Below are 57276 nucleotides of genomic sequence, written 5' to 3'. Positions count from 1 at the left end.
AGCACGTAATCGGCTTCCAGCCGTTCGGCGGCGCCGCCGGCTGCCGGTTCGATGCTCAGTTGTACGCCGCTGGCCGAGGACGTGGCGCTGGTGACTTTTGAACTCAGTTTGAAGGTGATGCCCTGTTTGCTCAGTGAACGTTGCAAAGTCTTGCCGGCTTCGCCGTCCACGCCGGGGCAGATGCGGTCGAGGTATTCCACCACCGTCACCTGCGCCCCGAGCCGCCGCCAGACCGATCCCAGTTCCAGGCCGATGACGCCGGCACCGATCACCACCAGATGTTTGGGCACTTCGCTCAAGGACAACGCGCCGGTGGAGTCGAGAATGCGCTGGTTGTCGATCGCCACGCCGGGCAGGGGAGTGGGCTCGGAACCCGTGGCGATGACGATGTCGGTAGCGGTCAGTTCGATCCGGCTGCCCTGATCGCCGGTCACGCTGACTTTGCCGGGACCGTCAATGTGGCCCCAGCCCTTGATCCAGTCGACCTTGTTCTTGCGGAACAGGAATTCGATGCCTTTGGTCAGGCCGGTGACGCTTTCGTCCTTCTGTTTCATCATTTGCGCGAGGTTGAGCGTCGGTTTGACCTCGATGCCGAGGTTGGCGAACTCCGCCCCCATCGCCGCATCGTACAGTTCGGACGCGTGCAACAACGCCTTGGACGGCATGCAACCGACGTTGAGGCAGGTGCCGCCCAGCGTGGCACGGCCTTCCACACACGCGGCCTTCAGGCCCAACTGGCCGGCGCGGATCGCTGCGTTATAACCGCCGGGCCCACCGCCCAGAATCACTACGTCATAGTTGCTCATGCGCTTACTCCTGGCTGAAGAATGCGGATCGCTAAAAATTACGTACGTAATATGTGCGTTTCCGGACATTTCGGTCAAGGCTTCAGGAACGCGACAGGTTGGGCATCTTTGAATGTGAAATTGAGTACAAATATTTCACGGATTTCGTTATATCGTAACGAGTTGTGCAGTGAGCCGAGGTTTTTGGGGGGATATGCAAGTCGATCTGGACGTTGATGGCACGCAAGTGACCGGTTTGCCGCGCTTTCAGCAGGCGGCGGCCCAGGGTCGCCGATTGCGCCGGTTGGCCATTGGACTTGGCGGGTTGGCCGTGGCCGAAGTGGTGCTGGCGTTTTTTGTTGGCCTGTTCGCCTCGCAATCGTTGTGGCCGGCGCTGTTGGTCAATCAGAGCGCGGCGTTGCTGGTGCTGGTCGCCGGGCTGCAATCGGCGTGGTGGGTGGCCGATTGGCGGGCGCGGGTGATCAACCCGGTGGTGCCGGTTACCGTCGAGGAAGAAACGCCCGGGCCGGATGGCTGGTACGAGCGACTGCTGGATCGGCTGAGCCGCCGCAGCCTGCATGTACTGGGGCAGATCGGTGCAGCGACATTGTGGCTGGGCGCTCTGGCGCTGCTGGCGTTGCTTGGCATCGAGCAGGTGTGGAATCTCACGCTGCAACCGACTGCCGTGGGCTTGTCCGCCTCCGTCGGCGCGGCGATTGCGCTGTTGCTGGCGTTCGGCCTGCTGGTGCTGGAGCGGCAACTGGCTCAGGAAAACCCGGCGCAATGGCCCGAGGCCGGCGCGCTGGCGCAACTAACGCGCGTGACCATCATCAGCCTGGTGCTGGGCGCGTTGTGCTTGCTGTTTGCCAGCGAGAATTCGGTGTGGCCCGTGCGGCTGGCGGTGCTGATCGGCATCCTGCCGGGGCTGGTCGCGGCGGAGTTGCTGCTGCGTGCCGTGTTGTCGCTGTTCAGTCCGCGCCGCGAACAACTTGAACCGGTGCTGCTGGCCCGCAGTTTCGTCGCCGATCTGCTGCGCTGGACACCGCAACCGTTGCTCGCCTTGCAGCACGAATTGCACAACCGCTTCGGTATCGATCTGCGGCAGATCTGGGCCTTCAGTTACATGCGCCGCGCATTCTTGCCGGTATTGGTGCTGGTGGCGACGGTGGGCTGGTTGCTCACCGGCATTCATGAAGTCCCGCTGCAAAGCCGTGGGATCTATGAGCGCTTCGGCAAACCGGTGCAGGTGTTCGGCCCGGGTTTGCATGCCGGTCTGCCCTGGCCGTTGGGCCGGGTGTTGAGCGTGGAGAATGGCGTGGTGCATGAATTGGCGACCAGCGTCGGCGAGAACCCGGCGCCGGTTCAGCCGGATCCGGCGGAAGGTCCGGCCCCGATCACCGCCAACCGCTTGTGGGATGCCAGCCACGTCAACGATAAATCCCAGGTCATCGCCAGCAGCCGTGGCGAGCAACAGAGCTTCCAGATCGTCAATATGGACGTGCGTTTCGTCTACCGCATCGGCCTCAGCGATCAGGCGGCGTTGGCCGCGACGTATAACAGCGCGGATGTGCCGACGCTGATCCGCAGCACCGCGAGCCGGATTCTGGTCCACGATTTTGCATCGCGCACCCTCGACGGTTTGCTGGGGCAGGACAGGGTTGGGCTGGCTGACGAGATAGGCCGCGCGGTGCAAAGCGATCTGCAGAAACTCGACAGTGGTGTGGAAATTCTCGCCACTGTGGTCGAAGCGATCCATCCACCCGCCGGTGCGGCCAACGCTTATCACAGCGTGCAAGCGGCGCAGATTGGCGCCCAGGCGTTGATCTCTCGCGAGCGTGGGGCGGCGGCCGAAGCGAGCAATCAGGCGCAATTGCAGGCCAGCCTCGCTCGCGACCAAGCCACTGCCAATGCCCACGAAACCGGCTCGACCGCCCGCGCGGCGGATCTGAAATTCAGCGCCGAGCAAAAAGCCTACGCCAGCGCCGGTCAGGCCTTCGTGCTGGAGCAATACCTCAGCCAGCTCAGTCAGGGGCTGGGCAAAGCCAAACTGTTGGTGCTCGACCATCGTCTGGGCGGCAGCAGCAACGCGCCGACCATCGACCTGCGTACGTTCACGCTGCCGGCTGACCCGACGCCGGCGCGCACCACCGCTCAACCAGGAGCCACCCATTGAGCCAGTCGCATACTCACGATCACCATGACCACAGCGGTCACGACCATGCTTATGGCGGCCACCACCATCACGGGCATCACCATCATCATGGGGCGCCGGAAGAGGCGGGGCCTTTCCCGTGGCGACGCATGGGCTGGGCAGTGTTGCTCGTGGCGTTCGCCATCGCAGCGGCAAGCCTGGTGCAGGTGCGCTCCGGTGAAGCCACCGTCATCACCCGCTTCGGCAACCCGTCCCGGGTTTTGCTGGAGCCCGGTCTGAGTTGGCGCTGGCCGGCGCCGTTCGAAGCGGCAATCCCGGTGGACCTGCGTTTGCGTACGACATCGAGTGGCTTGCAGGACGTCGGCACCCGTGACGGTTTGCGCATCATCGTGCAGGCGTATGTCGCGTGGCAGGTGCAGGGCGATGCGGACAACGTCCAACGGTTCATGCGCGCAGTACAGAATCAGCCGGACGAAGCGGCGCGGCAGATTCGCACCTTTGTCGGCTCGGCGCTGGAGACCACCGCCAGCAGTTTCGACCTGGCCAATCTGGTCAACACCGATGCCAACCAGGTGCATATCGCCGACTTCGAAGCGCAGTTGCGTCAGCAGATTGATCAGCAATTGCTCGCCACTTACGGCGTACGCGTGGTGCAAGTGGGCATCGAGCGGTTGACCTTGCCATCAGTGACTCTCACCGCGACGGTTGACCGGATGCGCGCCGAGCGTGAAACCATCGCCACTGAACGCACTGCAATTGGCAAGCGTGAAGCTGCGCAGATTCGCTCCGGCGCCGAGCGTGATGCCCGAATTGTGCAGGCTGACGCGACCGTGAAAGCGGCGGAAATCGAGGCGCAATCGCGGGTCGAAGCCGCACAGATTTATGGTCGTGCTTATGCCGGATCGCCGCAGCTGTACAACTTGCTGCGCTCACTGGACACCCTCGGCACTATCGTCACGCCAGATACGAAGTTGATCCTGCGCACTGATGCCGCGCCATTCCGCGTGCTGGTGGACGGCCCGCCGAATCTGGACAGCAAGACCGGAACGCAGCCATGAGTGAGGTTCCACGTGGAACAAATTCGTTGAACAGTCCCTGGATTCAGGCGGGACGTCTGGCGTTTTTTGCCCTGTACGCAGTGACGGTGCTGGCGGCGTTGGCCTGGGCGTTTTCCAATGTGCGGCAGATCGATCCGCAAAATCGTGCGGTGGTCATGCATTTCGGTGCGCTGGATCGCATCCAGAATGCCGGGTTGTTATTGGCCTGGCCGCAGCCGTTCGAACAGGTCGTTTTGCTGCCGGCGGCAGATCGGGTCATCGAACGTCGCGTGGAAAACTTGCTGCGCAGTCCAGCTGCAATACAGGCGGATCGCGTCGCCACATTCGCCACGCCAATAAGCGATGCATTGGCCGGTTCCGGCTATTTGCTCACCGGTGATGCCGGTGTGGTGCAGCTGGACGTGCGGGTGTTTTACAAGGTCACCGATCCCTATGACTTCGTGCTGCAAGGCGACCATGTGTTGCCGGCGCTGGATCGATTGGTGACTCGCAGCGCGGTGGCCCTGACAGCGGCGCGGGATCTGGACACCATTCTGGTGGCGCGTCCGGAGTTGATCGGCGCTGACAATCAAGCCGCCGAACGACGCGAGCGCTTGCGCGGGGATCTGGTGCAAGGCATCAATCGTCGCTTGGCTGAATTGAAGGCAAGCGGGCAGGGCATCGGTATCGAAGTGGCGCGGGTCGATGTGCAATCAAGTCTGCCCGAGCCGGCCGTCGGTGCGTTCAATGCCGTGCTGACAGCCAGCCAACAGGCTGACAAAGCGGTGGCCAATGCCCGCACCGATGCTGAAAAAATCACCCAGACGGCCAACGAACTGGCCGACCGCACCTTGCAGGTCGCCCATGCCCAGGCCGGTGAACGCCTGGCCAAAGCGTCCGCCGATACCGCCACTGTATTGAGTCTGGCCCGGCAACAGAGCACCGACCCGCAAATGCTGCTGCGCCTATACCGCGAACGGATACCGAAGATTCTCGGCCAGGCCGGTTCGGTCACCACGGTCGATCCGAAAGACGATTCCCGCCTGATCATTCAGGGAGCCAGTAAATGACCGCCACTACCGCCGCACCGAGTCTGTTGTCCTCGGCCGAGCAACGTCGCGCTGCGCGCCAGTTGACCCTGGCGATGCTCGCCCTTGGCCTGCTCGGGCTTGGCCTGATCTGGCGCTGGTTGATGCCGGAACAAACCGGGGTCAGTCAGTTGCTGTTGGGTTTTGCTTCTTTGCTGGTGGCGGTGCCGGTGATGCGTTCGGCGTGGTTCAGCCTGCGTTATCCGAGCCTGCACGGCATCACCGACCAGTTGATCGCATTGGCGATGCTCGGTGCCTGGGCCACTGGTGATCTGCTGACCGCCGCGCTGTTGCCGATCATCATGATCTTCGGCCATGTGCTGGAGGAACGCAGTGTGATCGGCTCGCAGGAAGCGATTCATGCCCTGGGCCAGCTCACTCGCAGTCATGCACGGAAAATCCAGGCGGACGGCACCGTGATCGAAGTCGATAACGGCACGCTCAAGGCCGGCGACACCGTTGAAGTCCGCGCCGGCGATCGGATCCCGGCGGACGGTCGCGTGTTGTCCGGTCAGGCCAGCCTCGACACCGCCTCGATCACCGGTGAGTCGGTGCCGGTCGAGGCGGGTGTCGGAATGACGGTTTTCGGCGGGGCGATCAACCTCGATGGGCTGCTGCGTATCGAGGTGACCCGCACCGGCGATGAATCGACCCTGGGCAAGGTCATCGCCCTGATGCAGAACGCCGAGCGTTCCAAACCACCGATCACCCGGCTGCTGGAACGTTATGCCGGCAGCTATATGGTGCTGGTGTTGCTGTTGGCGGCGGTGACCTGGTTTGTCACCAACGATGCGCAGGCGATGCTGGCAGTGCTGGTCGCAGCCTGTCCGTGTGCACTGGTGTTGTCGGCACCGGCCACGGCGATTGCCGGTGTGGCGGTTGCGGCGCGTCACGGGATTCTGATCCGCAGTTCGGCTTTTCTCGAAGAACTGGCCGACCTTACTTCGCTGGTGGTGGACAAGACCGGAACTCTGACTTACGGCACGTTGCGTTTGCAGTCGATCAACAGCGCGCAGGCGGATCACGATTCGGTGATGGCACTGGCCGCCAGCCTTGGTGCTGCGAGCAGTCACCCGGTCAGTCGAGCACTGGCCGGTCTGGTCCACGCGGACAACGTGCTGGTGCTGACCGACATTCACGAACGGCAAGGATTGGGTGTGGTGGCCAAGACCGAGCAGGGTGAAGCGGCCCTCGGTCGCCCAGAGTTGTTTGCGCAACTGGGTATCCCGACCACATCGATTCCCGATCACGACGGCCCGATTGCCGGGCTAGCCTTGAATGGTGAATTTCTCGCCTGGCTGTTGCTGGCTGACAGCGTCAAACCGGAAGCACGATTCGCCTTGAGCGAACTGCGCGAGCTGGGCCTCGGTCGGCAACTGTTGCTGACCGGCGACCGTCAGAGCGTGGCGCACACCCTGGCGCGTGATGTCGGCCTGCATGAAGTCGAAGCTCAGGCGTTGCCTGAAGACAAACTCAATCGGGTGCTGAAGGAAATCGACAACGGTTTCCGGCCGATGGTGGTCGGCGACGGCATCAACGATTCGCTGGCACTCAAGGCCGGGGTGGTAGGTGTTGCGATGGGAGCGGGCGGTGCGGACATTGCGCTGGCGTCCGCCGACATCGTGCTGATCGGCAGCGACCTGCGCCGGCTCGGCACCTGTGTGCGTCTGAGTCGCCAATGCCGGCGCACGCTTCAAGTGAACGTGATCATCGGTCTGGGCTGGACGCTGGCCATCGTCGTGTTCGCCGCGTTCGGCTGGCTGGGCGCGGCCGGGGCGATGATCGCGGCGCTGCTGCACAACCTCAGCACGTTGCTGGTGTTGGGCAACGCTGGCCGCTTGCTGCGGTTTCAGGAGCCGCTGCTGAAACTCACCGAACAGAACTGATCATTTTTCGAACTGTGCGCCTCTCTTGCAGTCATTTGAGAAGGCGCACTGAAGCAGGGAGATCAGTGACGTTAAAGCCATTTCGGCTCATAGGCGGCGACTATTGAATCGATAGCCTGCTAATTTTCAAGGATGGTCTACCCTCAGATCAGACGTCTGAAACCAGGGGGATATTCCATGCTCGCGCAACTTCCACCGGCCTTACAGAATCTGCAGCTTCCGCTTCGCCTGCGACTCTGGGACGGCCATGAATTCAATCTGGGCCCGACGCCCAGCGTCACCATCGTGGTCAAGGACCCGTTGATGGTGTCCCAGTTGACCCATCCAAGTCTCGACGCGCTGGGGGCGGCGTTCGTTGAGGGCAAACTCGAACTCGAGGGTTCGATCAGCGAGGTCATCCGGGTGTGCGATGAGCTGAGCTCCGCGCTGCTCGATGAGGACGAAGACAGTCAGCCAGTGCGCACGCTCCACGACAAGGAAACCGACGCCAAGGCCATCTCTTATCACTACGACCTGTCCAACGCGTTCTACCAGCTATGGCTGGACAGCGACATGGCGTACTCCTGCGCCTATTTCGAAACTGGCAGCGAATCCCTCGAACAGGCCCAGCAGGCCAAATTCCGGCATCTGTGTCGCAAGCTGCGTTTGCAACCGGGCGACTACCTGCTGGATGTCGGCTGCGGCTGGGGCGGCCTGGCGCGTTACGCCGCCCGTGAGTTCGGTGCCAAAGTCTTTGGTATCACCCTGAGCAAGGAGCAGTTGGCCCTGGCTCGGGAGCGCGTCAAAGCTGAAGGCCTGGAAGACCAGATCGAACTGCAACTGCTCGATTACCGCGATCTGCCGCAGGACGGTCGGTTCGACAAAGTGGTCAGCGTCGGCATGTTCGAGCATGTGGGCCACGCCAACCTGGCCGAGTACTGCAAAACCCTGTTCGGCGCGGTGAAAGAGGGCGGTCTGGTGATGAACCACGGCATCACCGCCAAGCACACCGATGGCCGTCCGGTGGGACGCGGTGCCGGGGACTTCATCGAGAAATACGTGTTCCCCAACGGCGAGCTGCCGCACCTGGCGATGATCTCGGCCCAGATCAGCGAGGCCGGTCTGGAGATCGTCGATGTCGAGAGCCTGCGTCTGCATTACGCGCGCACCCTGGACCACTGGAGCGAACGTCTGGAGGACAATCTCGAAGCCGCCGCGAAGCTGGTACCAGATCAGGCTTTGCGTATCTGGCGTCTGTACCTGGCCGGATGCGCCTACGCGTTTGCCCGGGGCTGGATCAATCTGCACCAGATCCTCGCGGTGAAGGCCCACGCCGATGGCAGCCATGAACTGCCGTGGACCCGCGACGACATCTACAACCCTTGAGCTAGAGAATCGGTGAAATCAGCCGGGCGATCCGCATGCCGAGTTGTTGCAGGCGGTGGATTTCCCGGCCTTCTTCCTTGGCGATTTCACAGGCTTGGGCGAAGTCTTCGTTGAGCATCTGTTCCACGTGGCCGGCAAATTCGCTGTCGACCGTCAGCAACATCACCTCGAAATTCAACCGGAAAGAACGGTTGTCCAGATTGGCGCTGCCGATGGCGCTGATTTCGTTGTCGACCAACACCACTTTCTGATGCAGGAAACCCGGTTCGTAGCGGAACACCCGCACCCCGGCGCGCACCGCTTCGAACGCATAAAGGCTCGATGCGGCGTAGACGATGCGGTGATCAGGACGCGACGGCAGCAGCAACCGCACATCGACACCGCGCAGGACGGCGAGGCGCAGCGCAGCGAAAACGGCTTCGTCGGGGATGAAGTAAGGGCTGGTAATCCACACGCGTTCAGTCGCGGCATGGATGGCTTCGACGAAAAACAGTGAGCAGGTTTCGTAGGCATCCGCCGGGCCGCTGGCGAGCAACTGGCAGAGCACGCCGTCTTCCGGGTACACCTCCGGCAGGATCAGCGGGGGCAGTGTACGGGCAGCCCAGAACCAGTCTTCGGCAAATGACTCCTGCATGCAGGCGACCACCGGCCCGCGCACCTGAACGTGGGTGTCGCGCCATGGCGCCAGAGGTGGTTTTTCGCCCATGTATTCGTCGCCGACGTTGTGCCCGCCAACGAAGCCGATCATTCCGTCGACCACGACAATCTTGCGATGGTTGCGAAAATTCACCTGGAAGCGATTGAGCCAGCCGCTGCGGGTGGCGAATGCCTTCACCTCGACCCCGCCATCGCGAAGTGCCTGCACGTAGCTGTGGGGCAGGGCATGGCTGCCAATGCGGTCGTACAGCAGATGAATCGCGACTCCTTCGGCGGCTTTCTTCAGCAGCAGTTCGTGCAGGCGCTGGCCGAGGCGATCGTCGTGAATGATGAAAAACTGAATCAGCACAGCTTCCCGTGCCTGGCTGATTGCGTGGAAAATCGCTTCGAAGGTGGCGGTGCCGTTGATCAGCAATTGCACTTCATTGTTGGCCAGACACGGCATGCGGCCGAGCTTCGGCATCGCCCGCAATGAGTCGTAGGCATTGGAGGCGCGAGCGGTCAGGGCTTCTTCTACCCAGGGCCGCCAGTTCAGTTCGGAAACGGCCTGGCGCATTTGTTCGTTGGCCTGACGTCGGGCCTTGATATAACCGTCGAAGGTGCTTCGACCGAACACCAGATAGGGGATGAGGGTGAGATAGGGAATGAAGATCAGCGACAGCGCCCAGGCGATCGCGCCTTGCGCCGTGCGGACGGTCAGCACCGCATGGATGGCGGCAATTGTGCCCAGGCTATGTATCAGCGCGATCAGATAACCGAAGATATGCGGTCCAAAATAATCCATGGGGCAACCTTGCTCCTGAAGATTCAATGCTTAACAGACCATGTTCCTTTGCGGTTGTCGCTATTTTCTTTTTAGCCATGAAAGCAGGCCATGAACCGAAACAAGCGGCCGGCGTCTAACGGCCACTACTGATCAGGAGTTTTGCAATGAACGTTCGTCTGCTGGGTTTGGCGCTGGGTCTGGGGTTGGCCTTGCCGTTGGTGGCTCAGGCGCAAATGCTGCAGCCGGGGTTGTGGGAAATGACATCGAGCAATGTGAAGGTCGATGATCAGGCCATGGACGTGCAATCGATCCTCGGCCAGATTCAGGGCCAGATCACCCCGCAACAACGGGCGCAGCTGGAGAAGCAAGGCATCAACATCGGTGGCAAGGGTATTCGTGCCTGCCTGACGCCGCAGCAAGTGGCGACCAATGATATTCCCTTGGCTGACCCGCAGTCGGGGTGCAAACAGCAGATCACCGAGCGCAACGGTAACCAGTGGAAATTCCGTTTCAGTTGCCCGCGAGCGTCTGGCAACGGTGTGGCTACGTTCGTCAGCGACCGTGAGTTCACCACCATTGCCAACGGCACGTTCAATGCCATCGGGATCAACCAGAAGGGCAGTCTGGAAACCCGTGCCGTGTGGCTGGGTCAGGACTGCGGCACCGTCAAACCAAGAGCCTGAACATCGAACCGCCCCCACAATATTGTGGGGGCTTTTTTTAGCGCATGAATCGCAGCGGCAATCCCTGGCATCCGTCATGCAGCCGGTTGTCGTGCCACGCAACCTGTCCCGACACCAGCGTCGTACTCACCCGGTGGCGAAAGCTGCGACGGGCAAATGGCGTCCACCCGCACTGCGACAGAATCGGTTGTCGTGATACCGCGACACCCTCGGGCTCCGGCTGAATCAATACCAGATCCGCCCAATAACCCTCCCTCAAATAACCGCGATCCGGAATGGCAAACAGATCCGCCACCCGGTGACTGGTCTTCGCCACCAGCGTGGTGATCGGCAGCACGCCATCTGCCACCAGCTCCAACAACGCCGGCAACGCCTGTTGCACCAGTGGCAGACCAGACGGTGCCTGGGCATATGACAGCTGTTTCTCCGCCCAGGTATGCGGGGCGTGATCGCTGCCGATCACGTCCAGTCGATTGCTCGACAAGGCCAGACGCAGGGCATCGCGATCAGCCTGGCTTTTGATCGCCGGGTTGCATTTGATCTGGTTGCCGAGGTCCGGGTAGTCGCGGTCATCGAACAGCAGGTGATGCAGGCAGACTTCCGCCGTGATGCGTTTGTGTGCCAGAGGTTTGTTTTCGAACAGCTCCAGCTCCCGGGCGGTGGTCAGGTGCAGCACGTGCAGGCGAGTCCCATGGCGTTTGGCGAGTTCCACCGCCAGTGAAGAAGAGCGATAGCAAGCCTCGGCATTACGGATCAGCGCATGGGCGTCGGGAGGGAGATGTTCACCGAACTGCTCGCGCAATCTGACGGTGTTGGCCTCGATGCTCGGCGTGTGTTCGCAATGGGCCAGCAGGATCGTCGGCACCTCGGCGAACAATCGCTCCAGTGTTTTGGGGTCATCAACCAGCAGGTTGCCGGTCGACGCCCCCATGAACACTTTGACCCCGGCCACTTCACTTGGATTGAGCGCCGCGACAGTGTCCAGGTTGTCGTGACTGACGCCGAAGTGAAAGCCGTAGTTGGCCACCGAGTTGATCGCTGCCCGACGTTTTTTGTCGGCCAGCGCTTCGAGGGTGAGGGTGGCCGGGTTGGTGTTGGGCATGTCCATGAAACTGGTGATGCCACCGGCCACGGCTGCGCGGGATTCTGTGTAGATGCTGCCTTTTGCTGGCGAGCCCGGCTCACGGAAATGTACCTGGTCGTCGATCATTCCAGGCAGCAGCCATTGGCCGTTGGCGTCGATTTCCAGTGTGGCGTTTTCTCCGAAGATGCTGCGGCCGATCTTGACGATGCGACCGTGGCTGACCAGCAGATCGGCGTAGAACTCATGCCCGTCATCAACCAGGCGTGCATTGCGAATCAGCACACTGTTCATGGTTCAGAACTCGTTCTGCAGGGCCTTGTAGCCGCGCACCAGATCGACGTTGGTGCGTGCCACGTCTTCGGAAAACTCCGAAGCGCTGACGCTCACCGGTGGGTATTGCGAGAGGTCGGTGCCCGGGCCGATGCGGGTGGTGGAGGGCACGTAGAACGCATCCGGCAGATCCCGGCCATCGACCACCGAGTTGTGTCGCACCACGCAACCATTGCCCACCACACAATTGAACAGCACGCTGTTGAAGCCGATGAACACTCGGTCGCCGACCTTGCACGGGCCATGCACGATCGAGCGGTGGGCGATGGAGCTGAACTCGCCGATGGTCACCGCCGCGCCGGACTTGGAGTGAATCACCACACCATCCTGAATGTTCGAGTTGGCGCCGATGGTGATCGGCTCCATCTCGCCCGAGGCGTCCACTTCATCAGCACGAATGACCGCGTAGGGGCCGACGAATACGTTTTCGCCGATCACCACTTTGCCGCAGATGATTGCGGTTTTATCGACGTAGGCAGACTCGGCAATTTGCGGCAGATCGCCGGAAGGGTTTTTGCGGATCATGGTTGGCTCAGGGCGTCGTAAAGAGTGTTGAGGTTGTATTCGAACAGGCCGGTGAACGTGCTGGCCGGACCCGAAGCGGCGAGGGCGTCGGAGTACAGCGTGCCACCGATGTGCGCGCCGCTTTCGTCGGCAATCTGTTTGAGCAGGCGCGCGTCCTTGATGTTTTCCATGAACACAGCTTTGACCTTGGCCTGACGGATCTGGGTGATCAGCGCGGCGACCTCGGCGGCAGAAGGTTCACGCTCGGTGGACAGGCCTTGCGGTGCCATGAAGTCGATTCCGTAGGCTTGCCCCAGATAACCGAAGGCATCGTGGCTGGTGACGATCTTGCGATTGCCCGGCGGCAGTGAACCGAGCTTGGCCTTGGCTTCGGCGAGGAGGGCATGGATCTGTTGCAGGTAGGCCTTGCTGTTGCGTTGGTAGTCGGCCTTGTTCGCCGGGTCGGCGGCGATCAGTGCCTTGGTGATGTTGGCGACATACAACTCGGTGTTGGCCAGGTTGTGCCAGGCGTGAGGGTCGGGAACGGTTTCGCCGTCCTCATCCAGCGAGCGGGGAATCACTCCATGGCTGGCGCTGATGACTGTGGCTTTGGTGTCGGTGCTGGTCACCAGTCGGTCCAGCCATGGCTCGAAACCCAGTCCGTTCTTGACGATCAGTTTCGCTTTCAGAAGTGCCTTGGCATCGTCCGGCGTCGGTTCGTAGGTGTGGGCATCGGCGTCTGGCCCGACCATGTTGGTGATCTGGATATGCTCGCCGCCGACCTGATGCATCATGTCGGCAAGGATGCTGAAACTGGTGACCACCGGCAGTTTTTCCGCCGCCGACAATGACATCGACAGCATCAGGCTGAACAACACAAGTAGAGCGCGCATCGGGAAACACCTCATTGGGATGTGAGCAAGGGCGGGCGGCGCAGCAGGCCGTGAACCGGCCCGAGTACCACGGACAACAGGTAACCGATGCCTGCGACCAGCACGATGGCTGGACCGCTGGGCAGCGAGTAGTAGAACGACAGCAACAGGCCGAGCCACACCGACAGGCAACCGATGGCTGCGGCGATGGCGATCAGGATTGGCAGACGCCGGCTCCAGAAGCGTGAAGCGGCGGCGGGCAGCATCATCAGTCCGACCACCATCAGCGCGCCGATGGCCTGGAAGCCGATGACCAGGTTGAGCACCACCAGCGTCAGGAACACGCCGTGGGCGATCGGACCGAGTCGGCTGACGGTGCGCAGAAACAGCGGATCGAGGGTGTCGAGCAGTAGCGGGCGGTAGATCAGCGCCATGGCAATCAGGCTCAGCAGCGAAACGCCCAACATTCCGTTCAGGGTGGGACCGTCGACCGCCAGTGCCGAACCGAACAGCAAGTGCAGCAGGTCGAGCCGTTTGCCGGCGATGCCCAGAATCAGCACGCCGCTGGCCAGAGAGATCGGGTAGATCGCCGCGAGGCTGGCGTCTTCGCGCAGGCCGGTACGACGAGTGATCCATGCGGCGAGTCCGGCCATGCTCAGACCGGCGCCGAGGCCACCCAGGGTCAGCGCGGGTAGACTCAGGCCGGCAAACCAGAAGCCCAGCGCCGCACCGGGAAGGATGCCGTGGGCGACGGCGTCGCCGATCAGGCTCATGCGCCGCAGGATCAGGAACACGCCTAATGGAGCGGTGCTGCACGCCAGCAGCAAACCGCCGAGCAGTGCCCGGCGCATGAACACGAACTCGAGAAATGGTTGCCAGAAATGAGTGGCGCTGAGCATCAGGCGACCTGCACGTTGGGTGTTTGCTGAATCAGTTCGACACTGGGGCCGAACACGCAGCCGCTGTTTTTGATCAGCAGGGTTTGTGGAATGTGTTGGCGGACAGCGGCGAGGTCGTGGCCCACCATGACCAGCGTCCGGCCTTGCGCATGCCAGGTGTGGAGGTGTTGCCAGAGCAATGCCTGACCGAACTCATCCAGTGCAGCATGGGGCTCGTCGAGCAGGAGCACCGGCGTGTCGGTCAGGCTCAAGCGAGCGAGCAGGGCACGTTGCAGTTCACCGCCGGAGAGTGCCATCAACGGGCGCTGTTCAAGGCCGCTCAAGTGCCAATCTTCAAGTGCCTGGGTGAGGCGTTGCGCCCGTAATTGCGTTGACAGTCGACGTCCCCAGAAACCGGCGGCAACCAGTTCCTGAAGGCTGATCGGGAACTGTCGATCCAGGTGCTGCTGTTGGGGGAGGAAAGACAAACCGCTTTGGCGAGGAACACCCAATGCGACGGCGCCGGCCAAAGGCCTTTGGAGTCCGGCGATGACTTTTAGCAGGCTGCTTTTACCGCTGCCGTTGACGCCGATGATGGCGGTCATGCTGCCGCTCTCCAGTTGAAGGCTCAGCGGCGGCGTGAGCGGTTGGCCGGGGGCACCCCAACTCAGAGACTGCAGGCGGATCATGCGGTCTCCCGTCGCCAGTGACTTTCAGCGACTGCATTGTGGGCGTGGAGGCTTTCGGCATGTATCACGCGCAGGTGGAACTCGCGGATGCCGGGTGAACGACGCAACGCCAGATTCAGGCGGCGAGCGGCGTCTTCGCAGAACATCAGGTTCTGGCCGTTGGCGAGGGCGAAGGCTTGTTCGTCGGCGCGTTTCACGGCAGTTTGCACCGCGGTGCCCAGGGCCGCTTCGGCGTCGTTGATTGCCGAGGTCAGTGGTAAACCATCAACAAATTCATCCAGGTGCAGATGCAGTTGTGCGGTGCTGCGTTGGCTGTGTGGGGTTGCGACGATCCCCTGAGTCGAGCCCAGCCAGGCCAGGACTTCGGCATGTTGCAACGGCTTGTTGGCGAAATCGTCGACGAATTGCTGCTGGATCAATTGCCTCGCCAGAGCGGCTGAGCAGGGGCATGTCGAGGAATAGGCCACTTCGATTTTCAGTTCCACGTGGAACACTGTGTTTTTCAGAGTGGCTGCAATAGTCACCGGATAGGTTTTCCATCCTGCCAATGGGCTGACCAATGCGGGCCTTCTGAGCAGCAAATCGGTATGGATATCCAAATAGGCGCTGTTGGCCAGGCCTTCATGGCTGTCGAGAAAACGCTGCAAAACCTGGTGCAGAAGTGCGGGGGTGAGGTTTTTTTGTTCCAGCCTTTCCAGCGCCAAATACAACCGTGACATGTGAATGCCACGGGCTTCGCCGTCATCGAGGCTGACACCTGCATCGGCTTTTGCTGCCAGGCGTTGGCCTTCGATAAAGACAGGTAGAGCGATGCCACGCATTCCCACCCAATCAAGCGGCAAGGCCTGTCGGGCGGCTTGCGCGGCGATATCCGGCAGCGTCAGCGCATTCATGTTCAGTACCATCGTGTTGATTGAATTTGATGTTACATTATAACAATTCAAATCACGATGCCTTTTTCATGAACGGGCTTTCATATGCACAGACGCCATTTGCTTAACCTGATGTTGGCCAGCGCTGCGTTGGCTTTTCCATTCAGTGTCAGCGCCACACAAATTCGCAATGCACGCCTCTGGCGTTCGGATGACAAGCTTCGGCTGGTCTTTGATTTGAGCGGGCCGGTCAGCTACAAAACGTTCACGCTGAGTGCGCCGGATCGCCTGATCATTGATCTGAGTGGGGCCAGCTTGAGTGGTGATTTCAGTCAATTGGCGCTCAGCGAAACGGTTATTCGCAGCATCCGATCGGGGCATTTTGGTAAGGGCGATACCCGAATCGTTCTGGATTTGAGTGGTCCGGTTCAGCTCAATACCTTCCTGCTGGCGCCTCAGGATGGTCAGGGGCATCGCCTGGTTCTGGATCTTTTGAGCGCTTCAAAAGTCGCAGCACCGAGCGTTCCACGTGAAACACCGGGAAAAACCAATCATCCAAAACGAGACATTATTGTCGTGGTCGACCCTGGCCATGGCGGCAAAGATCCCGGTGCAGTCGGTGCAAAAGGCGAGCGTGAGAAGGACGTTGTGCTTTCGATTTCCCAGTTGCTCGCGCGTCGCTTGAAGCGGGAGAAGGGCTTCGATGTGAAGCTTGTGCGCAATGACGATTTCTTCGTGCCGCTGCGCAAGCGGGTTGATATTGCCCGCCAGCACAAGGCCGACATGTTCATTTCTGTGCACGCGGATGCCGCGCCGCGCCTCACGGCTTCGGGGGCGTCTGTGTATTGCTTGTCTGAAGGTGGCGCGACTTCAGCCACTGCGCGCTTCATGGCTCAACGGGAAAATGGTGCGGATCTGCTCGGTGCAACCAGCCTGCTGAATCTCAAGGACAAGGATCCGATGCTCGCCGGAGTCATCCTCGATATGTCGATGAACGCCACGATCGCCGCCAGTTTGCAATTAGGCAGCACGGTACTGGGTAGCCTGGCGGGTATCACCACCCTGCATCAAAAACGTGTGGAACAAGCGGGATTTGCGGTGTTGAAGTCGCCCGATGTGCCATCGATTCTGGTGGAAACCGGGTTTATCTCCAACGCGCGGGACAGCCAGCGACTGGTCACGGCGCGCCATCAGCAAGCGGTTGCTGACGGTCTTTTCGAAGGATTGCAGCGCTATTTCCAGAAAAACCCGCCAGCTGACAGCTACATCGCTTGGCAGCAGGAGCAGCAACAAGTGCGTGTCTAGCAGCCCGTGAGTCGGTTGCAGGTGAAGCTTCCGGTACTTCCGCCGGAGCTGGAAAAGCGGTTGATTGTTGTCCAGCCCACCCGGCGGTTGTAACCGACCCAGGCCTCGCCGTCGGAAGCAACCCCCGTGAAGAACGTCAACTGCCCGTAAATGCTGTTGGTTTGCGCCCAATATCGTTGGCCGATCTTCTCGAAACCCCGTAGGTAAATCGTCTTGCCGGCGGTGTTGACGCTATAGGCATTGCCATTGGCATCGACGCACGCCAGCAGGTTGGCGCTGCGCGTGCAGGTAGCGAGTCCCGGAACTTGTCCCCATGCATCGAGGGTCAGCAGGGCGAGACCAAAGAGTGAGCATTTCAGCGCAGTTTTCATGAGGCGACCCGACGGGGAAGAGCTAGCAGCTTCCAGTCCTTTGCCATTCTCGGCAAGAAGAATGTGGATTGCTGTTATTGTTATACTATAACATTAAAATCACTTCGGCTTTCCACGGGTTTGCCTTACCTATGCCCGCGTCACTCGCTAAAGCCGAAGAACGCACGCCGCCAAGAGCATTTCCAGTGTTGCAGCAGCCGCCTGATGAGGTTTATCCAATGTCTAATCCGCTTCCCGTGACCGTTTTGTCCGGCTTTCTCGGCGCCGGAAAAAGTACACTTTTGAATTACGTACTACGTAACAGAGAGGATCTGCGCGTGGCTGTCATAGTCAACGATATGAGCGAAATCAATATCGATGGCAGCGAAGTCCAGCGTGATGTCGACCTGAACCGCGCAGAAGAAAAGCTCGTGGAGATGAGCAACGGTTGTATCTGCTGTACGTTACGCGAAGACTTGCTGGAAGAAGTCGCCAAACTGGCCCGGGAAGGCCGCTTTGATTATCTGCTTATAGAATCCACCGGCATTTCCGAACCCCTGCCGATTGCCGAGACCTTCACCTTCCGCGACGAACAGGGCCAGAGCCTTGCTGACATCGCTCGCCTCGACACCATGGTCACTGTAGTCGACGGCCTGAATTTCCTGCCTGATTTCCAGGCCGCCGAAAGCCTGGCTTCCCGTGGCGAAATCCTCGGTGAAGAAGATGAGCGTTCGATCACCGATCTGTTGATCGAACAGATCGAGTTCGCCGATGTTCTGTTGATCAGCAAGATCGATCTGATCAGCAGCAGTGAGCGGGAAGAGCTGATGGCGATCCTCAAGCGGCTGAACGCTAACGCTGAAATCATCCCGATGGTGATGGGCGAAGTGCCGCTGGAGAAGATCCTCAACACTCACCGGTTCGATTTCGACAGGGCTGCAACGGCCCCGGGCTGGCTTCAGGAGTTGCGTGGCGAGCATGTGCCGGAAACCGATGAATACGGTATCGCCTCCACGGCCTACCGCGCGCGTCGCCCCTTTCATCCTCAGCGTTTTTTCGACTTCATCAATCAGACTTGGGTGAACGGCAAGCTGCTGCGATCAAAAGGGTTCTTCTGGCTCGCGAGCAAACCCACGGATGCCGGCAGTTGGTCCCAGGCGGGTGGCTTGATGCGCCACGGTTTCGCCGGGCGCTGGTGGCGTTTCGTGCCGAAGAATCAATGGCCACAGGATCAGGAAAGCACCGCTGCGATCATGGAAAACTGGACCGCGAGCGTAGGAGACTGCCGCCAAGAGTTGGTGTTTATCGGCCAAAACATCGATTTCGCACAACTCAAGTCAGCTCTGGACGACTGTCTGCTGACCGATGCGGAGATGGCGCTCGGTGTCGAAGGCTGGCGATTGCTGGCCGATCCGTTCGGCCCCTGGCATGACGAGGCCGCATGATGTTTGCCCTCAAACCGCTGCAAAACGTGACGCGTGATCAAGTCCTTGGCCCAACCCCGCAAGCGCTGGCGAGCATTCTTGAAGATGAAATCAACCTCGCCATCTGGCAGCGGCAGCTACCGCTGCATGTCGCCGATTTTGCGAAATTATCGCTGTCACTCAATGAGCCCTACGCCGAAGCGTTGTGCCTGGAGCTACATGACGAGGACGTCGATCCAGACCTGACCGGGCTGGCCAGCGAATTCCGCGATCTGGAAGGCTACGAAGGTTTTATCGCCGACCTGAAATGGCTGGTCGGCGCCTTCGCCTGCCTGCTCGGCGCGCGGCGGATCGGCTTGCGGTTGCGTGTACTGGACAAGGCGATGTGCCCGCGTTTTCACGTCGATCATGTGCCCGTGCGATTGATCACCACCTACGCCGGCGTCGGCAGCGAGTGGTTGAAGGAAGGGGAAATGGATCGCCAGCAACTGGGAAAACCACTGGCCGAGCCGCAGGAAAAATCGCGGATTCAGCAACTGGCCAGCGGCGAAGTGGCGTTGCTCAAAGGGGAGAAGTGGCACGGTAACGAAGGTTTCGGATTGATCCATCGCTCACCGCAACCGGCGCCGGGTGAACGGCGTCTGATGTTGACCCTCGACTGGCTGGGCTGACACCTCAAGGCTTGAGCCAGTTGCCCTGGCTCTGGCTTTCGCAGTACGGCTTCAAATAGGCCGCATCAGTGGCCACGCCGTAATAGTGGATATCCTGGCGATAAGGCATATTGGCGACTTGCGCGTTGCTGCACACGCCAAACGCCCCGGCGGGACATTGATCGACGTACTGCACGTCGACCTTTTGCCCCGCCAGCGTGGGTTGGCAGAAGCCGTCATTGAACAGTTTCTCCGGGATGTTGCGGTTCTGCTGGCAGACCTTCACGTCGAGGCGTTCTGCCTGGCTGTGCACCACACAGGCCTGGGCCAGCGCTTCGCCCGACACCAACGCCAACAGCAACGACCATCCCATCCACCGCATTCCCCACCTCCAGAAAACCTTGACCATGTTGCAGAACATTCCCACCCACGTCATTGCAGGTCCCTTGGGTGCCGGCAAGACCAGCCTGATTCGCCAGCTCATGGCGCAGCGACCGGCCGGCGAGCGCTGGGCGGTGCTGATCAACGAGTTTGGCCAGATCGGCCTCGACGCTGCGCTGTTGACCCGGGACGCCGATGGTATCGCACTGGGCGAAGTGGCCGGGGGCTGTTTGTGTTGCGTGAACGGTGCGCCGTTTCAGATCGGGCTGGGACGTTTATTGCGCAAGGCTCAGCCGGATCGCCTGTTCATCGAGCCTTCCGGATTAGGGCATCCGGCGCAGTTGCTGCAACAACTGAGCGAGGCACCATGGCAAGGCGTTCTCGCCGTTCAGCCCTGCGTTCTGGTGCTGGATGCCCAGGCCATGGCGGCGGACAAGATGCTACCGCCAGCGCAGCGGGAGGCGATCCCGAATGCCGGTTTGCTGATATTGAACAAAGCAGAAAATCTCGATGAGTCCACGCGGGAGCGGATCGTTCGCCAGTTGCCACCGGTCAGGCTGATCTGGACGCAACAGGCATCGTTGCCCCTGAGCGAGTTGCCGGGTGTGACGGCTCAAGCGCGGGCGGGTGTGGATAAGTTGATGGTGCCCAAGGGGCTGGCGCAGATGCCGGCCGTCTGGAGCGATCCGGCTTCGCCGATTTGCCTGAGTCAGGCGCAGGAGGGCGGTTGGAGCATCGGCTGGCGCTGGCACCCAAGCCAGGTGTTTGACGTGATTCGCATCACTCGGTGGCTGGAATCCCGGGACTGGCGCCGGGCGAAGCTGGTTATCCACAGCCAGGATGGCTGGGAATCAGCCAATGCCCTGGATAACGCCAAACTGGATTGGCAGCCCAGCGAGTGGCGCAAGGACACTCGAATCGAGTTGATATTCGACCAGCCGCAGGTGATTGATGAGTTGCAGGCAGGACTGGCCGGTTGTCGGGTTCAAGCGGCCTGAGTCAAGGTTTCCACTTGGTGTGTTCCTGGCGCCACTGACTCAGTTCGATCACTTGCGCACTCGGCCTGGCCACTTCTACCACCGGCGGAGTGTCGTCGAACGGTGCCGGGTAGGGCGCCAGTTCGATCTGCGCGCTGTGCGGGCCGAACTGGGTGATGGTTCCGTTGTGACGGGTTTCGCCGGTCACGGTGAATTCGAAGTTGTAGACCCGGGCCAGACGTCGACGCCCACTGGCATCCTTGATGAGACCGATCTTCTTTAGCGCTACGTTACCGTCGAGCAGTTCGACGCCGACATTCGCACAATGCTGCTTGACCCGCTCCAGCGCCCGTTCACGCAGGCCGTGGTTGTGCCAAAGCCACGCGCCGGCAACGGCGAACAGCATCAACACGAAAATGTTTTCCAGGGTCAGCATCAACGAGAAACTCCAAAAGTTGGCATCAGCTTAACTGCGTCGCCGGTCTGTCGTACAGACTGCGTTTCGTCGCATACTGCGCGGCTTGAATTTCAATCGTTTTACGGAAAACCCCGAATGAAACGTACGCCTCATCTGCTCGCCATCCAGTCCCATGTGGTGTTCGGCCATGCCGGCAACAGCGCTGCGGTTTTTCCGATGCAGCGGGTCGGGGTCAATGTCTGGCCGCTCAACACTGTGCAGTTCTCCAATCACACTCAATACGGCCAGTGGGCCGGGGAAGTGCTGGCACCGCAGCGGATCCCGGAGCTGGTTGAGGGGATCGCCGCCATTGGGGAATTGGGCAATTGCGATGCGGTGCTGTCCGGCTACCTCGGCAGCGCGGCGCAGGGCCGGGCGATTCTCAGTGGCATCGAGCGGATCAAGGCGGTCAATCCCAAGGCCCTGTATTTGTGCGACCCGGTGATGGGCCATCCGGAGAAGGGTTGCAGCGTGCCGGCTGAAGTCAGCGATTTCCTGCTCGACGAGGCTGCAGCGGTGGCGGACTTCATGTGCCCGAACCAGCTGGAGCTGGACAGCTTCTCCGGGCGCAAGCCACAGTCGCTGTTCGATTGCCTGGCGATGGCGCGCGGGTTGCTGGCGCGCGGGCCGAAAGCGGTGCTGGTCAAGCATCTGGATTACCCGGGGAAACCGGCGGATGGCTTCGAGATGCTGCTGGTTACCGCCGAGGGCAGTTGGCATCTGCGGCGTCCGCTGCTGGCGTTCCCGCGTCAGCCGGTCGGTGTGGGCGATCTGACGTCCGGCCTGTTCCTGGCGCGAGTGCTGCTCGGCGACAGTCTGGTAGCGGCGTTTGAATTCACTGCGGCAGCGGTGCATGAAGTGCTGCTGGAGACCCAGGCCTGCGCCAGCTATGAGCTGCAACTGGTGCGGGCGCAGGACCGGATCACCCATCCGCGCGTGAAGTTCGAGGCGACGGCGATCAGTCTGTAAGACCGCGTTGCCCCCATTCGCGAGCAAGCCCGCTCCCACATTTGGAACGCGTTCCCCCTGTGGAAGCGGGCTTGCTCGCGAAAGCTATCTACAAAGCGCCAGAGATCGAAGGGCTGATCAGGCGTCGCCCTTGATTTCCTGATAGCGCTTTTCCAGCTCCTGGCGAATCTGCCGGCGCTGCTGGGCCTGCATGTAGCGACGTTTGTCTTCGCTGTTCTGTGGCTGCAGCGGCGGCACGGCAGCCGGTTTGCGCTGATCGTCCACCGCGACCATGGTGAAGAAGCAGCTGTTGGTGTGGCGCACCGAGCGCTCGCGGATGTTCTCGGTCACCACTTTGATGCCGACTTCCATCGAGGTGTTGCCGGTGTAATTGACGGACGCCAGGAAGGTCACCAGTTCGCCGACATGGATCGGCTCGCGGAAAATCACCTGATCCACCGACAGGGTCACCACGTAGCGGCCGGCGTAGCGGCTCGCGCAGGCGTAGGCCACTTCGTCGAGGTATTTGAGCAGGGTGCCGCCGTGGACATTGCCAGAGAAGTTGGCCATGTCGGGGGTCATCAGTACCGTCATCGACAGCTGGGCGTTTCCGGGTTCCATAACGTTCTCACGGGTCAAGGCAGGGTTGCTGGAAGATGCACCTCTGCGGGTGCCTGGTCGCTTTTCAAAACCACCGTTATCGGGACGCCGGGCAACGGGCCGCCGTCACGCCCTGATCGATCTGTTTCCATATATTGCACCGCCTTTCAGCCGGAAGTCGCGGTGTTACCCTGCAAAAGCCCACCCCAAGGGCGATTCCTACATCTAAAGCGGATTTTTACTCAGCTCGCCCAGGCGTTTTCAGACGCGTGCCGCGAGCGTCGTCATTCAAGGAGCCCACGCCATGCATGCCATCAGCTTTATTCAGGATCTGGCAGTGATCATGTTGGTCGCAGGCGTGGTGACCGTGCTGTTCCACCGTTTCAAGCAGCCGGTGGTGCTCGGCTACATTGTCGCCGGCTTCATCATCGGCCCGCACACCCCGCCGTTCGGCCTGATCCACGACGAAGAAACCATCAAGACTCTCGCCGAGCTGGGGGTGATTTTCCTGATGTTCTGCCTGGGCCTTGAGTTCAGCCTGCGCAAACTGTTCAAGGTCGGTGCCACGGCGTTTATCGCGGCATTCCTGGAAATCATCCTGATGATCTGGATCGGCTACGAAATCGGCCGCTGGTTCGACTGGAACACCATGGACTCGCTGTTCCTCGGCGCCATCCTGGCAATTTCCTCGACCACCATCATCGTCAAGGCGCTCAACGATCTGAAGATGAAAAACGAGCGCTTCGCCCAGTTGATCTTCGGTGTGCTGATCGTCGAGGACATTCTCGGCATCGGCATCATCGCCTTGCTGTCGAGCATCGCGGTCAGCGGCACGGTAAGTTCCGGCGAAGTGTTTTCCACGGTCGGCAAACTCTCGCTGTTCATGATCGTCGCGCTGGTCATCGGCATTCTGCTGGTACCGCGATTGCTGGCCTATGTGGCGAAGTTCGAAAGCAACGAGATGCTGCTGATTACCGTGCTCGGGCTGTGCTTTGGCTTTTGCCTGCTGGTGGTCAAGCTTGAGTACAGCATGGTGCTTGGCGCATTTTTGATCGGTGCGATCATGGCCGAGTCGCGACAATTGCTGAAGATCGAGCGCCTGATCGAGCCGGTTCGCGACCTGTTCAGCGCGATCTTCTTCGTCGCCATCGGCCTGATGCTTGATCCGATGATCCTTCTGCAATACGCGTGGCCGATTGCGGTAATTACTGTGGCCGTGGTGTTGGGCAAGATGTTGTCCTGCGGCCTCGGTGCTTTTATCGCCGGCAATGACGGACGCACCTCACTACGGGTCGGGATGGGGCTTTCGCAGATTGGCGAATTCTCCTTCATCATCGCCGCGCTGGGCATGACCCTGCAGGTGACCAGCAACTTCCTCTATCCGGTGGCCGTGGCGGTTTCGGTGATTACCACGTTACTGACGCCGTACCTGATCCGCGCCGCCGATCCGCTGTCGATCAAGTTGTCCGCCGCCATGCCGCAGCGTTTGGGGCGGGTGTTCGGGATGTATGGCGAATGGCTGCGCAGCATTCAGCCGCAGGGTGAGGGTGCGATGCTGGCGTCGATGATCCGGCGGATTCTGCTGCAGGTCGGGGTCAATCTGGCGCTGGTGATTGCGATCTTTTTCGCCGGCGCGTTCTTTGCCGGGCGTCTCTCGACTTGGCTTCAGGACTGGATCAGCGATCCGAGCTGGCAGAAGGCGTTGATCTGGGGCGGGGCGTTGCTGCTATCGCTGCCGTTCCTGATTGCGGCTTATCGCAAGCTCAAGGCGCTTTCGATGCTGCTGGCGGAGATGGGCGTTAAGCCGGAGATGGCAGGGCGTCACACACAGCGAGTGCGTCGGGTGATCGCCGAAGTGATCCCGATCATCTCGCTGCTGGTGATTTTCCTGCTGCTGGCAGCCTTGTCGGCCAGTATCTTGCCGACCAACAAGTTGCTGGTGCTGGTCGCCGTGGTCGCGGCCGCCGTGGCGGCGCTGCTCTGGCGCTGGTTCATCCGGGTACACACGCGGATGCAGGTGGCCTTGCTGGAAACCCTCGACAATCACAAGGAATCGTCGGGGCATTGACCCGGCGTGGCGTCTGGCGGATCAGCTTTCCAGCCAGACGTCCCGTGCCCAGTGCCATACCGACTCCCAGGACTCTTCGGTGATCAGCTCTTCTTCGCCGGACCACAGCACCACGGTGCCGTCTTCTTCGACGCAGTAGTAGTTGTCGCCGTCCTGGCAGATCGGGATCAGGTCGCGCGGCACACCGGCGTCCCAGGCATTGGCCGCCACATCCGGCAGATAGGTGTGGGACTGCGGGTCGGTGACGGTCACAGGCTCCAGGCTGCCGTAAACCACGTCGCTGACGGTCAGCAGAAACTCTTTGAAGACGAACGGGATGTTGATGAAGAGTTCTTCTTCGACTTCCACCAGTTGGTCTTCGTCGGGCAACTCCAGGGGAACCGGTACGGGTTCGTTGGCTTCGCGCAGTTGTTCGATGATTTCTTCCACGTCCGGGATCCTCTTGCTTGAATGGCGCGGTTTATATGGGCCGGTTTATACAGTAGCTCGCTATAGATGCAACCGCGAAATAGAAAACCCCGGCCTGGGCCGGGGTTTTCATGACTGCATGCCTGACGCCGAAGGAATCAGCCGTTCTGGCGGATACCGGCGACCAGCCATGGCTGGTTGTCGCCCTGCGGACGCTCCATGTTCCAGCTTTCGCTGAACACTTCGCCCTGGTCGAAACGCGAGGTTTTCGACACGCCGCTGAAGGTCAGGGTCGCGATGGTCTTGTCCGCGCGATCATCGACGCCATCCAGTTGTACCTGAAGGTTGTCGATGTAGGTGGACTGGAAGCCGTCGCCCAGGTCCGCACGCTCGCGCTTGAGGAAGTCGAGCATTTGCGGGGTCACGAACTCGGCGATCTTGTCCATTTCGTTGGCATCCCAGTGCTGCTGCAGCGACTGGAAGTGGCTGCGGGCGGCTTCGAGGAAGCGCTGCTCGTTGAACCAGGCCGGAGCGTTGATCACCGGACGGGCGGCAGCCGGAGCGGCCGAGCCACCGAAGATCGAACCCATGGCGGCAGGTTTCTGCTCGAATACTTCACGCTGCATCGGCGCGCCGGCCGGAGCGAACTGCTCCTGCTGCTTGCGGCGACGAGCGGCGATGAAGCGGAAGATCACGAAGGCGATCACGGCCATGATCAGGATGTCGAAGATCTGCATGCCCTGGAAGCCGCCGCCCATGAACATGGAAGCGAGCAGGCCACCGGCGGCGATGCCGGCCAGAGGGCCGAGCCATTTCGAAGCGCCGCCAGCCTTGGCCGCAGCGCCTGCGGCACCGGCAGCACCAGCGGTCGCAGCGGCGCCGCCCATGCCTGGGGAAGAAGGAGCCATCTGGCTGGTCTGGTGCGTCGGCGCAGCGCCGGCGCTTTTGCCACCACCGAAGCGCTTGGCGTTGGCGTCGAGGCTCATCGTCAGGCCGATGCACAACGCCATGGCGATGCTAAGAAAACGTTTCATAAAGGGAATTCCCGTTTGTGGAGACACGCGCGCCATGTTGCACAGCTGAAGTGTCACTGGCTAGCGAGAGAGTGTTTCGGGCTTTTGCCTGACAGGTAACGTTCAGCTCAGTCGAGGCAATAAGGCCATGTACTTTTGTCTGTAGGAAAAGGATTTGGGTTCAGTGGGAAATGGATCAGCGTCGAAACGCCAACATCACCACGCCTGCGGTGATCAGACCGATGCCGCCCCATTGGCGCAGGTCGAGTTTCTCGCCCAGCAGGATCACGCCGAGTACCGCCACGAGCACCACGCTGAGTTTGTCCACCGGAGCGACCAGCGAGGCCGGCCCGACTTTCAATGCGCGGAAATAGCACAGCCACGAAGCCCCGGTACCCAGACCCGACAACAGCAGGAACAGGTAGCTTTTGGCAGAGATCGATCCCAGGGACTGATATTGGCCCGTGGCGTACAAAATCAAGGCCAGACTGACGAGTACCACGATGGTGCGCAATAGAGTGGCGAAGTCGGAATTGACGTTTTCGATGCCGACCTTGGCGAAGATCGCCGTCAATGCGGCGAAGGTGGCCGAGAGCAGGGCCCAGAATGTCCAGGAGGAAAAGAAGCCAGAGCCCATGCATGGTGTCCTGTCGGTAAGGGTTGCATAAATCCATGTGGGAGCGAGCCTGCTCGCGATGGCTGCACCGTGGTTTATCAGGTAAACCGCGGCGCTCCAATTCGCGAGCAGGCTCGCTCCCACAGAACAGCAGAACCGGCGTTTAGATCGCTTCCAGCTTTGCGTAACCCAGCATCAGCCACTTGCTGCCTTCGCTGAAGTTCACCTGCACTCGCGCTTGGGCGCCGGCGCCTTCGAAGTTGAGGATCACGCCGTCGCCGAAGATCGAGTGCCGCACGGCCTGGCCCAGGCTCAGGCCGGTATCCGGGATCTCGCTGCCGCCGAACAGGTTGCTGCCGCTCATCGACTGGTTGCCGCCGAACGGTCGGCTGACGCTATTCGACAGGCGCACTTCCTGAATCAGGCCTTTCGGCACTTCCCGTACGAATCGCGACACCTTGTTGTAGGTTTCACTGCCGTACAGGCGTCGGGTTTCAGCGTAGGTCATCACCAGATTCTGCATCGCCCGGGTGATGCCGACATAGGCCAGGCGCCGCTCTTCCTCAAGACGTCCCGGTTCTTCCAGGCTCATCTTGTGCGGGAAAAGGCCTTCTTCCATGCCCACCAGGAACACGTAAGGGAATTCCAGGCCCTTGGCGCTGTGCAGGGTCATCAACTGAATGCTGTCTTCGTGCTCGTCGGCCTGAGTGTCGCCGGCCTCCAGCGACGCGTGGCCGAGGAACGCCGCCAGTGGCGTCAGGTCTTCGTCTTCTTCGGTGTTCTCGAAGTTGCGTGCGGCACTCACCAGCTCCTCAAGGTTTTCTACCCGGGCCTGGCCCTTCTCGCCTTTTTCCGCTTCGTGGTAGGCGATCAGTCCGGATTGCTCGATGACGGTCTGGGTCATCAGGTGCAACGGCATCTCGGCGCACTTGGCGGCGAGGTTCTCGATCAGCTCGATAAACGCGCCGAGGGCGCCGGCTGCACGACCGGTCAGGCCTTTGTTGGCCACCAGTTGGCGCATGGCTTCCCACATCGACACATCGCTGTGGCGTGCATGTTCACGGATGGCTTCGACGGTCTTCTCGCCGATACCACGAGCCGGGACGTTGATGACCCGCTCCAGCGCCGCATCGTTGCCGCGACCCTCCAGCAAACGCAGGTAAGCCATGGCGTTCTTGATTTCCGCCCGCTCGAAGAAGCGCTGGCCGCCATAAATGCGGTACGGAATGCGTTCGCGCAGCAAGGCTTCTTCCAGAACGCGGGATTGGGCGTTGGAGCGGTAGAGAATCGCGATATCGCTGCGAGCGAGGCCGGTTTTCAGCGCGCTTTCGATGGTTTCGACAACGTAGCGTGCTTCGTCGTGTTCGTTGAATGCGGCGTACAGATTGATCGCTTCGCCGTCGCCACCGTCGGTCCACAACTCTTTGCCCAGACGTCCGGTGTTGTTGGCGATCAAGGCGTTGGCGGCTTTCAGGATGCCGGCGGTGGAGCGGTAGTTCTGCTCCAGTCGAATGGTCTCGGAATCCGGGAAGTCGGAAGAATATTGGTGAATGTTCTCGATTTTCGCGCCGCGCCAGCCATAGATCGACTGGTCGTCGTCGCCGACTACCATCAGGCTGTCGCCGCCCTTGCCCAGCAGACGCAACCAGGCGTACTGCACGGCGTTGGTGTCCTGGAACTCGTCCACCAGAATGTGCCGGAAACGCTTCTGATAATGCGCGAGCAGGCCCGGATGGTCGCGCCACAGGTCGAGGGCACGCAATAACAGTTCGGAGAAGTCGATGACGCCGGCGCGCAGGCAAGCGGCCTCGTAGGCCTCATAGATGCCGCGCATGGTGGCCAGGTACAGATCGCCGCTGGCCTGAATGTGCTGCGGACGCAGACCTTCGTCTTTCTGCCCGTTGATGAACCACTGGGCCTGACGGGCCGGCCAGCGTTGTTCGTCCAGCCCCAGCTCGCGGATCACCCGTTTGACCAAGCGTTGCTGGTCGTCGCTGTCGAGAATCTGGAAGGTCTGGCTCAGCCCGGCTTCCTGCCAGTGCGCCCGCAACAGGCGGTGCGCCAGGCCGTGGAACGTGCCGACCCACATGCCGGCCGGGTTGATGCCCAGCAACTGCTCGATGCGGTGACGCATCTCGGCAGCGGCCTTATTGGTGAAGGTCACCGACAGGATCGAGTGGGGCGAGGCGTTCTCGACCTGGATCAACCAGGCGATACGGTGCACCAGCACTCGGGTTTTGCCGGAGCCGGCACCGGCCAGGACCAATTGACGACCAACGGGGGCTGCTACGGCCTGGCGTTGGGCATCGTTGAGGGAGTTCAGCAGAAGGGAGAGATCATCGCGCATCGGGGCATTCTAGGGTGCGCCGCAGGCCCGGGCAAACCGAGCTTTGCATTAGCCGATGAAAGTGCCGCCCGTGACGACCGGTCGGTCATCGGCTACAGGCGTTGGCCCGCCTGGCGTCGGGGCTTTGGAGGGCGACGGGCGACGGAAAAGTTTCGGTGAAATTATGATCTGGGGCAGTTTGGCAAGTGGTTCGGCTTGTGTATGCTCGGTCCACGTTTCCGGGCGCATGCTCACACCTATAAGAACAAGAACGTTGCCTATGACCCTCAGCTTCGACCTTTCGGGCCCCTCTGTGGAACCCCGGGTGATCCGCAAGCATTACGCCACCCAAATGGCGGTCGAGCGCACGCGCCTTCTTTATCAGGGTTCGCTGTTGCCCACTCTGTTCATGTTAATCAACGGTCTGGTCTGCGCCGGTCTGCTCTGGAGTCCGCAGCGTTACTTCGTGGTCAGCGTCTGGCTGGTGTGGCTGTTGTCGCTGGTGGCGTTGCGAGTGATTCAGGTCGCCGCGTTCGACTCGGCGATTCCCGATCGCCAGGCCCAGCCGATCTGGGGGCGGATGTTCCTGCTCGGCTCGACCATGACCGGCCTGACCCTGGCCGGCGCCGGCATCGCTTTGGTCCCCGCCGACAATTTCATGCAGCAGGCCTGGGTGTTCGGCCTGATTGGCGCCGCGACCCTGTCGGCCAGCGTGGCCTACGCCGTGAGCATTCCGGCCTTTCTTTCCTTTACCTTGCCATGCCTGCTGCCGGCCATCGGCTATCTGTTCTGGGGCGGTGACGAACTGGCGCGAGGCTGGGGCTGGCTCGGGCTGATCCTGCTCGGCTCGCTGAGCGTGGTGGCGTGGCAGGTCAATCGCTTGATTGATCGTGGGTTGCTGCGGCGCTTCCAGAACCAGCACCTGATCGAACACCTGCAACAAGCGCAAACCCGCAGCGAACAGCTCAATCAGGAGCTGGCCAAGGAAATCGAACAACGGCGCTGCGCCGAGGGCAAGCTGCGCGAAGCGCAGGTTGAGCTGGAAGACCGGGTCGCCCAGCGCAGCCGGGAACTGGACGTCGCCAACCAGGCCCTGAGCAAAAGTGAGGCGCGCCTGGCCCTGGCGTTGAAGGCCAGTGAGCTGGGGCTGTGGGACTGGAACCTGCAGACCGACGAAGTTCACCACACGCAGATTCAGGAATTGTTTGGCATTGACCCGGAATATGTCACCGGGCTGCTCAGGCATCTGCGGCCACGTTTGCACCCGGAAGACGTGCCGCCGCTCAAGCGCGCGCTGATCGAGCATTTGAAGGGGCGCACCGAGGATTATCAGATCGAGTACCGCGTGCGCCATGGTGACGGCCACTGGGTCTGGATCGAAGACCGGGGGCGTGCGGTGGAGCGCGACGACAGCGGACGGGTCATCCGCATGGTCGGCACCCGTCGCGACATCAGCGTCAGCAAAAGCCTGGAAGCCCAACAGCAACTGGCGGCGACGGTGTTCGAGGCCGCCAGCGAAGGCATCGTGATCCTCGACCCGAATTATTCGCTGATCGCCATCAATCAGGCCTTCAGCCGGGTCACCGGGTATGACATCGACGACATGCTCGGGCGCAATGTCGTCGAACTTCCGTGCAGCCGCGACGCCCGCCGGCACTACGTCGCCATCCGCCACGCGCTGGAGCAGCACGGCAGCTGGCAGGGTGAGCTGGTGGAGACCCGCAAGAACGGCGAGCTGTACCCGCAATGGCTGCAATTGAATGCGGTACGCGACAGTCGGGGAAATGTGAGCCATATCGTCGGCTTCTTCGCCGATCTGTCGGCTCGGCGCGAATCCGAAGAGCGCATGCGCTACTTGACTCACTACGACGAGCTCACCGGCCTGGCCAATCGCTCGCTGTTCCGCGAACGTCTGCACGAAGCCCATCAGCGCGTGCGGCAGGGCGGACGCCGGAGTCTGGCGCTGCTGCACATCAACCTGGACCGCTTCAAACTGCTCAACGATAGTTTGGGCCATGAAATCGCTGACCAGTTGCTGCAAAAGATGTCACGACGTCTGGTCAGCGCCTTGCCGGAGGCTGACACCATTGCCCGGTTATCCGGTGATGAGTTCGCGGTGCTGTTCGACGCCTACGGCAACCTGTCGAGCCTGGCGCGGGTCGCCACGCGGCTGTCGACCAAGCTGCGGCTGCCGTTGACGGTGGAAGGGCATGAACTGGTGGTGAGTGCCTCGATGGGCATCAGCATGCTGCCGGACAACGCCCGGGAGATTTCCGCGCTGGTCAGCCAGTCGAACATGGCCATGCAACATGCCAAGCACCTGGGCGGCAACAACTTCCAGTTCTACACCGACAGCCTGCAGGCCAGCACGCTGGAGCGTCTGCAACTGGAAAACCAGCTGCGCAAAGCCATCGAGGACAAGCAGCTCAACGTCTTCTATCAACCGAAACTGTGTCTGGCGACCGGTCGCCTCAACGCGGCGGAAGCGCTGGTGCGCTGGGATCACCCGACCATGGGCCGGGTGCCGCCGGGGGACTTCATCGGTCTGGCCGAAGAGACGGGCCTGATCGGGCCGATCGGCGAATTCGTGCTGCGTCAGGCCTGTTGGCAGGCCTGCGAATGGCAGCGTCAGGGGCTGGCGCCGATCCGGGTTTCGGTAAACCTGTCGGTGCATCAGTTGCGCCAGGGCAAACTGGTCAGTCTGGTGCGTCAGGTGCTGGAGGAAACCGGCCTGGCGCCGCACTACCTCGAACTGGAACTGACCGAAAGCCAGCTGCTCGACAGCGTCGAACACATCATCGCCACGTTCCAGCAACTGCGGGATCTGGGGGTGAAGCTGGCGATCGACGATTTCGGCACCGGCTATTCATCGCTGAGCTATCTGAAGCGGATTCCGGTGGATTACGTGAAGATCGATCAGGCGTTCATTCGCGGGCTGGGGGAGGGCAGCGAAGATGCGGCGATCACCCGGGCGATCATTGCGATGGCTCACGGGCTGTCACTGAAAGTTGTCGCCGAAGGTGTCGAGCGATCCGAGCAGCTGGCGTTTCTGAAAACTGAAGGTTGCGACGAGGTGCAGGGCTATCTGATCAGTCGTCCGGTGGAGGCGGTCGGCCTTGCCGCGTTGCTGCGTGAACAGGAAAAACCGCTGTAAAGGGCTACATGCAGCGCATGTCGCCTGATCCGGGGCGATCCAGTTACGCATTGAGCAGGCAAAAAGCCAATTCATGTAGTATAACTACAAGCTTGCTACATCCCCGGCATCTGGCCAAAGCACATCTTTCCATAACAAGAGTCCAGCCCCTTGAATCTGCTGCAACACATTGCCCAGTCACGTCACCTGTTACGCAAGTCGGAGCTCAAGGTCGCCGACCACGTGCTGCTTGACCCTGCGGCAGTGATGCACAGTTCCATGGCCGATCTGGCCCACAGCGTCGGGATCAGCGAGCCGACCATCGTGCGCTTCTGTCGCGCCATCGGTTGTTCCGGTTTTCAGGATCTGAAACTCAAACTCGCGCAAAGCCTCGCGGCCGGCGCCAGTTTCGGTCAGTTCGCGATCCATGAGGACGACTCGGTCGCCGACTACAGCCTGAAGATTTTCGACACCACCCTGCACACCCTGATGGAGGTTCGCGAGAAGCTCGATCCGCTGGAGTTGCAGCGCGCGGTGACGTTGATGTCCCAGGCCCAGCGCGTCGAGTTCTATGGTTTCGGTGCATCGGGCGCGGTAGCCGCGGATGCGCAGCACAAATTTTTCCGCCTGCTGTTGACCGCTGCGGCGTATTCCGACCCGCACATGCAGGCGATGTCGGCAGTGACGCTGAAGCCGACCGATGTGGCGATCTGTATCTCCCAGTCCGGCCGTTCCAAAGACCTGTTGATCACCGCCAACCTGGTTCGCGAAAGCGGGGCGTCGCTGATTACCTTGTGCCCGAGCCAGACGCCGCTGGCCGAGCTGTCGACCGTCAATCTTGCGATCGACGTACACGAAGACACCGAAATCTATACCCCGCTGACTTCGCGCATCGCCCACCTGGTGGTGATCGACGTGCTGGCCATGGGCGTGGCCATGGCGCGCGGGCCGAGCCTGGTCAACCACCTCAAGAGCGTCAAGCGCAGCCTGCGCAGCTTGCGGCTGTCACCCAAGTCGGTGAAAGCGCTGGATGACTGATGGTCATGGGGTAAAGGCAATCTTCATCTGCCTGTAACCCCGACGCAGCCAAACCGTCATCCTCCGGGCCTATCGTGAAACTCCCGTAATCGCCTTGGGAGACTCGAAATGGCTCAGCCTTACGAAGAACGCAACAGCGCCGCGAAAACCCGTCGTCAGCAGGAAGACCAGCGCCGCATGGAGTTCCGCCGCGCCATCGAAGATCGCTTCGAACTACGTCAGCTTCAGACCGAAATCAGCGATTTTCCCGAGGATATCGAACTCAACTACTGGCAGGCCGCTCCCGCAGCTTCCCGTCGAAGCGCTCAACCAGCGCGCTGATCTGCGCCCGTTCGCTGCGGATAAACGCCAGGAAGGCGTGCGCCACCGGTGACAGTCGCTTGGCTTTGGCTTGCACCAGGCACCAGCTGCGAAACAGCGGCAACTCTTCGACCGGCAGCTCCACCAGACCGCCGGTCGCCAGCTCCAGGTTCAGGGCGTGGCGCGTCAACAGCGCGACGCCCAGACCCGCCAGTACGCACTCGCGCTGGGCTTCAGCCGAGGCCACTTCCTGGGTCTGGGTGAAGTGCACACGCTTCTCTTTGAAATACTCTTCACAGGCCAGTCGCGTGCCCGAGCCGGGCTCGCGAATCAGCAGTGTGTAGGGTTCAAGATCCTGCAGGCGTAGCGGACCCATGTGTGCCAGCGGATGATCCGGTCGGGCGGTTGCCACGATCGGGTTGTTGAGGAAGGGGAGGAACTCCAGGCCCATGTCCTGCGGCACCATCGACATGATTACCAGGTCGTCGCGGTTGTCGGAGAGGCGGCGGATTACCTGGCCGCGGTTGACCACCGTCAGTTGCAGATTCACCTCCGGATGCTGGCGCTTGAATGCCGCGAACAGGTGCGGCACGAAGTATTTGGCGCTGGATTCCACTGCCAGTTTCAACTGGCCCTGCAGCGAGCCCTGCATGTCCGACAGCTGCATGTCGAGGTTTTCCAGTCGGCCAAAGATGTCGCGACTGGCACGCTGAAGTGCTTCCGCGGCCTCGGTCATGTAGAGTTTTTTGCCGACGTAATCGAACAGTGGCTGCCCGATCAGCTCTTCAAGCTGACGAATCTGTAGGCTGACGGCCGGTTGTGTGAGAGACATTTCCTCGGCTGCGCGGCTGTAGGAACGTAAATCACACACTTCGTTGAAGATCTGCAATTGACGCAATGTCATACGCATCAAGGACTTACGCATTTTCTACCGACTCTGGCCGTTGATGGATGCAGCGACTATAAGTCTTTCCTTATGCCTGACCCAATTTTTATTCATTTTTGTTAATCCATTGTGAGCGCTAGTGTGAAGCCGCGACCAGATTGAAACATTTGGTCACGCGTCGGCCTGGGTCTAGCAGGTCGTGGGTACCACCGGCTCAAGGGAACCTCCAAGTGATAACAAAGATCCTGATCGCCAACCGTGGTGAGATTGCCGTACGAATCGTGCGTGCGTGCGCCGAGATGGGCATTCGCTCGGTTGCGATTTTTTCCGACGCCGACCGCCATGCCTTGCATGTGAAGCGTGCGGACGAGGCCCACAGCATTGGTTCGGAGCCGCTGGCCGGTTACCTGAACCCGCGCAAGCTGGTAAATCTGGCGGTGGAAACCGGCTGCGATGCGCTGCATCCCGGTTACGGTTTCCTCTCGGAAAACGCCGAGCTGGCAGAGATCTGCGCCGAGCGCGGGATCAAATTCATCGGCCCGTCGGCGGAAGTCATCCGCCGCATGGGCGACAAGACCGAAGCGCGCCGCAGCATGATCAAGGCCGGTGTGCCGGTCACGCCGGGCACCGAAGGTAATGTCTCGGGCATCGAAGAAGCCTTGAGCGAGGGCGACCGCATCGGTTACCCGGTGATGCTCAAGGCCACCTCCGGTGGTGGCGGTCGCGGTATCCGTCGCTGCAACAGCCGCGAAGAGCTCGAACAGAATTTCCCTCGCGTCATCTCCGAGGCAACCAAGGCTTTCGGTTCGGCCGAAGTGTTCCTGGAAAAATGCATCGTCAATCCCAAGCACATCGAAGCGCAGATCCTTGGCGACAGCTTCGGCAATGTGGTGCACCTGTTCGAGCGTGACTGCTCGATCCAGCGTCGCAACCAGAAGCTGATCGAAATCGCCCCGAGCCCGCAGCTGACCCCGGAACAGCGCGCCTACATCGGCGACCTGTCGGTGCGTGCGGCCAAGGCCGTGGGTTACGAGAACGCCGGCACCGTGGAATTCCTGCTCGCCGAGGGCGAGGTGTACTTCATGGAGATGAACACCCGGGTGCAGGTGGAACACACCATCACCGAAGAAATCACCGGGATCGATATTGTCCGCGAACAGATCCGCATCGCCTCCGGCCTGCCGTTGTCGGTGAAGCAGGAAGACATCCAGCATCGCGGTTTTGCCCTGCAGTTCCGGATCAATGCCGAAGACCCGAAAAACAACTTCCTGCCGAGCTTCGGCAAGATCACCCGTTACTACGCCCCCGGCGGCCCGGGCGTGCGTACCGACACGGCGATCTACACCGGCTACACCATTCCGCCGTTCTACGACTCGATGTGCCTGAAACTGGTGGTCTGGGCGCTGACCTGGGAAGAGGCGATGGACCGTGGTCTGCGCGCCCTCGACGACATGCGTCTGCAAGGGGTGAAGACCACCGCCGCTTACTACCAGGAAATCCTGCGCAACCCGGAATTCCGTAGCGGCCAGTTCAACACCAGCTTCGTTGAAAGCCACCCTGAACTGACCAACTACTCGATCAAGCGCAAACCCGAAGAGCTGGCCCTGGCCATCGCCGCCGCCATCGCCGCCCACGCAGGCCTGTGAGGAATACAAGAATGAGCAAGAAGATCTTTGTCACCGATACCATCCTGCGCGACGCTCACCAATCGCTGCTCGCCACCCGCATGCGCACTGAAGACATGCTGCCGATCTGCGACAAGCTCGACAAAGTCGGCTACTGGTCCCTGGAAGTCTGGGGCGGCGCAACCTTCGACGCCTGTGTGCGCTTCCTGAAAGAAGACCCGTGGGAGCGCCTGCGCCAACTGCGCGCCGCGTTGCCCAACACCCGTCTGCAAATGCTCCTGCGCGGGCAGAACCTGCTGGGCTATCGCCATTACAGCGATGATGTGGTCAAGGCGTTCGTCGCCAAGGCCGCGGTCAACGGCATCGACGTGTTCCGTATCTTCGACGCGATGAACGACGTGCGTAACCTGCGCGTGGCGATCGAAGCGGTGAAGGCTGCCGGCAAACACGCCCAGGGCACCATCGCCTATACCACCAGCCCGGTGCATACCATCGACGCATTCGTGGCCCAGGCCAAGCAGATGGAAGCCATGGGTTGCGACTCGGTGGCGATCAAGGACATGGCCGGCCTGCTGACCCCGTATGCCACCGGTGAACTGGTCAAGGCCCTCAAGGCCGAGCAATCGCTGCCGGTGTTCATCCACTCCCATGACACTGCCGGTCTGGCCGCGATGTGCCAGTTGAAGGCCATCGAAAACGGTGCCGACCATATCGACACCGCGATCTCCAGCTTCGCCTGGGGCACCAGCCACCCGGGCACCGAGTCGATGGTCGCAGCCCTCAAGGGCAGCGAGTTCGACACCGGTCTGGACCTGGAGCTGTTGCAGGAAATCGGTCTGTACTTCTACGCCGTGCGCAAGAAGTACCACCAGTTCGAAAGCGAGTTCACCGCCGTCGACACCCGTGTTCAAGTCAACCAGGTGCCGGGCGGGATGATTTCCAACCTGGCCAACCAGTTGAAAGAGCAGGGCGCTCTGAACCGCATGAACGAAGTGCTGGCGGAAATCCCGCGCGTGCGTGAGGACCTCGGTTTCCCGCCGCTGGTGACCCCGACTTCGCAGATCGTCGGCACCCAGGCGTTCTTCAACGTGCTGGCCGGCGAGCGCTACAAGACCATCACCAACGAGGTGAAGCTCTACCTGCAAGGCGGCTACGGCAAGGCGCCGGGCACCGTGAACGAGAAGCTGCGTCGTCAGGCCATCGGCAGCGAAGAGGTGATCGACGTCCGCCCGGCCGATCTGCTCAAGCCGGAAATGACCAAGCTGCGTGCCGATATCGGCGCTCTGGCCAAGTCCGAAGAAGACGTGCTGACCTTCGCCATGTTCCCGGACATCGGCCGCAAGTTCCTCGAAGAGCGTGCCGCCGGCACCCTCACCCCGGAAGTGCTGCTGCCGATCCCGGAAGCGGGCAAGGTGGCCTCGGCCGGCGGCGAAGGCGTGCCGACCGAGTTCGTCATCGACGTTCACGGCGAAACCTATCGCGTGGACATCACCGGTGTCGGCGTCAAGGCTGAAGGCAAGCGTCACTTCTACCTGTCCATCGACGGCATGCCGGAAGAAGTGGTGTTCGAGCCGCTCAACGAATTCGTCGGCGGCGGCAGCAGCAAGCGCAAGCAAGCCTCGGCTCCGGGCCATGTCAGCACCACCATGCCGGGCAACATCGTCGATGTGCTGGTCAAGGAAGGCGACACCGTCAAGGCAGGCCAGGCTGTGCTGATCACCGAAGCGATGAAGATGGAAACCGAAGTCCAGGCCGCGATTGCCGGCAAGGTCACCGCCATTCACGTTGCCAAGGGCGACCGGGTGAACCCGGGCGAAATCCTGATCGAGATCGAAGGCTGAGATAACAGCCTCGATACAACGCTTTAAACCTCGGGGGGGCATGTGCTCCCCTTTTTTTTGCTTTACACACGCGGCCGCACTTTGCGGCCGCGTGTGATCGGTCCTCAGAACGCCATTCGCCACTGGCCCGATACGCCATGGTTGCGGCTGTCGGTACCGATCTCACCCGACAAGCCAACACCGAGTGTGTGATTGGCCGAAACGGTCAGATCAAGCCCGGTGTCCAGCGTCAGGCTGTTGCGATCCAGCTCTGCGCCATAAACGGTGTAGTCACGGCCGCCGGTAACCAGACGTTGGCGGGTGCTGGTGTCGGTCTCGCCGTAAACGTGCTTCCATCCCGCGCTGAATCGTGGCGTGAGGCGTATGCCGTTATCCAGCGTGCTGACTTTCGCCAAACGCAGGCCGACGGTGGTGTTGAGGTTGCCCTGGGATTGATCGTCCACCTTGAGCGCCGCCGTTCCGCCTTTCTCGGTGTAGCCGTCGCGCTGGTAGCGTTGGTAGGCGAGGCTGGCAAACGGCTCGACGCTGACGTTGGCCCGACCCAGGTTGTATCCCGACTCGATGAACGCTTGCTGGGTGCTGGCCTGGAAGTTGCCTTTCAGTCGGTCTTGGAAGCGGCCGAACGCGACTTCGCGACGGGTACTGCCTTCGTGACGGCTCCAGGTTGCGCCGAGCCGAAGTGACAACGGGCCGGTCTGGCGCAAGGCGTAGGCGCCGAGGTGCCAACTGTCGAGATCGCCGTCCAGCTCCTTGCTGTCCAGGCGCGTGTCGGAGGTGCCGCCCATCAAGCCCAGGTGCCATTCTTCATTGAGGCGCCAGTCCGCACCGAGCAGCAGTCCTTTGGTGGAGTGCTGCATGGGCTGCACATCGCGATCCAGTTTCCCGCTGTGGCCGAGGGCCTGCAGCCAGACCCTGCCACTCTCGGCGTTTCCGGCCGCGTGGCGGGGTGCGTTTGGCTGGTTGTCATGCAGGTTATCGAGCTGGTGCATGGCCGACAGCAGGCTGACGCTGACCGGCGTGACGCTGCTCAAGGTGGCCTTGGCGAGGTTGGCGTTACTGCCGCCGGCCAGTTGATCGAGGGCGATGGCGGCCGTGGCTTTGTCGGTGGTGAGTAGTGCCGCAATGGCAGAGTTGCGCGCAGTGGTTGAAACCGCCGGCGTCTGAGGCGTGGCAGGGGATTGCAGCGTTTGCGCTTGTCGGAGTGGTTCGGGAGATTCCGGCGTTTCGGCCGGAGCCTGGGTTTGAACAGCGGAAGGGGCTGGCGACACCTGAGGCTCAATGCTTTTACCGAACTCGCGGCTATTGTCGCTGGTGGCGACTTGCTCGAAGGGCACCTCATTGCGGGCATAGCTCAGGCCGACCCGCTTGGGATCATCGTAATCCAGGGTTGGCGTCATGAAGGCCAGATTGTTTTCAATGGTGCCGAACCGGCCCTCGACCTTGCCGGCCTTGAGGATGGTGTGCTGACTGCTTTGTGGATAGTCACCGCTGGTGACCAGTTTCAGGGTCGCCTCCCCGAGGCTGGCAGTGCCCTCGACGATGATGGTCGGGCTGTTGCCGGAAGCATCGACCGAATAGGCCAATACTGCCGGACGCGACAATTTCAGGTCGCCCCTGATCCTGGGTGCGCCGTACACCTCGTCAACGGAAAAGCGTCCCTGCACATTCAGGCCGCCGACGACACCGCTGCCGGCGAAATGACCGTTCTCCTGCACATCCACGTTGCCGGCAATGAGCCCCGAGTGAGTCAGATCCCCGCCGGGGAGAACCGTGACCCCGTGATCAATCTGGCCTCTGTTGATGAAAATGCCCTCGGTCAGTGCTCCACCCAGAATATGCCCTTCGTTAATCAGGGATGCCTTGGCGCGTATCAGCACCCCGGTGCTGAAGTCACCCGAACCTGAGCGCGTCCAGGCGCCTTGTTTGACCTCCAGTCCCTCGAAGTTGCGTGATTCGCCGAGTTTTCCTTCCTTGGCATCGAGTTGCAGAACGTTAACTCCGGCGCCTCCGTCAACGATCCCGGCGAAGCTGCCACGAGGCTTCACGATTACCAGGTCGTTTGCATCACTCAGTTGCAGGGAAATGCCGTCTCTTGCCTTTTGCCCGCTCTTGACGGTAGTCGTAAGCGTGTCCGGGGCTTTGATAAATGCGTCGAGCGCTGATAGTCCTGGCGTCGGTGTTTGTTCGGGTGGCGGATCAGGAACGAGAACGGACTCCTGCGCCAGTGAGATCCCCGTATAGCCGAGTGTCAATGCAATAGCGACGGCCAGATGGTGAAGTCGGTGTGTATATCGAACAGGCATCGGGTCAACCTCCGTGTTGGGAGGTCGAACTCTAAAACGGGGTGCCTGGGCATCGATGTCAGTCGGATCTGCCAAGCATGCAGGGATTGTCGACTGACGTGACAGTAAAGCGGCCCATTTTGTTTAACGGACCGCTTTTGCTTTCATCGCGTGGAACATTTGCCTACAGCATTCAGAAGCTCATCTGCCACTGCCCGATCAGCCCGTGATTGCGACTGTTGCTGCCCATCTCGCCGCTGTAGCCAAGGCCCAGCGTATGCCGCGCAGAAACGCCCAGGTCCAGCCCTGCCTCGAGGACAAGGCTGTCACGATCCAGCGAGCTGCCATCGACGCTGAACGCGCTCCCGCCCACGACAAACGCCTGACGGGTCGAGCTGCTGACATCGCCATAGGTGTGCTTCCAGCCGGCGGCCATGCGTGGGGTCAGGCTCATGCCATTGCCCAGCGAGCTGAGGTGCGCCAAGCGTACGCCGAAGGTGCTGCTGAAGTTGTCCTGGGTCTGGCTGTCGACCTGCAAGGCCGCCGCGCCGCCCTTTTCCTGATAGCGGTCGCGGTGATAGCGCTGGTAACCGAGGCTGGCGAACGGTTCGGCGCTGAGCCGGCCAGTGCCCATGGCGTAGCCGAGTTCGGCGAAGGCTTGCTGGCTGTCGGCGTCGTAATCGCCTTTGGGACGATCGCTGAAACCATTGAATGCGATGGTGCGTTTGCTTTCGCCCTGATGGCCGCTGTACGCGGCGCCGAGGCGCAAGGCCAGCGGGCCGTTCTGATGCAGCGCGTAAACGCCGGCGTGCCAGCTCTCGACATTGCCGTCGACGCCGGTGGCGTCCAGGTCGGTGTTCGAATAGCCGCCGAGCACGCCCAGGCGCCATTGCGGATTCAGTGCCCAGTCGGCACCGAGCAGGCTGCCCTTGGTGCGTTGTTCCAGACCGCTGCTGCCGTGTTCGCCATCGAGCTTGCCGTAGCCACCGATGGCTTGCAGCCAGAGTCGGCCCCGGGCGTTCGGATCATTCAGGTTTCGCGCTTCGGACGGTACGCCGTTGGCGGCGAGGATTGGTGTGTCACGCTGATCGAGGCCGATCGTCAAGCCTGGGCTGCCACCCATTTGCTGCATCGCCGAGAGCATGCTGCTGCCCACCTGACTGCTGGCGCCGAGGCTGGCGCTGGTCAGGTTGGCGTTGCTGGCGCCGGCCAGTTGCTCGATGGCTGCGCCTGCACTGCTTTGAGTGGTGTTGAGCAAAGCGTTGTACAGCGGGTTGTTCTTGCCCATTGAGGCGAGGCTGTTGGCGGCGTTGCTGCCGTTGCCGGTAGCAGCGAACTCATTGAAGGCCACGTCATTGCGGGTGTAGGTCAGGTTGACCTGCGTTGGCGTGTAAGCGAGGGTCGGCGTGAGGAACGCGTAGTCGCTGGTGACCGCGCCGAACGTGCCGTTGACGCGCGCAGCCTGCAGCACCGTGTAATGGCTCTGCCACGGATAGGTGCCGCTGCCGGGATTGACCGCCAGCGTTGCGCCGTTGAGATTGGCCGTGCCGCCGACCTGGACTGGCGCGCTGCTGCCATCGGCGTTGACGCCGTAGGCGAGGGTGGATGCACTGCCCATGTTCAAGTCGTGCACGATGGTTGCGGTGCCGAGCCGGGTGTCAGTGCGCAACGTGCCATTCACGTTGAGGTTGCCCACCGACCCGCCGCCGGCATACACACCTCCGGCGTCCACGCTCAGGTTACCGGCAATGCCACCCTGGTTGATCAGGGTCGCGCCATTGCGCACGGCACCGCCGTCGCTGAAATCGCCGCTGCCGGTCAGGGTCCAGGCGCCTTGCTTGACCTCAAGCCATTCGAAATGGCGGCTCGCACCAAAGCTGCCGCCCGCCGCGTCGTCCATCACTACTCGGTCGTAACCGCTGCCGCCATCGACCACGCCGACAAAGCGGCTGCCGTTGCGCAGTGTCAGGCTGTCGTTGCCACCGCCCAGGTCCAGCGCGAGACCGTTGCTGCCGCTGATGGTGCCGCCGTTGATCACGTTGTCGGCGAACTCACCGACGAACTTCACACCAAACCCGTCGAGGCCCTGAATGGTGCCGTCGTTCTTCAGCGTGGTGGCCGCCAGCCCCGAACCGCCGCTGCCGTCGTCCACCAGAATGGCGCTGTTGGCGCCGCTGATCAGGGCGCCTTTGGCGTTGAGGATGTAACCGCCGCCCAGCGCGATGCCTTCACTGCCATTGGCGAAACCGCCCTTGTCCACGCCGCCCGCGCCGACGCCTTGAATGGTGCCGTAGTTTTCGATGTGAGCGATCTTGTCGATGTCCACGCCGTCACCGTCGCCGTTGGGCTGCAAGCCTGAATACGCACCCGTGATGGTGCCGTGGTTGATCACCGTGCCGTTGCCGTCGGAGCCGAAGCCGGAGCCGTTGCGCCCGGTGATCTGCCCGTAATTGACCAGCGTCGCGCCGAGGTCGGTGGTGATGCCATGACGGCCGCCGGAAATCACGCCGTAGTTGGTCACGCTGACGCCGGTCGCGGTGTCGATATCGATACCGTCGAACTTCTGATTGGCGTTGTGCGAATCACCGGTGGAAATTTCGCCGTAGTTGCTGATGGTCGCGTTGGCGCCGGTTTTCATGCCGTCGCTGGCGTCGCCACGAATCAGCCCTCCGGCGCGGTTGATGATGGTGGTTTTCACACCGTCGCTGCGCAACGCATCCAGATCCAGCCCTTGGCCTGTGGTCGAGCGAAGGGTGCCGCCGTTGTCGATCAAGAGACTGCCACTGACGAAGTTGCTGTCGATGCGAATCGCATCGTTGGAACCGAGAATCTGCCCGCTGCTGCGGTTGTAGATCGCGTAGTTGCGTGCCTGGGTCAGATCGCCGAGAGAAAGGCGCTGAGGCGGGAGCGGCATGGGGGGAACGTCCTTTTAGTTATAAGTGAGGGCGTTCTGTATAGCGGAGGGTTTTTACAGAATGATGTATGGCCTATGTGCATTCTTTTGCAGTTCAGGCCTCAGATTTGGACGTTCATCTGCAATTCATTGCAGATCCGACGGTGGTGCAGAGTCGAAATCGCAGCCTTGGACATCGCTTGAATGAGATGCCGCAGGCTGCGCTCTTTTACGTTCACCGGCTCAAGCGCGGCACTCAACCAACCCCTTCACCTGCCCATCCGCCGTCTGATTCTCATCGCTCAACCAGCGCTCGAATCCCGCTGCGATCGCCGGCCATTCCGAGTCCAGAATCGAATACCACGCGGTATCGCGGTTCTGGCCCTTGACCACCATGTGCTGGCGGAACACGCCTTCGAAGCTGAAGCCCAGACGCTCGGCCGCGTATTTGGAGCGGGCATTGCCGTTGTTGCATTTCCATTCGAGGCGGCGGTAGCCGAGGGTGAAGGATTCTTTGGCCAGCAGGTAGACCGCCTCGGTGCTCTTCGGCGAGCGCTGCATCGGGGCGCCGAAGGTGACGTGGCCGATTTCGATGCGGCCCTGGGCCGGGACGATCGACATCAGGCTGAGGAGGCCTTGCACCTGGCCGCTGGCGCGGTCGATGACGCTGAAGAAATACGGATCGCTGTGGGCGGCGTGGTTGTTCAGCCAGTCATTGAAAGCGCTGCGCTCCGGAAACGGGCCGTAGGGCAAGTAATCCCAGAGTTTCGGATCGGCGCCGGGGCCTTGCAGGGCATTGAAGAGGTCATCGCCGTGGCGTGCCGGGTCGAGTTTTTCCAGGCGGATGAAGCGGCCTTCGATCAAGGTGGTGGAGGGCGGCGGCACGCCTTTCCAGTCAGCGAGAGAAATCGTCATGCGCGTGGCTCCTTAAATGGCTTTGCGAAACTGGATGAAACCCGGGCGTTCGGCGATGCGCTCGTAGAGCTGGATCGCCGTGGCATTGGTTTCGTGGGTCAGCCAGTGCACCTTGCAGCAACCGTCGGCCTTGGCCGTGGCGTAGACGTGTTCGATCAGCAGGCGACCGACGCCAGTGCCACGGATTTGCGGCTCCACCAGCAGGTCTTGCAGGTAGCAGGAGTTTTCGATGCTCCAGTTCGAACGATGGTAGATGAAATGCACCATGCCCACCGCTTTGCCGTCGGCCCAGGCGAGGGCGGCGTGGGTTGGTTCGTTCGGGTCGAGAAAACGCTGCCAGGTGCTTTGGCTGACGGCGCCCGGCAATTCGGTGTTGTAGAAGCGCAGGTAGGCCTGCCACAGCGGCAGCCACGCCGCGTGATCGCCGGCGCTGACCGGACGGATGTCGATCTGACTCATGGTGATTTCCTTAACGCATCAAGTGAGCGAGGGTTTGATCATTGATGTCGGGGCTGGCGGCCAGGCCTTCGCGCACGCCGGCGATGTCTTCGGTGCTGCGGTTCTGGCTGAGCTTGCGCTTGCCTTCGAGGCGGTCGATCGGAATGGCGAATCCGACGATCGCCTTGAGCATGCCGTCGATGTAATCGGCCGGCGCATCGTCGACGGACCAAGGCTGGTCGCGGCCCGCTTCATGGCGATCGGTGAGGGTGCTGACGATGTCCAGCAGCCGACCGCCATCGCTGAAGGTTTCGGCGTGACCGTAGGCGTGCACGGCGACGTAGTTCCAGGTCGGCACGACTTTGCCGTGCTCGGCCTTGCTCGGATAAAAGCCCGGGCTGACGTAGGCATCGGCACCGGGGAAAATCAGCATGGCCTCGGCGCCATCGCGCAGGTCTTTCCACTGCGCATTGGCCTTGGCCAGATGCCCGTACAGCGTACCGTTCGGGCCTTGTTCACGATGCAGCAGCACCGGTACGTGGCTGGCCTGCAAGCCTTGTTCGCCATGGGTCACCAGGATCGCGAGGCGGGTGGCGAGCATCAGTTCGTGCAGTTGGGACAAGTCGTCGATGGCAAAGGCGCGGGGCGTGTACATGGAGAAATTTTCCTTGGCGAATGCCTGCATCGTAGGCAGGCTATTGGTCTGTTGTAAGAGCCATTGATGACCAATTTCACAGGTCCATTGTCATGCCCGATCCGACCACGCTGTCGCTGCCGTTCAACCCCGCCGGTATTGAGCTCGACCGCCGCAAAGGCCTGAGCCGTCAGCTCTATCAGGCCTTGCGCCTGCGTGTGCTCGACGGGCTTCTGGCCAGCGGCACGCGCTTGCCGGCCAGTCGGGATCTGGCGGCAGCGCTGGGGATTTCCCGCAACAGCGTGGTGCGCGCCTACGATCAGCTGTATGCCGAGGGTTTTATCGAAGGACGGGTCGGTGACGGGACGTATGTAGCGCAATTGCCGCAATCGACGGCACCGACGAAAAAACTATCCACAAAAGTATCCACAGGGTTTTCAACAGGCTTACCCACAGCTTTATCCACAATTGTGGCCAAAACCACTGGGGATTTATCCAGAAAAGTTATCCACAGCGGAGCCATGCAGCGGCTTGAACAGAATCATTTGCCAACGCCGCCAAGCGGTCCGCCACGGGCTTTCCGGGTGGGGGTTCCAGCGTTCGATCTGTTTCCGTTCGACGTCTGGGCCAAGCTGAACGCGGCGTTCTGGCGCAAACCCGACTTGCAGCAACTGTGTTACGGCGACCCGGCGGGCGATGCACGCTTGCGCGGTCTGATCGCCGCTTATTTGCGCAGTTCGCGCGGCATGCAGTGTTCCGCTGAGCAAATTGTGATCACCAGTGGCGCGCAGCAGGGAATCAGCCTTTGTGCACAGTTGCTGGTGGAGCCGGGCGCCGGGGTCGGCATTGAAAATCCGGGCTACCGCGCAGCGGGTCACGCCTTCGCGCTGGCCGGTGGCCGATTGCAAGGCATTGCCGTGGACGAAGAGGGTATCGACTGCGCGGCACTGGCGGCCGCCGAAGATTGCCGAGTGGCTTATGTCACGCCCTCTCATCAGTACCCGACGGGGGTGGTGATGAGCCTGGCGCGGCGCCTGGAACTGCTGGCCTGGGCCGAGCGTACCGGCGGCTGGATTGTCGAGGACGACTACGACGGCGAGTATCGCTACACCGGCGCGCCACTGGCCCCGCTGGCTGCACTCGACCGTCAGGGCCGCGTGCTATACGTCGGCACCTTCGGCAAAGTCGCGTTCCCGGCGCTGCGCCTGGGTTATCTGGTGTTGCCGCCGGGGCTGGTGGAGGCGTTTGCGCAGCGGCGTGCAGTGGATGTCCGGCACTCCGAAGTGAGCACTCAGGCGGTGATGGCCGAGTTCATGGCGGCAGGGCACTTCCAGCGGCACATCCGACGGATGCGTCGGGCAGCCCTGAGCCGGCGCAACACGCTGATCAATGGTTGGCCACATGGCCTGGCGGGTGTGGGGGCATTGCCCGCGGTGTCGGCCGGATTGCATCTCACGGTGACGGTCGACAGCGTGGCCCGCGAACAGCAATTGATCGAGCAGGCCGCCAGCGTAGAGGTGGAAGTCCATGGCTTGAGCAAATACTGGCTGCCGGACTCGACGCTGCCGCTCGATCAGCGCGCCGGTCTGGTGCTGGGTTTTGCGGCGGTGCCGGAGCCGGCGATCGAGTCGGCCCTGGCCCGTTTGCGGCAAGCCTGGGGTGAGTGAAGACGGAACGTCGGTATCCAAAGACCCGCCGGGGCGGGTCTGAGCTGGATGGGAAGGTTTCAGGTGCCGGATTTGATCTTCGTCCACGCCCGCGTGCGCGCCCGTTCCGCATCGCGCGGCAGCGGTTGCAAGGTGTAGAGCGTATTCATCGCCGCATCGGTCGGGTACAGATTCGGATTGTTGCGAATCGCCGGGTCGACAAGTACGGTGGCGTCCTTGTTCGGGTTCGGATAACCGACAAAATCGCTGACAGGGGCGATCACCTGCGGTTGCAGCAGGTAGTTGATGAAGGTGTAGGCGTCCTGCGGGTTTTTCGCGCCTTTCGGGATAGCGAGCATGTCGAACCAGATCGGCGCCCCTTCCTTCGGCAGGCGCATGTCGACCACCACGCCATTCTTCGCTTCCTTGGCGCGGTTGGCGGCTTGCGAGAAGCTGCCCGAATAGCCGACCGCGACGCAGATGTCGCCGTTGGCGATGTCGGCCATGTATTTGGACGAATGGAAGTAGGTCACGTACGGGCGAATCTTCATCAGCAGCGCTTCAGCCTTGGCGTAGTCCGCCGGGTTCTTGCTGTTGGGATCCAGGCCGAGGTGTTGCAGGGCCAGCGGCAGGATCTCCGACGGCGAGTCGAGCAGGGCGACACCGCACTGCTTGAGCTTGCTGATGTTCTCTTCCTTGAAGATCAGATCCCAGCTATCCACCGGCGCGTTGTCACCCAGCGCCGCTTTGACCTTGGCCGGGTTGAAGCCGATCAGGATGGTGCCGTACATGTACGGCACGGCGAACTGGTTGCCCGGGTCGTTGGCCTCGATCAGCTTCATCAGTTTCGGGTCGAGGTGATTCCAGTTCGGCAACTGACTGCGATCCAGCGGCTGGAACACGCCGGCTTCGATCTGCTTGGCCAGGAATACGTTGGATGGCACCACCACGTCATAGCCGGAGTTGCCGGTCAGCAGCTTGGCTTCCAGCGCTTCATTGGTGTCGAAGATGTCGTAGACCAGTTTGGTCTGGGCGTTCTGCGTCTTGAAGTCTTCCAGGGCCTTGGGGGTGATGTAGTCGAACCAGTTGTAGACGCGCAGGGTGCGTTCTTCGGCGTGGGCCGCGCCGCTCAGTAGCGCCGCGCACAGCGCGGGAGCGATCAAGTGCTTGAGTCTGTTCATTGTTCGAAACCTTCAAGCACGTTCACCGCATTGATGCCGATTTCTTCCACCGCGTAGCCACCTTCCATGACGAACAGGGTCGGTTTGCCGAGGGCCGCGATGCGCTTGCCCATGGCCAGGTAGTCCGGGCTGTCGAGCTTGAACTGCGAGATCGGGTCGTCCTTGAAGGTGTCGACACCCAGCGACACGACGATGATGTCGGCGCCGTAGCTGTCGATCTCAGCACAGGCCTGATCCAGCGCCGCGCTCCAGACATCCCAGCCGGAACCGGCCGGCAGCGGATAGTTGAAGTTGAAGCCTTCGCCGGCCCCTTCGCCGCGTTCGTCTTCGTAGCCGAGGAAGAACGGGAATTCCGCTTCCGGGTGGCCGTGGATCGAGGTGAACAGCACATCGCTGCGCTCGTAGAAAATCGACTGGGTACCGTTGCCGTGGTGATAGTCGACGTCGAGGATCGCAACCTTCTTGTGGCCCTGATCGAGGAATGCCTGCGCTGCAATGGCGGCGTTGTTGAGGTAGCAATAACCGCCCATCAAGTCGCCGGCAGCATGGTGTCCCGGCGGACGGCACAGGGCGAAGGCTCCACGGGCGCCGCGCTGGATTTCCGCTTGAGCGGTCAGCGCCACTTGCGCTGCGCTGTAGGCCGCTTGCCAGGTGCCGGCGGTAATCGGTGCGCCGCCGTCGAAGCTGTAATAGCCGAGCTGGCCGTGCAGGCTGGTCGGTTTGACCTGACGCAGAGTGCGCGCCGGCCAGGTGTAGGGCAGCAGGTCGCCGTCGGTGTTGAATTCGGTCCAGCGCGCCCAGGCGCCTTTGAAGAAGTCGAGGTAATCGCGGCTGTGGATGCGCTCGATCGGTCCAAGGCCGAAATCTTTCGGTGCTTCGACCGGGCCGAGTTTTTGATGTTTCACACGTTGCAGCACGTGGTCGGCGCGCGACGGCATCTCGAAGCAAGGCTTGAGTTGCCCGTCGATCAATTCGCAGCGGCCATGGTGCAGGTGGTGATCGTCAGAGTAGATCGTCAGCATTTGTTGTTCTCCGCAGGGGCTGATTCGGTTGGCTCCAGTGTTGCGGCGCGGGGCGAATCGGAGAACGGCCAGAGAGGCCAAAAGGGGATCGATGTGGCCAAAAATACTGACCTGATATCGCCCCTCGACGGTTTAACCGTGTGGGCGGAACTGACTCGGCGCCACGCCGCTCCAGCGCACGAACGCATGGCGGAAGCTGGCGGTCTCGCTGAAACCCAGGGTTTCGGCGATGCGATAGATCGGCAACTGGTCCTCACAAAGCATTTGCTTGGCCCGCTCGAAACGCAGTTCGTCGAGCAGCTCCTGATAGCTGCAACCCATGTCTTTCAGATGCCGGCGCAAGGTGCGCGGCGAGCAGTTCATCTGCTGCGCCAGACCTTCCAGTCCCGGTGCAGCATTGAGTTGCGCGCTGAGCAACTGGCGGATCCGCCCCAGCCACGCCTGGCGGCCGGTGAACTCGGTGTTCTGCTTGCGGCAGCGTTCGGCCATCGCCTGGTGGGTGATGATGTCGGCCAGCGGCAGCGGCTGATCGAGCCAGCGCCGGTCGAAGGCGAAGGCGTTGTCCTTGGCACCGAAATGCAGGGGCGCCTTGAAGTGTTCGGCGTAGCTGTCGCGGTAATCCGGCGCAGCGTGTTCGAAGCGCGCGGCCAGCAATGGCAGTGGATGGCCGAGCAGGTCGTCGCAGATGACTTTCAGCGACACCAGACAGAACTCGGCGTTGAATACGGCCATCGCCGGACTCTCGCGGTAATCGGCGGCGACGAACCAGGCACGCTCGCCGTCGTCCTCCAGGCTCAGCTCGAAAAGTGTTCCCAGCAGCGCCGGATAACGGATCGCCAGGCGCAAAGCGTCACCGAAGGTGGCACAGGTCAGCAGCGCGTAACCGAGGATGCCGTAGCAGGAAACGTGCATGCGCCGGCCCAGTTCCAGACCGATATCGTGCTTGAGCGCGACCGCGTTGGCGCAGACCTGCATCTCCTGATTGGTGGTGATGCGGGTGTCGGCCCGGTTCAGATCCGCCGCGCTGATGCCGCTGCCAGCCAACAGCGCTTCGCTGGACAGGCCTTGATCCCGGAAGGTGTTGAGCACCAGGGAGACAGCGTTGAGGGTGGTGAGGTGGGAGTGGAGCATAGAGGCGTCCCGAGCGAAATACATTTCCTGGAAAGCAAATTACATACCACAAGTTGCATATCGATTGTTTACGGTAATTAATGTTTACAGAAATGGCCACTTTTGTTTTGTCACATATAGGGGCGTGGCTCCCGCCTGTTTAACTTAATGCGAAATAGTTGTTTTGGCGACTGTCAGAAGTAACAGGTTTTTAATTATATGGGCGCCGTTTGTCGTTTAGTTATTGATGTCTATTTATTTGAGTTTTTTATTTGATTTGTATTTGTCTGGGTCTACGCTCAGTTTGTGGTCGGAATGTGTATGGGGTTATTAATAAGGAGGACGAAAAAATGAATTCGAAAAATAAAGAAGTCGAAGATCATCGTATTTATATTGAAAGCATATTGGATAAGTACGGTGGCGGAAAGAATCCTGTAGATGAGGGGAGCATAGTAGGGACGCTGGATGGCCAGCATTTTGAATGTTCGGCCGACTCATGGGTGGAACATGCAGATAAAAACGGAAAGAGGTTACTGCTTCTGTTCAGGAGCAAGGATTCCGGTATTAATCTGGAAATCGATCAATCAGCTTTATCCTCGGTTATGTATGATTTTCGTATGGGTTATGGCGATTTTTTTAATTTTCTCTTTGGTAATGATCCCGGTCGTTGGGATGCGGACACAGCAAAGCTTTCTGGTGTGTCCTTTGACGCCAGCACAGGAAGGCTTCAGTGCGACGTTGATGCGACTCTTTGGCGCGGTGATCCCCCGAATCTGGAAACAGCAAAATTAAAGGCGAAACTCCTTGTGGTTAAACCTGTGAAATAGTCGATACCCCTTCATGCAGTAAAGAGGGGTATTGCTGAGCATCATTGATCTCGGCGCGGATTCCCGGGAACCGCGGCAGCACAGCAACCTTGGCCAATTGCTTTGATGGTTGTAGTTAAACGCGGCCGGCAGGAAAGTGGCTTTCACGACGCCGCCCTGATGCTCCAGGCGTTTGAACGGATGACGGCGAAAACTGCGCAATTTCGCGCAATGGGTTGGCGCCAGCAGGTATCTGGTGTCTTGTGTCTATTTATATCTGACATATTCCACGCTTTGGATATGTTGTTTTCATAGGCTCTGTATATCAGCTCACTCTTATGAGGGATTGCATAATGGGTAATTCAAAGGAATCAAAAATTACACTTGATGATTTCAAAAGTCTAAAGGCCGGTATTGTAGCTGGAAGCCTTTCTGTTCTGGTTGATGGTGGTAATGTGGTCATGCCGGCGCGAGCAGGCGCTGACGGAGAAAACATATTTGTCGAGTTTGAAGACGCCAAGAAAGCGCACGTTATCATGATCGGTGTCAGCCGAAAGTATCTAGGGCAGGTTGTCGATGCCTCTAAATTTTTTCTTTACTATCGATGCAATGGTGCCGGTTGGACAGCGGACAAAGGCAGTTTGATCATACGTGAAGATGAAACAAGTTCGAATTACAGTATTTACTTTGATGCTACTGCAACGCAGCAGTCGGTTCGGCTCAGCTACGGCGTTGCCCATGTAGGGCGTAGATAGAGTTTTATTGAGCTGCTAAGTTGTGGGTGGGAGAGGTTTTTCTCATAAGGAATGTTGTGCACTAACGATCAAAATGGTGTGTCGATATGGGTGCAAATCTACTGGATCTGTTCCCGATGTATTTTATTCCTCCCGTCGCGGTACGACGGGGGGAATTAATTGAAGGTTTAAATCAGCTCGCCGCACAGGTCGAGTTCGACCAGACGCCGTACTTCAGCTGTATCAAGGCCTGCACCCAGCAAACCATTTAACTTGCCGAACGCTGCTTCGCGAGTCATGCCGCCACCGGACAACACGCCAACACCACGCAAGCGGCTGCCAGCCTCGTACACATCCAGCTCCACACCGCCTTCATGGCACTGCGTGACCGCAACCACCACGACACCGTTGTCCCGCGCCCGACCGAGGCTGGCGAGAAATTGCGGGTTGTCGCTTGGCCCGGTACCGCTGCCATAGCACTCCAGCACCAGACCCTGAATGCCGCTGTCGAGCAGGCCGTCGATGATCTCGGCGCCAATGCCCGGGAACAGCGGTAACACCGCCACCTTGGCCAGTTGCTTGGGTTGGTTGTAGTTCAGCGCGGCTGGCAGCGAGGTAGCTTTCACGCCACCGCCCTGACGTTCCAGACGTTTGAACGGATGGCGGCCGAAGCTGCGCACTTTCGCGCAGCGGGTCGGGGCCAGCAGTTCGCCGTGGAAATACAGATGCACGCCCGGCGCCAGGCCGTGGCCGAGGGCGACCAATGCGCCGCTGAGGTTTTCCCACGCGTCGCTGTCGGTGACGCCGGCCGGCAGCATCGAGCCGGTGAAGCACACGCGGGCATGCAGGCCGAGCAACTGGAAGCTCATGGCGGCGGCGCTGTAGGCCAGGGTGTCGGTGCCGTGCAGGATCAGCACGCTGTCGCAGCCTTGCACATCGACGGCGTCGACCACCGCTTCACGCAGTTGCTGCCAGTAGGCCGGGGTCATGTTGGCGCTGTCGATCAGCGGCGACATCTCGCGAAAGCGCCACTGCGGTACCACCAGCTCAGGCTGGCTGTGCAGGTAATCGCGCATCCGCGCTTCGAAACCGGACGCCGGAGCCAGGCCATTGGCGCTGGCCTGCATGCCGATGGTGCCACCGGTGTACAGCACCATCACGTGCTGGGCGGCAGGGTAGGAATTGGCAATCATCTGAAGGTCTCCACAAGAGATGACAGGTGGGAGCGGGCTTGCTCGCGAATGCGGTGTGTCAGCTAAAGATGTTTCGACTGATTCACCGTCTTCGCGAGCAAGCCCGCTCCCACAGGTAATGCATTGCACTTTAACTGACGGGCGCAGGGGATGCGCCCGTCATTCTCCCGTCAGCGTTGCGCTGCAGGGATGCCTTGCGGCTGAGCGTTGGCCTGGGTGTCGGCCGACGGATTGGCAGGCCAGGCCTTCAGGTCCAGATCCAGGTCGCTGAACTTGCTGGAGTCGAACACCGGCTGGTCGACGCCGGCACGGCGCTGCGCGTCGTAGTCGCGCATCACACGCATGCCGACCTTGAACAGCAGGGCCAGGGCCATCAGGTTGACGAAGGCCAGGCAGGTCATGGTGATGTCGGCGAAGGCGAACACGGTCGACAGATCCTGCATCGAACCCCAGACCACCAGTGCCAGCACCAGACCGCGGAACGTCATCAGCGCAGCGCGGTTGCGGGTGAGGAATTGCAGGCTGTTTTCGCCCAGGTAGTAGTTGTAGAGGATGCAAGTGAAGACGAACAGCGACAGCGCGACGCTGACGAACATGCGGCCCCAGTCACCGACCACGGCGGCCAGCGAGTTCTGGGTCAGGACGATGCCGTCACCTTCGAAGCCCGGGGTGTAGAAGCCCGACAGCAGGATCAGCAGTGCGGTGCAGGTGCAGATCACGAAGGTGTCGAGGAACACGCTGAACGCCTGAACCACGCCCTGAGCGCCCGGGTGCTTCACGGCCGCCACGGCGGCGACGTTCGGCGCACTGCCCAGGCCCGCTTCGTTGGCGAACACGCCACGCTTCACGCCCATGACGATGGCGCTGCCGAGCAGGCCGCCGAAGGCCGGGTCGAGACCGAAGGCGCTCTTGAAGATGGTTTCCAGCATGGCGGGCACGTGTTCGATCTGGGTGCCGATCACGTACAGGGTCACGCCGATGTAGGCCAGGGTCTTGATCGGTACCAGCAGGTCGGACACCGAAGCGATGCGCTTGATGCCGCCGATGAAGGTGATGGCCAGCAGCACAGCCAGGACGATACCGGTGTGTTGCGGATCAAAGGCAAAGGCGTTCTGCAGCGAGTGGGTCACGGTGTAGGACTGCAGGCCGATGAAGGCGAAGCCGTAGGTGACCAGCAGCAGGATCGAGAACACCACCGCCATACCTTTGAGTTTCAGGCCGTGCTGGATGTAGTAAGCCGGACCGCCACGGTACAGGCCATCGCCATCGGCGCGCTTGTAGACCTGAGCCAGCGTACATTCGAAGAAGCTGCTGGACATGCCGACCAGAGCGGTCACCCACATCCAGAACACCGCACCCGGACCACCGAGGGTCACGGCGATGCCGACACCGGCGATGTTGCCAGCACCGACGCGGCCGGCGAGGCTGAGCATCAGGGCCTGGAACGAGCTGAGTTGCCCGGCGCTGCCTTTGAGGCTGTCGCGGAACACCGCGAACATGTGGAAGAAGTGGCGCAATTGAACGAAACGCGAGCGAATCGTGAAGTAGCTACCGAGCCCGACAATGAGCACGATCAGTACTTTCCCTGAGAGGAAGTCGTTGATGACTTCGAGCATGGATTTTTCCTCGCTGTTTATTGTTTAAGCAAATGCTGGATGGTCAGAAACATCGCGTTACACCGGTGTGCGTGCGGCACAACGGGCGAGGCGAGGGTTCGTCCCGGATCCATATCGCGGGTTTGTTATTAGTTCGGGTTTCGCATGGGTTATGGCCTCGTTACCGACGACCGCTCACGCGAAGAGGGGCGGCACTATACCGATCAGTGCGGCGCCCGTCTGCACGGTTGTGGTGCAAGCGACGAAACGAAGCTTTGAAACACCCGACGTTACCGGCGTCGGGTTTGTGTGAAAGCTGATTTGCGGTCAGCTTCCATACATACGGTTCTCAGGTTCAAACAGTTAAAAAAAAGGGCTCGGGGAATGCTCCCCAAGCCCTCAAAAGGTGAGAGGTGTCTAGTCCCTCGACCTGGTGAGCGGTGCTACACGTCACGCGTCGGCTCAGGCTTTGAGCGGAACCAGACGCGGAGCAATCATGTTTTCCGGGCGCAGGATGTCGGCGAGCATGGCTTCGTCGAGCAGACCTTCTTCGCGCACCAGTTCCAGCACGCCGCGGCCGCTTTCAAGGGCGATACGGGCGATGCGGGTGGCGTTTTTGTAGCCGATGTACGGGTTCAGTGCGGTGACCAGACCGATCGAGTGTTCGACCAGTTCGCGGCAGCGCGCTTCGTTGGCAGTGATGCCGACGATGCAGTGCTCGCGCAGCATGTCCATGGCGCGTTGCAGCAGGCGGATCGAGTCGAGGATCTTGAAGGCGATCAGCGGCTCCATCACGTTCAGTTGCAGCTGGCCGCCTTCGGCTGCCATGGTCAGCGCCAGATCGTTACCGATGACCTGGAAGGCCACCTGGTTCACGGCTTCCGGGATAACCGGGTTGACCTTGCCAGGCATGATCGAGCTGCCTGGCTGACGCGCTGGCAGGTTGATCTCATTGATGCCGGTACGCGGGCCGCTGGACAGCAGGCGCAGGTCATTGCAGATCTTCGACAGCTTGACCGCGGTGCGCTTGAGCATGCCGGAGAACAGCACGAAGGCGCCCATGTCGGAGGTGGCTTCGATCAGGTCGGCGGCTGGAACCAGCGGTTGACCGCTGATCAGTGCCAGACGCTGTACGGCCAGGGCCTGATAGCGCGGGTCGGCGTTGATGCCGGTACCGATCGCGGTGCCGCCCAGGTTCACTTCAGTCAGCAGTTCCGGGGCCAGCGTCTTCAGACGGGCCAGGTCTTCGCCCATGGTGGTGGCGAAAGCGCGGAACTCTTGACCCAAGGTCATCGGCACGGCGTCTTGCAGCTGGGTACGACCCATCTTCAGGACGTGGTTGAATTCTTCACCCTTGGCCGCGAATGCCTGAATCAGGCTGTCGAGGCTGGCCAGGAGCGCGTCGTGGCCCAGCAGCAGACCCAGACGGATCGCGGTCGGGTAGGCGTCGTTGGTCGACTGCGCCATGTTCACGTCGTCGTTCGGGTGCAGGTACTGGTATTCGCCTTTCTGGTGACCCATCGCTTCCAGCGCGATGTTGGCGATCACTTCGTTGGCGTTCATGTTGGTGGAGGTACCGGCGCCACCTTGAATCATGTCGACCACGAACTCTTCGTGGAAATCACCGCGGATCAGACGGGCACAGGCTTCGCTGATGGCAGCGTGCTTGGCTTCGCTCAGGTGACCCAGCTCGCGGTTGGCGTCAGCGGCGGCCTGTTTGACCATCGCCAGACCGACAACCAGCTTCGGGTAGTGCGAAATCGGAACGCCCGAGAGACGGAAGTTGTTCACCGCTCGCAGGGTCTGGATGCCGTAATACGCTTGAGCAGGGACTTCGAGGGTGCCAAGCAGGTCGTTTTCTGTGCGGAATGATGCAGCGGAGGACATGATAGAAATCATCTCGATATGGACCCGGTCTGTGCCGGAACGCTGCGAATGCTAGGCTTGTGGGAATTTTTGGGCCAATGCTGTTAAACACTGCCCTATGCACATTCGGCATAATGCCCGTGTGACGCCGTGTGCGTGGCAGACGTGTGACCTGTTTTGGTGCGTGTCCGGGAGGACGTGATGAATCTGGAAAGCAAATGGCTCGAGGACTTCAGTGCCCTGGCCGCCACCCGCAGCTTCTCGCAGGCGGCCGAACGGCGCTTCGTGACCCAGCCGGCTTTCAGTCGGCGGATCCGCAGCCTGGAAGCGGCGCTCGGGCTGACGCTGGTCAACCGCTCGCGCACACCGGTCGAGCTGACGGCGGCGGGGCAACTGTTTCTGGTGACGGCGCGCACCGTGGTCGAACAGCTCGGTGAAGTGTTGCGCCATTTGCATCACCTGGAAGGCGGGCAGGGTGAAGTGATCCAGGTGGCGGCGGCGCACTCGCTGGCGCTCGGTTTCTTCCCGCGCTGGATCGCGCAACTGCGTAACGAAGGCCTGAACATCGCCACGCGGCTGGTCGCGACTAACGTTGGCGACGCGGTGCACGCGTTGCGTGAAGGTGGCTGTGATCTGATGCTGGCATTCTACGACCCGGACGCCGCGATGCAGATGGACCCGGAAATTTTCCCGTCACTGCATCTGGGGCAGACCGAAATGCTCCCGGTGTGCGCAGCGGATGCCAATGGCAAGCCACTGTTCGACCTTGAAGGCGAGGCCAGCGTGCCGCTGCTGGCGTACAGCGCCGGGGCGTTTCTCGGACGTTCGGTGAACGGCTTGCTGCGCCAGCGTCAGTTGCGCTTCACCACGATCTACGAAACCGCCATGGCCGACAGCCTTAAAAGCATGGCCCTGGAAGGCCTGGGCATTGCCTGGGTGCCGCAACTGAGCGTGCGTGCCGAACTGG

The 57276-nt window shown here is 61.0% G+C and carries 48 protein-coding genes and 2 pseudogenes (2 of these 50 cut by a window edge); 21 read left to right on the top strand and 29 right to left on the bottom strand.

All coding sequences use genetic code 11. The annotated features are described in order from the left end of the window. On the bottom strand, nucleotides 1-806 hold the 5' portion of the coding sequence (gene lpdA, locus NE357_RS28915; RefSeq protein ID WP_169432548.1) for a dihydrolipoyl dehydrogenase. Its footprint begins 595 nt before the window's first position; only the first 806 of its 1401 coding nucleotides appear in the window; the start codon lies at nucleotides 804-806; the stop codon falls past the left edge of the window. Nucleotides 807-999: 193 nt separating this feature from the next. Between lpdA and hflK (NE357_RS28910) the strand changes: the two genes are divergently transcribed. From hflK (NE357_RS28910) to cfaB, 5 genes are all read left to right on the top strand, one after another. Next, nucleotides 1000-2958, top strand: a complete 1959-nt coding sequence (gene hflK, locus NE357_RS28910) for a protease modulator HflK (protein ID WP_169432727.1) — start codon at nucleotides 1000-1002, stop codon at nucleotides 2956-2958. Then, nucleotides 2955-3995 (top strand): protease modulator HflC, encoded by a 1041-nt coding sequence (hflC, locus tag NE357_RS28905; protein WP_169432547.1) that lies wholly within the window; start codon nucleotides 2955-2957, stop codon nucleotides 3993-3995. The genes hflK (NE357_RS28910) and hflC overlap by 4 nt, the downstream gene beginning before the upstream one ends. After that, entirely contained in the window at nucleotides 3992-5044 is a 1053-nt protein-coding gene (gene hflK / locus NE357_RS28900) for a protease modulator HflK (protein ID WP_169432546.1), read from the top strand. Before hflC ends, hflK (NE357_RS28900) begins: the two co-directional genes overlap by 4 nt. Then, on the top strand, nucleotides 5041-6948 hold the full coding sequence (locus tag NE357_RS28895) for a heavy metal translocating P-type ATPase (RefSeq protein ID WP_169432545.1): 1908 nt from the start codon (nucleotides 5041-5043) through the stop codon (nucleotides 6946-6948). The genes hflK (NE357_RS28900) and NE357_RS28895 overlap by 4 nt, the downstream gene beginning before the upstream one ends. Nucleotides 6949-7125: 177 nt before the next feature. Then, nucleotides 7126-8313, top strand: a complete 1188-nt coding sequence (gene cfaB / locus NE357_RS28890; protein ID WP_169432544.1) for a C17 cyclopropane fatty acid synthase CfaB — start codon at nucleotides 7126-7128, stop codon at nucleotides 8311-8313. A 1-nt stretch (nucleotide 8314) separates the two neighbouring features. On the opposite strand, the gene cls is transcribed toward cfaB, so the two are convergent. Then, nucleotides 8315-9754 (bottom strand): cardiolipin synthase, encoded by a 1440-nt coding sequence (gene cls, locus NE357_RS28885; protein WP_169432543.1) that lies wholly within the window; start codon nucleotides 9752-9754, stop codon nucleotides 8315-8317. 146 nt (nucleotides 9755-9900) lie between these two features. On the opposite strand from cls, the gene NE357_RS28880 reads away from it, so the two are divergent. Further along, nucleotides 9901-10419 carry a DUF3617 domain-containing protein gene (locus NE357_RS28880; RefSeq protein WP_169432542.1) on the top strand — a complete coding sequence of 173 codons (519 nt, stop codon included), beginning with the start codon at nucleotides 9901-9903 and terminating at the stop codon, nucleotides 10417-10419. A 37-nt stretch (nucleotides 10420-10456) separates the two neighbouring features. On the opposite strand, the gene NE357_RS28875 is transcribed toward NE357_RS28880, so the two are convergent. The 6 genes from NE357_RS28875 to folE2 are packed head-to-tail and all read right to left on the bottom strand — an operon-like array spanning nucleotide 10457 to nucleotide 15669. Further along, entirely contained in the window at nucleotides 10457-11794 is a 1338-nt protein-coding gene (locus tag NE357_RS28875; protein WP_169432541.1) for a dihydroorotase, read from the bottom strand. Between the two features lie 3 nt (nucleotides 11795-11797). Then, nucleotides 11798-12358, bottom strand: a complete 561-nt coding sequence (locus NE357_RS28870; protein WP_169432540.1) for a gamma carbonic anhydrase family protein — start codon at nucleotides 12356-12358, stop codon at nucleotides 11798-11800. Further along, nucleotides 12355-13230, bottom strand: a complete 876-nt coding sequence (locus tag NE357_RS28865; protein ID WP_169432539.1) for a metal ABC transporter substrate-binding protein — start codon at nucleotides 13228-13230, stop codon at nucleotides 12355-12357. The genes NE357_RS28870 and NE357_RS28865 overlap by 4 nt, the downstream gene beginning before the upstream one ends. Nucleotides 13231-13241: 11 nt before the next feature. Beyond that, entirely contained in the window at nucleotides 13242-14108 is an 867-nt protein-coding gene (locus NE357_RS28860) for a metal ABC transporter permease (RefSeq protein ID WP_169432538.1), read from the bottom strand. Continuing rightward, a complete protein-coding gene (locus tag NE357_RS28855; RefSeq protein ID WP_169432537.1) occupies nucleotides 14108-14776 on the bottom strand; it encodes a metal ABC transporter ATP-binding protein in 669 nt (222 codons plus the stop codon). The genes NE357_RS28860 and NE357_RS28855 overlap by 1 nt, the downstream gene beginning before the upstream one ends. Then, nucleotides 14773-15669, bottom strand: coding sequence for a GTP cyclohydrolase FolE2 (gene folE2, locus NE357_RS28850; protein ID WP_169432536.1), 897 nt, complete (start codon nucleotides 15667-15669; stop codon nucleotides 14773-14775). Before folE2 ends, NE357_RS28855 begins: the two co-directional genes overlap by 4 nt. An 84-nt stretch (nucleotides 15670-15753) precedes the next feature. Between folE2 and NE357_RS28845 the strand changes: the two genes are divergently transcribed. Further along, on the top strand, nucleotides 15754-16953 hold the full coding sequence (locus tag NE357_RS28845) for an N-acetylmuramoyl-L-alanine amidase (protein WP_169432535.1): 1200 nt from the start codon (nucleotides 15754-15756) through the stop codon (nucleotides 16951-16953). Here NE357_RS28845 and NE357_RS28840 read toward each other — a convergent pair. Then, on the bottom strand, nucleotides 16950-17324 hold the full coding sequence (locus NE357_RS28840; protein WP_169432534.1) for a glutamine synthetase: 375 nt from the start codon (nucleotides 17322-17324) through the stop codon (nucleotides 16950-16952). The two genes, NE357_RS28845 and NE357_RS28840, sit on opposite strands and share 4 nt — an antisense overlap. Nucleotides 17325-17542: 218 nt before the next feature. Here NE357_RS28840 and zigA point away from each other — a divergent pair, with 218 nt between their 5' ends. Next, on the top strand, nucleotides 17543-18748 hold the full coding sequence (gene zigA / locus NE357_RS28835) for a zinc metallochaperone GTPase ZigA (protein ID WP_169432726.1): 1206 nt from the start codon (nucleotides 17543-17545) through the stop codon (nucleotides 18746-18748). Further along, complete coding sequence (locus tag NE357_RS28830) at nucleotides 18748-19398, top strand: DUF1826 domain-containing protein (protein WP_169432533.1); 651 nt, start codon at nucleotides 18748-18750, stop codon at nucleotides 19396-19398. The genes zigA and NE357_RS28830 overlap by 1 nt, the downstream gene beginning before the upstream one ends. A 4-nt stretch (nucleotides 19399-19402) precedes the next feature. Here the strand turns inward: NE357_RS28830 and NE357_RS28825 are convergent, their stop codons facing one another. Beyond that, nucleotides 19403-19759, bottom strand: coding sequence for an NADH:ubiquinone oxidoreductase (locus NE357_RS28825; RefSeq protein WP_085708784.1), 357 nt, complete (start codon nucleotides 19757-19759; stop codon nucleotides 19403-19405). A 25-nt stretch (nucleotides 19760-19784) separates the two neighbouring features. Here NE357_RS28825 and NE357_RS28820 point away from each other — a divergent pair, with 25 nt between their 5' ends. Continuing rightward, a complete protein-coding gene (locus NE357_RS28820) occupies nucleotides 19785-20756 on the top strand; it encodes a CobW family GTP-binding protein (RefSeq protein WP_169432532.1) in 972 nt (323 codons plus the stop codon). 1 nt (nucleotide 20757) lies between these two features. On the opposite strand, the gene NE357_RS28815 is transcribed toward NE357_RS28820, so the two are convergent. Beyond that, the gene (locus tag NE357_RS28815) at nucleotides 20758-21171 is read right to left on the bottom strand and encodes a DUF3301 domain-containing protein (RefSeq protein WP_169432531.1); all 414 of its coding nucleotides are present in this window, start codon (nucleotides 21169-21171) and stop codon (nucleotides 20758-20760) included. A gap of 117 nt (nucleotides 21172-21288) precedes the next feature. Between NE357_RS28815 and pdxY the strand changes: the two genes are divergently transcribed. Next, on the top strand, nucleotides 21289-22161 hold the full coding sequence (pdxY, locus tag NE357_RS28810) for a pyridoxal kinase PdxY (protein WP_169432530.1): 873 nt from the start codon (nucleotides 21289-21291) through the stop codon (nucleotides 22159-22161). A 117-nt stretch (nucleotides 22162-22278) separates the two neighbouring features. On the opposite strand, the gene NE357_RS28805 is transcribed toward pdxY, so the two are convergent. Continuing rightward, nucleotides 22279-22761, bottom strand: coding sequence for an acyl-CoA thioesterase (locus NE357_RS28805; RefSeq protein WP_003229693.1), 483 nt, complete (start codon nucleotides 22759-22761; stop codon nucleotides 22279-22281). 283 nt (nucleotides 22762-23044) lie between these two features. Between NE357_RS28805 and NE357_RS28800 the strand changes: the two genes are divergently transcribed. Then, the gene (locus tag NE357_RS28800) at nucleotides 23045-24808 is read left to right on the top strand and encodes a cation:proton antiporter (protein ID WP_169432529.1); all 1764 of its coding nucleotides are present in this window, start codon (nucleotides 23045-23047) and stop codon (nucleotides 24806-24808) included. Between the two features lie 21 nt (nucleotides 24809-24829). Here NE357_RS28800 and NE357_RS28795 read toward each other — a convergent pair whose 3' ends face one another. The 4 genes from NE357_RS28795 to uvrD all read right to left on the bottom strand — a co-directional run bounded on the left by NE357_RS28795 (nucleotide 24830) and on the right by uvrD (nucleotide 29192). Next, nucleotides 24830-25237: an SMI1/KNR4 family protein gene (locus NE357_RS28795; protein ID WP_007995855.1), complete on the bottom strand. Its 408-nt coding sequence runs from the start codon at nucleotides 25235-25237 to the stop codon at nucleotides 24830-24832. Nucleotides 25238-25374: 137 nt separating this feature from the next. Then, on the bottom strand, nucleotides 25375-26250 hold the full coding sequence (locus NE357_RS28790; protein ID WP_169432528.1) for a Tim44 domain-containing protein: 876 nt from the start codon (nucleotides 26248-26250) through the stop codon (nucleotides 25375-25377). A 175-nt stretch (nucleotides 26251-26425) separates the two neighbouring features. Then, nucleotides 26426-26866 carry an EamA family transporter gene (locus tag NE357_RS28785; RefSeq protein ID WP_016984014.1) on the bottom strand — a complete coding sequence of 147 codons (441 nt, stop codon included), beginning with the start codon at nucleotides 26864-26866 and terminating at the stop codon, nucleotides 26426-26428. A 142-nt stretch (nucleotides 26867-27008) separates the two neighbouring features. Further along, the gene (gene uvrD, locus NE357_RS28780) at nucleotides 27009-29192 is read right to left on the bottom strand and encodes a DNA helicase II (RefSeq protein WP_169432527.1); all 2184 of its coding nucleotides are present in this window, start codon (nucleotides 29190-29192) and stop codon (nucleotides 27009-27011) included. 259 nt (nucleotides 29193-29451) lie between these two features. On the opposite strand from uvrD, the gene NE357_RS28775 reads away from it, so the two are divergent. The 3 genes from NE357_RS28775 to NE357_RS28765 all read left to right on the top strand — a co-directional run bounded on the left by NE357_RS28775 (nucleotide 29452) and on the right by NE357_RS28765 (nucleotide 33663). After that, nucleotides 29452-32325 carry a GGDEF domain-containing phosphodiesterase gene (locus NE357_RS28775; RefSeq protein WP_169432526.1) on the top strand — a complete coding sequence of 958 codons (2874 nt, stop codon included), beginning with the start codon at nucleotides 29452-29454 and terminating at the stop codon, nucleotides 32323-32325. 150 nt (nucleotides 32326-32475) lie between these two features. Next, complete coding sequence (gene hexR, locus NE357_RS28770) at nucleotides 32476-33342, top strand: transcriptional regulator HexR (protein ID WP_007954250.1); 867 nt, start codon at nucleotides 32476-32478, stop codon at nucleotides 33340-33342. A 108-nt stretch (nucleotides 33343-33450) separates the two neighbouring features. Further along, entirely contained in the window at nucleotides 33451-33663 is a 213-nt protein-coding gene (locus NE357_RS28765; protein ID WP_085708792.1) for a PA3496 family putative envelope integrity protein, read from the top strand. On the opposite strand, the gene NE357_RS28760 is transcribed toward NE357_RS28765, so the two are convergent. Next, nucleotides 33605-34567, bottom strand: coding sequence for a LysR family transcriptional regulator (locus tag NE357_RS28760; protein WP_169432525.1), 963 nt, complete (start codon nucleotides 34565-34567; stop codon nucleotides 33605-33607). The genes NE357_RS28765 and NE357_RS28760 overlap by 59 nt on opposite strands. Before the next feature lie 191 nt (nucleotides 34568-34758). Here NE357_RS28760 and NE357_RS28755 point away from each other — a divergent pair, with 191 nt between their 5' ends. Continuing rightward, on the top strand, nucleotides 34759-36174 hold the full coding sequence (locus tag NE357_RS28755) for an acetyl-CoA carboxylase biotin carboxylase subunit (RefSeq protein ID WP_169432524.1): 1416 nt from the start codon (nucleotides 34759-34761) through the stop codon (nucleotides 36172-36174). 11 nt (nucleotides 36175-36185) lie between these two features. Beyond that, nucleotides 36186-37994 carry a sodium-extruding oxaloacetate decarboxylase subunit alpha gene (oadA, locus tag NE357_RS28750; RefSeq protein WP_169432523.1) on the top strand — a complete coding sequence of 603 codons (1809 nt, stop codon included), beginning with the start codon at nucleotides 36186-36188 and terminating at the stop codon, nucleotides 37992-37994. A gap of 104 nt (nucleotides 37995-38098) precedes the next feature. Here the strand turns inward: oadA and NE357_RS28745 are convergent, their stop codons facing one another. From NE357_RS28745 to NE357_RS28725, 5 genes and pseudogenes are all read right to left on the bottom strand, one after another. Next, nucleotides 38099-40297 carry an autotransporter outer membrane beta-barrel domain-containing protein gene (locus NE357_RS28745; RefSeq protein ID WP_169432522.1) on the bottom strand — a complete coding sequence of 733 codons (2199 nt, stop codon included), beginning with the start codon at nucleotides 40295-40297 and terminating at the stop codon, nucleotides 38099-38101. Between the two features lie 172 nt (nucleotides 40298-40469). After that, nucleotides 40470-43166: pseudogene (locus tag NE357_RS28740) on the bottom strand (autotransporter outer membrane beta-barrel domain-containing protein); the annotation flags it as partial. 246 nt (nucleotides 43167-43412) lie between these two features. Beyond that, a complete protein-coding gene (locus NE357_RS28735; protein ID WP_169432521.1) occupies nucleotides 43413-44084 on the bottom strand; it encodes a GNAT family N-acetyltransferase in 672 nt (223 codons plus the stop codon). A 12-nt stretch (nucleotides 44085-44096) separates the two neighbouring features. After that, complete coding sequence (locus NE357_RS28730; RefSeq protein WP_169432520.1) at nucleotides 44097-44543, bottom strand: GNAT family N-acetyltransferase; 447 nt, start codon at nucleotides 44541-44543, stop codon at nucleotides 44097-44099. 10 nt (nucleotides 44544-44553) lie between these two features. Then, nucleotides 44554-45177, bottom strand: a complete 624-nt coding sequence (locus tag NE357_RS28725; RefSeq protein ID WP_169432519.1) for an FMN-binding negative transcriptional regulator — start codon at nucleotides 45175-45177, stop codon at nucleotides 44554-44556. A gap of 92 nt (nucleotides 45178-45269) precedes the next feature. On the opposite strand from NE357_RS28725, the gene pdxR reads away from it, so the two are divergent. Further along, a complete protein-coding gene (gene pdxR / locus NE357_RS28720) occupies nucleotides 45270-46823 on the top strand; it encodes a MocR-like pyridoxine biosynthesis transcription factor PdxR (RefSeq protein WP_169432518.1) in 1554 nt (517 codons plus the stop codon). Nucleotides 46824-46882: 59 nt separating this feature from the next. Here pdxR and NE357_RS28715 read toward each other — a convergent pair whose 3' ends face one another. From NE357_RS28715 to NE357_RS28705, 3 genes are all read right to left on the bottom strand, one after another. Further along, nucleotides 46883-47983 carry a polyamine ABC transporter substrate-binding protein gene (locus NE357_RS28715; RefSeq protein WP_169432517.1) on the bottom strand — a complete coding sequence of 367 codons (1101 nt, stop codon included), beginning with the start codon at nucleotides 47981-47983 and terminating at the stop codon, nucleotides 46883-46885. Continuing rightward, nucleotides 47980-49005 (bottom strand): histone deacetylase family protein, encoded by a 1026-nt coding sequence (locus NE357_RS28710; RefSeq protein ID WP_169432516.1) that lies wholly within the window; start codon nucleotides 49003-49005, stop codon nucleotides 47980-47982. Before NE357_RS28710 ends, NE357_RS28715 begins: the two co-directional genes overlap by 4 nt. 132 nt (nucleotides 49006-49137) lie before the next feature. Beyond that, a complete protein-coding gene (locus NE357_RS28705) occupies nucleotides 49138-50136 on the bottom strand; it encodes an AraC family transcriptional regulator (RefSeq protein ID WP_169432515.1) in 999 nt (332 codons plus the stop codon). A gap of 329 nt (nucleotides 50137-50465) precedes the next feature. On the opposite strand from NE357_RS28705, the gene NE357_RS28700 reads away from it, so the two are divergent. Next, complete coding sequence (locus NE357_RS28700) at nucleotides 50466-50942, top strand: hypothetical protein (RefSeq protein ID WP_169432514.1); 477 nt, start codon at nucleotides 50466-50468, stop codon at nucleotides 50940-50942. Nucleotides 50943-50982: 40 nt separating this feature from the next. On the opposite strand, the pseudogene NE357_RS28695 reads toward NE357_RS28700, so the two are convergent. Beyond that, nucleotides 50983-51170: pseudogene (locus NE357_RS28695) on the bottom strand (asparaginase); the annotation flags it as partial. A gap of 104 nt (nucleotides 51171-51274) precedes the next feature. Here NE357_RS28695 and NE357_RS28690 point away from each other — a divergent pair. Continuing rightward, the gene (locus tag NE357_RS28690; RefSeq protein ID WP_169432513.1) at nucleotides 51275-51676 is read left to right on the top strand and encodes a hypothetical protein; all 402 of its coding nucleotides are present in this window, start codon (nucleotides 51275-51277) and stop codon (nucleotides 51674-51676) included. A gap of 167 nt (nucleotides 51677-51843) precedes the next feature. On the opposite strand, the gene NE357_RS28685 is transcribed toward NE357_RS28690, so the two are convergent. The 3 genes from NE357_RS28685 to aspA all read right to left on the bottom strand — a co-directional run bounded on the left by NE357_RS28685 (nucleotide 51844) and on the right by aspA (nucleotide 56330). Continuing rightward, nucleotides 51844-52848: an asparaginase gene (locus NE357_RS28685; RefSeq protein WP_169432512.1), complete on the bottom strand. Its 1005-nt coding sequence runs from the start codon at nucleotides 52846-52848 to the stop codon at nucleotides 51844-51846. A gap of 170 nt (nucleotides 52849-53018) precedes the next feature. Further along, nucleotides 53019-54464, bottom strand: coding sequence for an alanine/glycine:cation symporter family protein (locus tag NE357_RS28680; RefSeq protein ID WP_169432511.1), 1446 nt, complete (start codon nucleotides 54462-54464; stop codon nucleotides 53019-53021). A 441-nt stretch (nucleotides 54465-54905) separates the two neighbouring features. Next, nucleotides 54906-56330, bottom strand: coding sequence for an aspartate ammonia-lyase (gene aspA, locus NE357_RS28675; RefSeq protein ID WP_039765095.1), 1425 nt, complete (start codon nucleotides 56328-56330; stop codon nucleotides 54906-54908). Between the two features lie 180 nt (nucleotides 56331-56510). On the opposite strand from aspA, the gene NE357_RS28670 reads away from it, so the two are divergent. Then, nucleotides 56511-57276, top strand: the 5' portion of a protein-coding gene (locus tag NE357_RS28670; protein WP_169432510.1) for a LysR substrate-binding domain-containing protein. 146 nt of this gene lie beyond the right edge of the window; 766 of the gene's 912 nt are visible here — the first part of the coding sequence; its start codon is at nucleotides 56511-56513; its stop codon lies off the right edge, out of view.

This window comes from Pseudomonas sp. G7(2022), assembly GCF_052660475.1.
The sequence above is the reverse complement of the archived record's forward strand: the minus strand, read 5'-3'. Positions and strand labels throughout refer to the sequence as shown.

Excerpts from the sequence above, each read along its gene's own strand:
- hflK (WP_169432727.1), top strand. The coding sequence starts at position 1,000 with ATGCAAGTCGATCTGGACGTTGATGGCACGCAAGTGACCGGTTTGCCG.
- hflK (WP_169432546.1), top strand. The coding sequence starts at position 3,992 with ATGAGTGAGGTTCCACGTGGAACAAATTCGTTGAACAGTCCCTGGATT.
- NE357_RS28895 (WP_169432545.1), top strand. The coding sequence starts at position 5,041 with ATGACCGCCACTACCGCCGCACCGAGTCTGTTGTCCTCGGCCGAGCAA.
- cfaB (WP_169432544.1), top strand. The coding sequence starts at position 7,126 with ATGCTCGCGCAACTTCCACCGGCCTTACAGAATCTGCAGCTTCCGCTT.
- cls (WP_169432543.1), bottom strand. The coding sequence starts at position 9,754 with ATGGATTATTTTGGACCGCATATCTTCGGTTATCTGATCGCGCTGATA.
- NE357_RS28880 (WP_169432542.1), top strand. The coding sequence starts at position 9,901 with ATGAACGTTCGTCTGCTGGGTTTGGCGCTGGGTCTGGGGTTGGCCTTG.
- NE357_RS28875 (WP_169432541.1), bottom strand. The coding sequence starts at position 11,794 with ATGAACAGTGTGCTGATTCGCAATGCACGCCTGGTTGATGACGGGCAT.
- NE357_RS28870 (WP_169432540.1), bottom strand. The coding sequence starts at position 12,358 with ATGATCCGCAAAAACCCTTCCGGCGATCTGCCGCAAATTGCCGAGTCT.
- NE357_RS28865 (WP_169432539.1), bottom strand. The coding sequence starts at position 13,230 with ATGCGCGCTCTACTTGTGTTGTTCAGCCTGATGCTGTCGATGTCATTG.
- NE357_RS28860 (WP_169432538.1), bottom strand. The coding sequence starts at position 14,108 with ATGCTCAGCGCCACTCATTTCTGGCAACCATTTCTCGAGTTCGTGTTC.
- NE357_RS28855 (WP_169432537.1), bottom strand. The coding sequence starts at position 14,776 with ATGATCCGCCTGCAGTCTCTGAGTTGGGGTGCCCCCGGCCAACCGCTC.
- folE2 (WP_169432536.1), bottom strand. The coding sequence starts at position 15,669 with ATGAATGCGCTGACGCTGCCGGATATCGCCGCGCAAGCCGCCCGACAG.
- NE357_RS28845 (WP_169432535.1), top strand. The coding sequence starts at position 15,754 with ATGCACAGACGCCATTTGCTTAACCTGATGTTGGCCAGCGCTGCGTTG.
- NE357_RS28840 (WP_169432534.1), bottom strand. The coding sequence starts at position 17,324 with ATGAAAACTGCGCTGAAATGCTCACTCTTTGGTCTCGCCCTGCTGACC.
- zigA (WP_169432726.1), top strand. The coding sequence starts at position 17,543 with ATGTCTAATCCGCTTCCCGTGACCGTTTTGTCCGGCTTTCTCGGCGCC.
- NE357_RS28830 (WP_169432533.1), top strand. The coding sequence starts at position 18,748 with ATGTTTGCCCTCAAACCGCTGCAAAACGTGACGCGTGATCAAGTCCTT.
- NE357_RS28825 (WP_085708784.1), bottom strand. The coding sequence starts at position 19,759 with ATGCGGTGGATGGGATGGTCGTTGCTGTTGGCGTTGGTGTCGGGCGAA.
- NE357_RS28820 (WP_169432532.1), top strand. The coding sequence starts at position 19,785 with ATGTTGCAGAACATTCCCACCCACGTCATTGCAGGTCCCTTGGGTGCC.
- NE357_RS28815 (WP_169432531.1), bottom strand. The coding sequence starts at position 21,171 with ATGCTGACCCTGGAAAACATTTTCGTGTTGATGCTGTTCGCCGTTGCC.
- pdxY (WP_169432530.1), top strand. The coding sequence starts at position 21,289 with ATGAAACGTACGCCTCATCTGCTCGCCATCCAGTCCCATGTGGTGTTC.
- NE357_RS28805 (WP_003229693.1), bottom strand. The coding sequence starts at position 22,761 with ATGGAACCCGGAAACGCCCAGCTGTCGATGACGGTACTGATGACCCCC.
- NE357_RS28800 (WP_169432529.1), top strand. The coding sequence starts at position 23,045 with ATGCATGCCATCAGCTTTATTCAGGATCTGGCAGTGATCATGTTGGTC.
- NE357_RS28790 (WP_169432528.1), bottom strand. The coding sequence starts at position 26,250 with ATGAAACGTTTTCTTAGCATCGCCATGGCGTTGTGCATCGGCCTGACG.
- NE357_RS28785 (WP_016984014.1), bottom strand. The coding sequence starts at position 26,866 with ATGGGCTCTGGCTTCTTTTCCTCCTGGACATTCTGGGCCCTGCTCTCG.
- uvrD (WP_169432527.1), bottom strand. The coding sequence starts at position 29,192 with ATGCGCGATGATCTCTCCCTTCTGCTGAACTCCCTCAACGATGCCCAA.
- NE357_RS28775 (WP_169432526.1), top strand. The coding sequence starts at position 29,452 with ATGACCCTCAGCTTCGACCTTTCGGGCCCCTCTGTGGAACCCCGGGTG.
- NE357_RS28765 (WP_085708792.1), top strand. The coding sequence starts at position 33,451 with ATGGCTCAGCCTTACGAAGAACGCAACAGCGCCGCGAAAACCCGTCGT.
- NE357_RS28760 (WP_169432525.1), bottom strand. The coding sequence starts at position 34,567 with ATGCGTAAGTCCTTGATGCGTATGACATTGCGTCAATTGCAGATCTTC.
- oadA (WP_169432523.1), top strand. The coding sequence starts at position 36,186 with ATGAGCAAGAAGATCTTTGTCACCGATACCATCCTGCGCGACGCTCAC.
- NE357_RS28745 (WP_169432522.1), bottom strand. The coding sequence starts at position 40,297 with ATGCCTGTTCGATATACACACCGACTTCACCATCTGGCCGTCGCTATT.
- NE357_RS28735 (WP_169432521.1), bottom strand. The coding sequence starts at position 44,084 with ATGACGATTTCTCTCGCTGACTGGAAAGGCGTGCCGCCGCCCTCCACC.
- NE357_RS28730 (WP_169432520.1), bottom strand. The coding sequence starts at position 44,543 with ATGAGTCAGATCGACATCCGTCCGGTCAGCGCCGGCGATCACGCGGCG.
- NE357_RS28725 (WP_169432519.1), bottom strand. The coding sequence starts at position 45,177 with ATGTACACGCCCCGCGCCTTTGCCATCGACGACTTGTCCCAACTGCAC.
- pdxR (WP_169432518.1), top strand. The coding sequence starts at position 45,270 with ATGCCCGATCCGACCACGCTGTCGCTGCCGTTCAACCCCGCCGGTATT.
- NE357_RS28715 (WP_169432517.1), bottom strand. The coding sequence starts at position 47,983 with ATGAACAGACTCAAGCACTTGATCGCTCCCGCGCTGTGCGCGGCGCTA.
- NE357_RS28710 (WP_169432516.1), bottom strand. The coding sequence starts at position 49,005 with ATGCTGACGATCTACTCTGACGATCACCACCTGCACCATGGCCGCTGC.
- NE357_RS28705 (WP_169432515.1), bottom strand. The coding sequence starts at position 50,136 with ATGCTCCACTCCCACCTCACCACCCTCAACGCTGTCTCCCTGGTGCTC.
- NE357_RS28700 (WP_169432514.1), top strand. The coding sequence starts at position 50,466 with ATGAATTCGAAAAATAAAGAAGTCGAAGATCATCGTATTTATATTGAA.
- NE357_RS28690 (WP_169432513.1), top strand. The coding sequence starts at position 51,275 with ATGGGTAATTCAAAGGAATCAAAAATTACACTTGATGATTTCAAAAGT.
- NE357_RS28685 (WP_169432512.1), bottom strand. The coding sequence starts at position 52,848 with ATGATTGCCAATTCCTACCCTGCCGCCCAGCACGTGATGGTGCTGTAC.
- NE357_RS28680 (WP_169432511.1), bottom strand. The coding sequence starts at position 54,464 with ATGCTCGAAGTCATCAACGACTTCCTCTCAGGGAAAGTACTGATCGTG.
- aspA (WP_039765095.1), bottom strand. The coding sequence starts at position 56,330 with ATGTCCTCCGCTGCATCATTCCGCACAGAAAACGACCTGCTTGGCACC.